Origin of the sequence: Herbaspirillum sp. 3R11, assembly GCF_004563925.1 — a bacterium.
Classification (GTDB): domain Bacteria; phylum Pseudomonadota; class Gammaproteobacteria; order Burkholderiales; family Burkholderiaceae_D; genus Herbaspirillum.
This window is the reverse complement of sequence record NZ_SPNJ01000006.1, coordinates 113,004-170,468: the sequence shown is the minus strand read 5'-3', so window position 1 is coordinate 170,468 and position 57,465 is coordinate 113,004. Positions and strand designations below refer to the sequence as shown.

Sequence of the window (57,465 nt, the reverse complement as noted above, 5' to 3'; positions counted from 1 at the left end):
AAGTCGGAACTGTTTCCGGCCAAAGTGCGCGCGCTCGGCGTCGGCCTGCCGTTCGCCATCGTCACGGCGGTGATGGGCGGCACCACGGAGTTCGTCGCGCTGCGCCTGAAGGCGTCCGGACATGAACCCTGGTTCTTCTACTATGCCAGCCTGTGCGCGGCGATTTCGCTGATCACCTATATCGTCATGCCGGAAACCCGCCATACTTCGACCATCGACCGCGAAGCTGAAGAACCTGTCCACGATCTTACTGCGAGGCCATGAACCGACCGGACCAACTCGGGAGAGAACATCATGCAAACCAAACACGACATCTGGGACGCCTCGCAATACCAGCGCTTCGGCGACGAGCGGCTGCGACCGGCCATCGATCTGCTGTGGCATGTGCCGGCGATGGCGGCCACACCCACCCGCATTGTCGACCTCGGCTGCGGCACCGGCAATCTGACGGCGATACTCAAACAGCGCTGGCCTGACGCGGAAGTACTCGGGATTGACGGTTCCGACAGCATGCTGGACGCGGCGCGCCAGGCCACGCCGACATGCAGTTTCCTGCGCGCCGACATCGACGCCTGGGCGCCCGACGGCCCGCTCGACCTGATCTACAGCAACTCCACCTTGCAGTGGCTCGGCAATCACGTCGAACTGTTCCAGCGGCTGGTCTCGTTCCTGCGCCCCGGCGGCTGCCTGGCGGTGCAAATGCCGCTCATGCACGATGCGCCGCTGCGCGTGGCGCAGACAGAGCTGGCGCGTTCCGCCACTTACGCCGATGCATTGGGCCAGGTGCCGGATCGACGCTCGCTGCTGACCAGGGAAGGCTATTACGATTTGCTGCGGCCGCTGGCGGCGACGCTGGATATCTGGGAAACCACTTACCTGCATGTCCTGCACGGTGAAGATCCGGTCGTGCAATGGGCCAGCGGCACCAGCCTGCGCCCCTACCTGGACAAGCTGGAAGGCGAGCGCCGCACCGCCTTCCGCGAGGAATACGCGCAGCGCATGCGACAAGCCTATCCGCAGCGCGCGGACGGCGCCACGCTGGTGCCGTTCCGGCGGCTGTTCCTGATGGTCACTGTTTGAGGAATTCCATGGCGCCGGTCGGCGCTGTGTCTTCGCGTATCTCTTCACATTTCAATCACGCACGGTATTTCTCTTCACGGGAATACCGTGTGCAACGCCTCAACTCCCTCCCCTCGAAGATGTTTGCCTGCCTGATTGCAAAAATCAGAGTTTTCATACGACCGAAGAGCAGGCCGAGTACCTGCGCAAACAAAAAATCGACTACGCGCAAGGCTGGCGATACCGATGCCGGCGGAGGCGTTCATAGCGTTTCATTGGCAGAATCGAAGTGTGCGGGAGGTGGTGGCGCAGGCGGCGCAGACGGAAGGCGCCGTGCAGCGCGATCCGGGTTGAGGACTTCGCGGGCTCAATGCCTCGCCCCACTCGCTTGCAGATGCCTGAGCTTGTCCGGATTGCGCACCACATACACCTCCGCAATCCTCCCCTCCACAATCCGCAACGCCGTGCTCTGCAAAATGTCATCCGCTTCGCGCGTGATGAATCCCGGCAGGCCGTTGATCAATCCGTACATGACCACGCGCGAGCGGTTCAGCGCGAAGATGGGCGCCAGGTCCCGGTGCAGTTGCACGACCTCGGCGATGCCGTGGATCGGGAATGCGGATGCCGGGCGTTTGCCGCCGCCGTCGGCGTGCAGGGCGACGTCGTCGGCCAGCAGGCTGCGCAGGCTGGTGAGGTCGCCGCTGCGTGAGGCGGTAAAGAAGGCCGTGGCGATTTCGAGACCGCGGTCGGGCGGCAGGTCGAAGCGCGGGCGTTGCGCGCGCACGTTGGTGCGGGCGCGGCTGGCGAGCTGGCGGCAGGCCGCCGGTTCGCGGCCGATGATGTCGGCGATGTCGTCGAAGCCGACGTCGAATACGTCATGCAGCAGGAAGGCTGCGCGCTCCAGCGGCGACAGCCGTTCCAGCGCCATCATCAGCGGCAGCGTGACGTCGTCGAGCTCGTCCTCGGCGCTTTGCACCACCGGCTCGGGCAGCCATGGACCGATGTAGGTTTCGCGCTGATGGCGCGCCGATTTGATCTGGTCGAGACACAGCCGCGTGACGATGCGCCGCAGGTAGGCTTCGGCCGACAGCACTTGCGTGCGGTCGGTGCCGAGCCAGCGCAGGAAGGCGTCTTGCACGATGTCTTCGGCGTCTGCCACCGAACCCAGCATGCGATAGGCCAGCCGCACCAGCCGCGGGCGCAGCGGATCGAAGGAATCCGCTGCCTGCTGTTCAGGCGTGCGCTCCACTTACGCTGCCTGCTTCAGCGCCTCGTCGCCGAGGCGGAAGCCCACGCCGAAACGGTTGAAGGTGTTGATCACGCTGATCATCAGCGTGAGCATGACCTGCTCGGCCGGCGTGAACTGGCGTTCGACCTGGCGATAAACGTCGTCCGGCGCACGGCTTTCCGTCAGCAGGGTCAGCGCATCGGTCCAGGCCAGCGCGGCGCGTTCACGTTCGGTGTAGAGCGAGGATTCGCGCCAGGCATCGAGCATGTAGATGCGCTCTTCGGTTTCGCCATTCTTGCGCGCGGCGGCGGTGTGCATGTGCAGGCAGACGGCGCAGCCGTTGATTTGCGAGGCGCGGATTTTCACCAGTTCCATCAGGTCCGGTTCCAGGCCCATGCTTTCGACGGTCTGGGCGAAACTGATCAGCGGGCGGACCAGTTTCATCTCGGTGGCGTAGGGGTTCATTCGGGTGTGCATTTTCAGTCCTTGATCGTCAGGGAAGATTCCCGTTGATAAGACGAGGCAGCTACTGCCGATTGTGACATCGGCGCGCAAATTCTTGTACGCACCGATGATTTCCTTGCCGGAATTTCAAGTTTTCAGTTTCAGCCTTGCCAGCAACGGCGCCCCGAACAGGTTCACGATCAGCCCCACCATCAGCAAGGCGCCACCGATCAGGTGCACTGCCTGCAGCTCTTCGCCGAAAGCCAGCCAGCCGGTGGTCAGGCCGACCAGCGGCACCAGCAGCGTGAACGGCGCGATGCGGTTGACGGCGTAGCGCGACATCAGGAAGTTCCACACCGCATAGCCGAACAGCGTCGAGGCCCAGGCGATGTAGGCCACTGCGGCGAAGGATTGCAGGCTGAAATGCTGCAATGCCGAGCCGATTGCAGACGGTCCTTCGATCAGCCACGACAGCAATAGCAACGGCAGCGGCGGCACCAGGCTGGCCCACACCACGAACGCCACCTGGTTGATCGGACCGTGACGGCCGACCGCGCGGCTGACGATATTGCCGCATGCCCACATGGCCGCCGCCGCAATCGTCAGCAGGAAGCCATTGAGCGGCATGGTAGCGCCGTGCGCGCTGCCGATCAGCACCAGGCCGGCGGCGGCCAGCGCGAGGCCGGCCAGCTGGTTGGCGTGCCATTTTTCGCGCAGCCAGAGCACCGTCAACAACAAAGTGAAGAAGGACTGCGACTGCAGCACCAGCGAAGCCAGTCCGGACGGCATGCCGACGTGGATGGCGCTGAACAGGAAGGCGAACTGGCCGACCGACATGGTCAGCCCGAACGCCAGGTAAAGGCGCAGCGGCAGCTTGGGCGGACGCACGAACAGCAGCGCCGGAAACGCCGCCAGCAAGAAGCGCAGTGCCCCCAGCAACAACGGCGGCACGCCGTTCAGGCCGACCTTGATGATGGCGAAGTTGACGCCCCAGACCAGGATAACCAGCAGGACGAGCGCGATGTGGGCGGGGCGCATGGGTTGAGCGAGCATGTTTTTACCTTATGAGCATGACCTTGTGAGCATCGCGAAAAAAGCGACGGCTGCTGTCCTTCAGAGGCAGACATTTTATCGTTTCGTCACGCCTCGGGCTGCCCATCTTAGAGTGGTGCGGGATGACGTCAAGACTGGCGGCGGACAAGCGACGGACAGAATGCGCCATCGTCGCCCGGTGACGGCAGTTACCTATTCGATATCGAGCGATGCAGCCTCCTTCCCTCAAAGATCTTCGCCCGTTGGATTGCAGGAATCAGAGTTTTAGGACAATAGTGCATGAGCCACAGCCATTCACCGGCGCGCTTCATTACAATCCCGCCGCACACATCGTGTCCGTCACCCCCGCAGCAACATCAACGCGCCAGCCGCAGCCGCCAGGCGCGTGGGCGTGACGCCGGCAACCGCCAATCATCTTCTTTGGGAAGTCCTCGCTCCATGAACCACACCACCATCCGCCTTGCGGTCCTGGGTCTGCTCGCCTGCGTCCAGACCAATCACGTGCGCGCGCAGACCAATGCAGCGCCGACGGAACTGCAAGCCATCACCGTCACCGGAAACGGTGAAAAAGAACAATACCGCCAGTCGCGCAGCGCCAGCGCCACGCGCACCGACACGCCTCTACAGGAATTGCCGCAGTCGGTGCAGGTGGTGTCGCGCCAGCTGATGGACGACCTCCATGCCACCCGCCTGGACGACGTGCTGCTGTACGTCAGCGGCGTGGCGCGCCAGAACAATTTCGGCGGGCTGTGGGACAACTATTCGGTGCGCGGTTTTTCCGGCAATGAAAACGGCGGCATGAATATCCTGTGGAACGGCTTCGCCTCCAACCGCGGCTATGCGCCGCCGCGCGACGTCGCCAATGTGGAACGCATCGATTTCCTCAAGGGTCCTTCGGCCGCGCTGTACGGCAGCAGCGAGCCCGGCGGCACGCTCAACGTCGTGACCAGGAAGCCCCAATTCAAGGCCGCCAACACCCTCGACCTGTCGCTCGGCAGCAATGATTTTTACCGCAGCGCGATCGACTCGACCGGCGCGCTCAGCGACAACGTCGCCTACCGCCTCAACGGCGCCGCCGAGACCAAGGGCGGCAGCCGTGACTACGTGCGCAGCAAACGCGAATTCGTCGCACCGGCATTCACCTGGCTGCTCGGCAATCACACTACGCTCAACTACGAGGCGGAGTTCTTGCGCCAGATCGCGCCGATGGATCGCGGCATCGTGGCGGTCAACGGCCGCCTTGATACATTGCCGGCGTCGCGCTTCTTCGGCGAGCCGAACGACGGCAAGCTCAAGATGGACAACCAGAACCATCTGCTGACACTGGAGCATCAGATCAATGAGCAGTGGCACCTGCGCACCGGCGTGTTCCACAAGCAAGGTACTCTGGACGGCTACTCGACGGAGGCGTCGTCGCTGCGCGCCGACAACGCCACGCTGTGGCGCCAGCGCCGCTATCGCGACTATGCATGGCACAATACTTCGCTGCAGGCGGAGATCGGCGGCAAGTTCGATACCGGCGGCATCGGTCACGAGATCCTGACCGGCATTGAAGCCGACCGCATGACGCTCGACCAGCGCATGCTGCGCATCAATCCGAGCGCCGGTGCCCCGTATGCGATCAATGTCGGCAATCCGGTCTACGGTCAGCCTCAGCCGACGCCGCTGCCCAACACCGACACCTCTGAACGCCAGAGCAGCGCGGCGCTGTTCCTGCAAGACCAGATCAGCCTGGCGCAACGCTGGCGGTTGCTGGCGGGGGTGCGCTTCGATAGTTTCCGTTCGACGTTGAGCAACCGTCGCAACGGAATCAACACGCGTCAGGAACAGAGTGCGAGCTCGCCGCGCCTCGGCCTGACTTACCTGGCGACGCCGTCGGTGTCGCTGTACGCCGGCGTCGGCAAATCCTTCCGTCCCAACAGCGGCAGCGATGCCGGCGGCAATGCCTTCAGTCCGGAGACCGCGCGCGCCGCCGAAGCCGGGCTCAAGTACGAGAGCAGCGACCAGCAGGCCGGCGCCACGCTGGCGGTGTTCAACATCACCAAACGCAACGTCCTGACCGTCGATCCGGTCAACGCCTCCTACAGCATCGCCGCCGGCGAAGTGCGCAGCCGCGGCGTCGAACTGGACTTCAACGGCAAGTTCGCGCGGCACTGGCGCATTACCGGCAACCTGGCGTATACCGACGCCGCCGTCGCCAAAGACAACACACTGGCGGTCGGCGCGCGCCTGATCAATGTACCGCGCACTTCAGGCAGCCTGCTGACGGTGTATGAAGATGTCGACACGCAGGGCGGCGCCTATGGCGTGGGCGGCGGCATCAACTATGTCGGCGCGCGTACCGGCGACGCCGGCGGCAGCTTCATGCTGCCGGCCTACGTGACGGCGAAGGCGCTTGTGTACTGGCAAGTCACACCGGTCGTGCGCTTGTCGCTGGATGTCGGCAACCTGTTCAACAAGCGCTACTACGCCAGTTCCTACAGCAACGTCTGGATTGCGCCCGGCGACGAGCGCACGGTCACGCTCGGATTGAATGCCAGGTTCTGATATCGGATGTCGGGATCGCGGCATGAAGAGAGCCGCCGGCGTTACACCAGGCCGCCATTGGCGCGCAAAGTCTGGCCGTTGACCCAGTTGCCCGGCGCCGCCAGGAAGGCCACCGTCGCCGCAATATCCTCCGGCGCGCCCAGGCGTTCCAGCGGCGCGGCCTTGGACATGCGCTCGACCACTTCCGGTGATTTTCCGTCCAGGAACAGCGCGGTGGCGGTCGGTCCCGGCGCGACGGCGTTGACGGTGATCTGCTTGCCGCGCAATTCCTTGGCGAAGATGTTGGTCATGACTTCGATGGCGCCCTTGGTGGCGGCGTACACCGCATAGCCGGGCAATGCCAGGCCGATGACGCTGGTGGAGAAGTTGACGATGCGACCGCCCTGTTGCAAATGAGCGGCGGCGGCGCGCATGGTGTTGAAGCTGCCCTTCAGATTGACCGCGATCAGGCGGTCGAAGGTGGCGTCGTCAGTGTCGGCCAGCATCGGCAGGTTTGGCGGCATGATGCCGGCGTTGTTGATCAGCACGTCGACGCGGCCGAAGGCGGCGATGGTCTGTTCAAACAAAGCGTCGACGGCCTTGGGGTCGGCGACATCGGCCTGTACGGCGATGGCTTTGCCTTTGCCCTGGCCAGTTGCGAGGGCGTCGACTACCTTTTGCGCTTCGGTGGCGTTGCCGGCGTAGTTGACGACCACGGCGTAGCCTTGCCTGCCCAGTTCTTTGGCGATTTCCGCGCCGATGCCGCGCGAGGCGCCGGTGACGATGGCGACTTGCTGTGCTGTGGCGATGTTGGTTTGTTCCATGATGTGCTCCTGATGAATGATTGAAGTCGGGATACGCTGGCCGCGAATGCTGCGAATGCGATCCAGCCGATGAAGCTATTGTGAACCTTGGTCCGGATCGGATAAACAGCCTTAATCTGCTATCACTATTCGAAAATCACCAAGAATGGCATCGTTCATCACCTCAAAAAATGATATTGCCAAGCATCAGTCTCGCCTCTATGATGTACGACAACATATAAGTGTGAGCAGGCCGGCTACCCGCCGCGACCTGCCACCCAGGAGACCGCATCACCCCTTCTTTGCGACATGCCGCACCGGCATTTCCCGTCGCAGCGCACGCCTATATGGAACAAACCTGATTTCTTCGCCTGCTGCGGACCTGCTCCGACGGCCGGTGAAGCCGGCATTTTTTTCCACATGGAGACAACGATGAATCAAGAAGACAAGAAAAAACCGCCTGGTTTCGACGCAACTCGTCGTACAACATTGCTCGGCGGCCTGGCGATGGCCACCACCGCCCTGACCGCCAAGGCCCAGAGTTTCGACTTCAAGGCCAGCCAACGCTATCCCGACCCCAACGTGCAGGTGCTGGACAACAGCTTCCTCAAATACCGCCTGTACAGCTCGACGGTGGAACAACTGGCGACTGGTTTCCGCTGGGTCGAAGGTCCGGTCTGGTTCGGCGACGGCCGCTATCTGCTGTTCAGCGACATCCCCAACAACCGCATCATGCGCTGGGACGAAGTCACCGGCACGACCTCGGTATTCCGCAACCCGGCCAACTTCACCAATGGCCTGGCGCGCGACCGCCAAGGCCGCCTGATCGCCTGCGAGCACCTGACCCGCCGCATCACGCGCACCGAATACGACGGCCGCATCACGGTGCTGGCCGATAATTACAACGGCAAGCGCTTCAACTCGCCCAACGACATCATCTGCAAATCCGACGGCTCGATCTGGTTCACCGATCCGCCGTTCGGCATCGCCGGCGAATGGGAAGGCGACAAGCAAACTTCCGAGCTGCCGCACGCGGTCTACCGCATCGACGGCCAGAGCGGCAAGCTGAGCCTGATCACCGATGCGCTGGCCGGCCCCAACGGCCTGGCTTTCTCGCCCGATGAAAAAGTCATCTACATCGTCGAGTCGCGCGCCACGCCGAACCGCCTGATCTGGGCCTATCAGCTGACCGACAACGGCACCAAACTCGGTTCGCGCACGCTGGCGGTCGACGCCGCCGGTCCAGGCGCGATCGACGGCTTCAAGGTCGATGTCGACGGCAACCTGTGGTGCGGCTGGGGCAGCAACGGCGCGCTCGACGCCAAACCGTCCGAGCTCGACGGCGTGCGCGTGTTCACGCCGCAAGGCAAGGCCATCGGCCACATCCACCTGCCGGAACGCTGCCCGAACCTGGTGTTCGGCGGGGCGAAGAAGAACCGCCTGTTCATGGCCAGCAGCCATTCGCTGTATGCGGTGTACGTGGATACGCGCGGCGCGGTGTAGTTCTTCGTCAACGCCGCTTGCGCTGCGCCGCCTGATCGATCGGGCGGCGCTTCGTTCTTCTCCTGCCATTCACCATTCGCGTGAATAAATCCCCCGCGCCTCAGCGCAGCGTCAGACGGATAAACTAGAATGATTGCCTGTGCCGCGTCTGCGGCCTGATCTCTGTCAGCTCCGATTCCCAACCTGTACTTCCCCACACCACACATGCTGCGCTGCCCCCCATTCGGCTTGCAATCCCGCCACCGGCGCCTGCGTTCGATTTCCGTTCTGCTGCTTCTCTCAATCTGCGGCCTGCTTGCCGCCTGCCAGCGCGCGCCACAAGTCTTGCCGCAACAGGCGTACATCTGGCAACGTCAATGGAGCCCGGCCGTTGCTGCCGCCATGCAGGCCAGCGACCAGCTGGTCGGCGGCTGGCGCGTACTCGCTGGAGAACTCTCCGCTCAACGTCAATGGAAGATCGCCAATCCCGACTGGCAGGCGCTGAAGACGACGCAGCACGCCATCGCGATGGTGGTGCGGCTGGATGGCCAGACCGAGTCGCTCGATGCCGCCACGCATGCGCGCATCAGCGATCTGCTGGCGCGCTGGCGGCAACAAGGCGTGCCGGTCGCGGGCGTAGAAATCGACTACGACTGCCCGACCTCGCAATTGCCGGCGTATCGCGATTTCCTGGCAGGACTGCGCCAGAGCCTGGACCGCGACACCACGCTGTCGATCACCGCGCTGCCGACCTGGCTCAACAGCCCCGAGCTGAGCAAGCTGCTGGCTGTCGCCGATGAATCGGTGTTGCAGGTGCATGCGGTGATGAATCCACGCCAGGGCCTGTTCGACGCCGAGCGCGCACAAGCGTGGCTGAAAGCCTATGCAAAACAGACCACGCATCCGTGGCGCGTTGCGCTGCCGTCGTACAGCACGCGCGTGAGCTGGGACGACAACGGCCGCATCAGCACCGTTGAAAGCGAACGACCCCTGCTGGCGTCCGGCAGCGCCGCGCAGGAACTGACGGCCTCGCCGGCGGTGGTGAGCGCCTTCCTTGCACAACTGGACAAGAATCCTGAACCCGGCCTGGTCGGCGTAGTCTGGTTCCGCCTGCCGACCGAAGACGACGTACGCAACTGGAGCCTGCCGACCTGGCAAGCGGTGCTGGCGCGCCAGCCGCTCAAAGCGGCCGTCACGGTGGAAGCGCAGGTCAATACGCAAAATACGCAAGCCGGCCTGCACGACCTCACGCTGCGCAACAACGGCAACGCCGACAGCGCGCTGCCGCTGATCGTGCGCATCGACGCGGCATCGGCCTGCGACGCCGCCGACGGCATCAACGGCTACGCCCTGGAAGCCGACGCCCAGGGAAAATATCTGCGGCGCACGCACGACGGTCTGCTGCGCGCCGGCTACCAGCGCAACATCGGCTGGGCGCATTGCGGACAACAACACATCCAACTCCATGTGGAACACTGACATGCATATCAAGCATCTGCGCATCGCGGTCGCCCTGGCGATCCCTTTCAGCGCCGCCGTGGTGATTGCCTGCGGCCCCGACTTCCCGCTGCAGGTGCTCGACGATCGCGCCGGCACACTGAAGGCGACGCCGGCCAATTCCTTCGCCTACGAAGCTGCGCATCTGGTGAAACCCGGCGACGCATTGCTGGCCAATGAAAGCGACAGCGCGCCGGATCCGTCCGGCAAACCTGACGCCGCCGATGCCGCCTTCATGACCCCGGCACAGCTGGCCCAGCTCAAGGCCGTGCGCGCGCTCAAGGACGGCGACGCCGCGTACGCGCAAGGCACGGACTTGCCGCCGGCGGTGCGACTGTATGCGGCCGGCGCGGTGGATTATCTTGCGACAGGCGACACCGGACTGCGCGCACAAAAACGCTTCCAGGCCGTGCTCGACCTGCCCAAGGCCGACGGTGACAAACGCGCCGTGTCGGCTGCCTACATGCTCGGACAAAGCCATGCCGGCGCCATGACAGCCGCCGGCAACAAGCCCGCCGCAGAACGCGCCGACGCCATCCGCTCCTATGCACTGGCGCGCTCGCGCGCTGCGGCGGGCGCCGCCGATCCCCACGGCCTGGCAGTGGCCAGCTACGGCGAACAGGCGCGCCTGTTCCTCGTCAATGGCGCGATCAACGGCTCGACCCTGTGCGGCTATCTCGATTTCGTCAACGCCATGCCTTGCGCCGACGAGGTCTCCGCCGCCGACCTCAAGCAAGCCGTTCGCCTGTACGCCGAACAGGCCGCGCGCAATTCCAACAGCGGCGTACAGTCGCTGCGCATCCTTGCGGAATGGGCGCTGAGCGACGCCGAGCGGGCGCAGAAGCTGATCGACGATCCGGTCGCGCAACGTCTGCTGGTCAGCTATGCGCTGGCGCGCGTGGGCGACATGAGCGGCGCCGACGCCAGCCGGCCGGCCGAATACGATACCTGGGGCGGCGGTTACGGTTACGCCGATGCCGGCAGAGGCGGCAAGGACGTCAAGGTCAATCCGGTGCTGCCGTCGCTGGTTGCAGCATTGCAGAAACGCGGCATCGCCAACATTGCCGACGCCGACCGCGTGGCGGCGCTGGCCTATCGCAGCGGCTTGTATGACCTGGCGCAGACGCTGGCGGACAAGCAGCGCAGCGCATTGGCCAGCTGGGTGCGCGCCAAGCTGGCCTTGCGCAAGGGCGATGTGGCGGCTGCGGCGCAAGCCTATGCCGAGGCTTCCAAGGCCTTCCCGCAAAATGACGCCAGCGTCGAGCCTGCCTCGCTCGGCCTGATCAAGGCCGAGCAAAGCGTGCTGTCGCTGTCGCGCGGACAATATGTCGAAGCCTTCGACCAGCTGTACAACGTCACCAAGGCCAGCCAGTCGCGCGGCAAGGATGACAGTCTCAGCCATCCGCTCTACAGCGATTACAGCGGCGACACCTGGTACCTGGCCGAACGCGTGCTGACGGTCGATGAACTCAAGACCTATGTCGATGCGCATGTCCCGGCCACACCGGTGCCGCCACCGCCGCCAGTCCTCCCGACGACACCCGACCAGCCCTATTACGACTGGCTGGGCGCGCATCCGGCACAACAGTCCGACTACCTGCGCCGCTTGCTGGCGCGCCGCCTGGTGCGCGAGGGACGCGTCAGCGATGCGCTGCCCTACTTCCCCGACGACCAGGATTGGCGCTACGTCGATATCGACGAAAATTACTACACCGACGGCAAGCGCACGCTGGCCTCCTGGCGCTATCGCTCCACGGCCAAGGAATACGGCGACGCGCTCGATGACGCCAAACATGCATGGCGCGCGGTGACGCGCGCTGAAGCCTGGTACAAGGCCGCCACGCTGGCGCGCCGGCGCGGCATGGACATCATGGGATACGAAGAAGCGCCCGACTACACCGGCCTCGGCGGCATGCTGGCGTTCGGCATGGGGCGCATGGAAGTCCAGAAATATCCGCACGGCGACACCAGCAAGGCGCCGCTCGTCACCACCCCCGAACAACGCGCCGCCGCCGACCTGCCCGGCCCCTTCGTCACCGAGGACGAACGCAAGCGCTATGCCGCCAGCGAGAGCAAACCCAACCAGCGCTATCACTACCGCAACATCGCCGTCGACTACATCATGAAGTCGGCCGACGAACTGCCGGCGCGCTCGCAGGCTTTCGCCGCGGTGCTGTGCCAGGGCACCGGCTTCGTCTACTACGATGCGGCGCTGGCCCCCGTGCCGTACCGCCGCTACGTGAAGCAAGGCGCGGCCGTGCCGTTCTCGGCGGACTTCGGCCAGAACTGCGCGGAGCCGGACTTTAAGGCGGCGGGACGCTTCCCGTATGTGCAGGCGTGGAAGAAGACACGCCATTGGTTGGCGACGCATCGCAGCGCGGCCATCCTCGCTGCAGCACTGGCGCTGATTGCGGTAGCGGCCGTTGCCGCCGGGCTGGTGCGGCGCCGGCGGCGTGTTGCCAAGCCTTAGTTATTGCATTTTTTACAACTTGATTTTTGAGAGTTTTCTCATATAAATCCGATCCTTAAATCGTCAGAATGGCTTCACTGCTTAAGCAAACAGAAGGCGCTGAAGCAAAACGAATTCAACCCATTCTGACTTTTTGAGGAAACGATCATGAACAAGCAAATCACTCTCTTCTCCGCCCTGACAGCTTCCCTGCTGGTGTCTTTCGCTGCGCAAGCCGCCGACACCGCCGAACTGAAGGTCAAAGGCGTGATTCGTCCTTCGGCCTGTACCCCGGCCTTCACCGGCACCAACGTGGTCGACTACGGCACCATCTCCGGCGCGGGCCTGAAAAAGACAGCTGCCAATGTACTGCCTGAAAAGACCATCGCCTTCACCGTCACTTGCGACGCAGCAACCAAAGTTGCCGTCCGCGCCATCGACAACAAGGCCTCGACTGTGGTCACCGGCCTGATGACCGCGATCAACTCGAACCTGAGCGACAAGAATGCCTACGGTCTGGGCGCAGCAGGCGGCAAGAACATCGGCGCCTACAGCGTGCGCTCCATCATCGGCTCCTTCACAGCCGACGGCGCGACACCTGACATCGTCGCCGATGCCGCCAACAATGGCACCTGGGCCAAGTCGGCTTTCGGTCGCTTCCATGGTGACGGCACCAATCGCCAGGCGTTCGCCACCACCGGCTCGACCACACCGGGTTCGTACAAGACCATGTCCGGCAACCTCGGTGTGACCGCCGTGCTGGACAAGGGCGACAACCTGCCGCTGACGCAGAACATCGACCTCGACGGCTCCGCCACAATCGAAGTGCAGTATCTGTAATTGAATTGACTTGAGGAGGCGCCGTGGTTGGCGCAAAGCCTGTCTCTGCCCGCACGGAGACAGGCTTTTTCTATGGCGCTCCGTTATGGTTGCCGGCGCAGCGCGCGCCGCACGTCATCCAGCACCGGCACCAGTGCGACAAAGACCAACAGCGCGGCGAGCGGCAGCGTGAATACGAAGCCGATGTGCTTGAAGCCGAGCGCACCGATCACACCGCCGGCGAAGAACAACCCTACCAGCATGGTCAATGTCCTGAGCTTGGCGACGTCGGCGCGCACCGGCATGTCGGGATGGCGGCTGCTGTTCCAGTACAGCGCCTTGCCCAGTTCGATGCCGATGTCGGTGACCATGCCGGTGACATGGGTGGTGCGGATTTCAGCGCGCGAGAGCTTGGTGATCATGGCGTTCTGCAAGCCCATGATGAAGCACAGCAGCAGCACCGTGACCGGCACGAACAGCCATTCGATGCCGGAGATGTTGCCGCCCAGCAGGCCGAAGCACAACAACAACAGCGCTTCGGCGATCAGCGGCATGGCGTATTCCGCTTCGAGGCGACGCTTGCGCGCCCAGTTGATCAGCACTGCCGAACAGGCTGCGCCGGCGATGAAAGACGACATGCTGGCCGCACCCGCCAACAGCAGCCCGATCGCGCCGATGGCCACGTCCTCGGCCATCATCGACAGGATGCCGGACATATGCGAGGTGAATTGCCCGACCACCAGAAAACCGCCGGCATTGATCGCGCCCGCAATCGCCGACAGTACAAAGGCCAAATGTCGGTTGGCCTTCAGGGTGCGATTTTTTCCGGCGAGACTGCGCAGATAGGAGACGGGCATAGCGGCTTTCCGATGCGGTGAGTGAGAGAGTAAGCACCTTGCCCGATGAGTATAGATCAAGCCTCGACGAAAAAAAGCCGCCTCTTGGGCGGCCGATGCATCGCTGGTTCCGTTGCCGTTGCCGCAGACGCTGGGCGACCTGAGCGACGCGCGCGAATTGGATCCACGAAATTCACGCCAGCGCGACCTGCTCCGCCAGGTGATTGAACACCGCCGACACACGCCGCAGATGGCGTGATTCGGTATGGGTGAGCAGCCACAGCTCGGTCTGGCATTCATCGATCGTCTCAGTCAGCTGAACCAGGTCGTTGCGGCGCTCCGCCAGGAACACCGGCAGCAGACCGATGCCGAGTCCCTGCGCCGTCAGTTCCGCCACCGTGAGAATGCTGTTGACGCTATAAGCCGGCGCCACCCTGGGGAAATGCTTCTTGCGCCAGATCACCGAAGGGTGTTCCGGCAGCGCATCATCGGGCGCGATCCAACTGCCTGCAGCAATGCCGGCGTCAACATCCTTGATCCCGCTTTTCTTCCCCGCATACAGCGCCATGCGGATCGGTCCCACATGCTTGCCGACCAGGTGCTGTGGCGGTCGCCGCGTGGCGCGTACGGCGATGTCGGTGTCACGCCGCGTCAGGCTGGCCAGTTCATTGCCGGCATACAGGTCGTAAGTCAGCAGCGGATGGCTGGCGCGCAGCAGCTTCAACGCCGGCGCCACCAGGCCGTGCAGCACGGTGTCGGTGGTGCTGATGCGTACGACGCCGGACACCTGGTCGGGCTGCAACTGCACCACGGAGCGTGCGGCCTCCAGTTGTGCTTCCATCTGTTCCGCATGCACCGCCAGTTCCTGCGCCAGTTCGGAGGGTTGGTAGCCGCTGCGCGAGCGTTCGAACAGACGAATACCGAGCCCCTTCTCCATGCGCTGCACCGCGCGAAACACCGTCGACGCATCCACGCCCAGCCGTTCTCCGGCTGCCGCCAGTGTCTGCGTGCGCACCAGCGCAAGCACGGTTTCGAGATCCGGCTGACTGATTTTGTATGCCGGTTTGTATTGCAACTTTGCATTCATGGTCTGCGCTCCTGCCTATTTTCATTGCATTTCTGTCGCCCTATATTACCCCTGTCTTTTCGTTCATCAGGAGTATTCCATGTCCCGTCATTCGTTCAACATCGTGGTCGCCATCAGCGCGAAGGAAAGACCATGACATCCCGGCTAACGTTGATCAGCCATCACCTGTGTCCCTACGTGCAGCGCGTCGCCATCGTGCTGCAGGAGAAGAGCCTGCCCTTCGAGCGCATCGACATCGACCTGGCCGACAAACCCGACTGGTTTCTGCGGGTGTCGCCGCTGGGCAAGACGCCGGTGTTGCTGGTGGACGGCGAGGCGATTTTCGAATCGGCCGCGATCTGCGAATATCTTGAGGACAGCGTGGCGCCGTCGCTGCATCCGAGCCATGCGTTATCGCGTGCGCGCCACCGTGGCTGGATGGAATTCGGCTCGTCGTTGCTGAACGCCATCGGCGGCTTTTACGCTGCGCCGGATGAGATCGGTTTGCGACATCGTGCTGAAGATATCCGCGACAGATTCCTGCAACTGGAAGCCGTGTTGGGCGACGGCCCGTATTTTGCAGGCGATGAATTCTGCATGGTCGATGCGGTGTTCGGACCGGTGTTCCGCTACTTCGACGTGTTCGACGCCATCGCCGATTTCGGCTTCATGGCGGCGACGCCGAAAGTGTGCGCGTGGCGTGCGGCGTTGCGGGTGCGTCCCTCGGTGCTCGCTGCGGCGCCGTCCAATTACGATGCGGCGCTGCGTGACTTCCTGCTGCGGCGCAGGTCAGCACTGAGCGCGTTGATAAAATCTGAAACTACGTGAACAGATGCGCCGCCATGAAATCCACGAACGCGCGCAACTTGGGCGAGAGATAGGGACTTGATGGCCACAGCATGCGGAAGGTGCCCGAGTGGTGGATGTAGCTGTCGAGCACGCTCACCAGCGTGCCCTTGCGCTCCTGCTCGCGGATGGAGAAATCCGGCAGGCAGGCGATGCCCAGCCCTGCCTCGGCCATGTGGATCAACGGCTCGATGGTGTTGACCACGGCGGTGGTCGGCAAGTCCAGCGTGAGGTCCTTGCGGCCCCGGCCTGCGCGTAAAGGCCATCGCTCCAGTTTGCCGTTGGTGGCGAAACGATGATGCAGGCAGGCGTGCTGCAGCAGATCGGCAGGCGTGTGCGGCACGCCTGCGCGCTTGAGATAGGCCGGCGACGCCGCCAGCCGGAACCTGAACTTGCCCAGCGGTCGCGCCACCAGGCGTGAATCGACCACATCACCGGAACGCACCACGGCGTCGAAACCTTCGGCGATGACGTCGACCAGCCGGTCGGTGAAATCGAGTTCCAGTTCGATCTCCGGATGCGCGCGCATGAAGGCGCTCAGCGCCGGCATCATCAGCATGCCGACGATGGGCATGCTCACGCGCAGCTTGCCGCGCGGCGCGCCCAGGCTGTGGGCGAATTCCTGCTCGGCCGCTTCGACTTCGGTGAAGATGCGGCGGCAGCGTTCGAGGAAAGCCGCGCCTTCCGGCGTCAGCGTCACCGAGCGCGTGGACCGGTGGAACAGTCGCACGCCGAGTCGTTCTTCCAGGCGCGCAATCGACTTGCCGACGGCCGAGGACGACACGCCCAGTTGCTGGCCGGCGCCGGTGAAACTGCGCGCCGCGGCGACCTGGACGAACGCGTTGAGCGAGTTGAGGCTATCCATGGAGCTCCTTTGCGCACAGGGTTGGATTTCGATTGCGGACATATTGATCCAATGTGTTTGGAACTATAGCCCAATTGTCCGCAGTCGCCGAAAGCCTTATCTTGGTTGTTCATGCAATGGCGTTTGCCGTTGCTTCACACCGGACCATCGATATGACTTCTTCAAGCAGCTCCAGCACCACGACTGCGCCAGCCTCTGCGCGGCCTCGCCCGGCAAACCTTGCCGCCGACAAACTCCCGTTGGCCGGCTTGCTGGCGCTGGCCATGGCGGCGTTCATTACCGTCCTCACCGAAGCCATGCCGGCCGGTTTGCTGCCGCAGATGAGCGCCGACCTGCGCGTATCGGAATCCCTGATCGGCCAGCTCGTGACCCTGTATGCGATCGGCTCGATGATCACCGCGATTCCGCTCACGGCAACCACGCAGAGCTGGCGGCGCAAACCCTTGCTGATGACGGCCATCGTCGGCTTCGTGATCGTCAACACGGTCACCGCGGTATCGACCAGCTATCCGCTGACACTGGCGGCGCGCTTCTTCGCCGGCGTGTTCGCCGGCGTGGTGTGGGCGCTGATCGCGGGCTACGCGGCGCGTATGGCGCCGGCGCATCTGCAGGGTCGCGCCATCGCCGTCACGATGGCCGGCATTCCCATCGCACTGTCGCTGGGCATCCCCGCAGCGACCTTTCTGGGCGCAAGCGTGGGCTGGCGTCTGAGCTTCGGCATCATGAGCGCGATGACGCTGATCCTGATCGTCTGGGCCATCGCCAAGGTGCCGGATTTCCCCGGCCAGAAAAGCGACAGCCGCTTGTCGATCGCCGGCGTGTTCATGCTGCCCGGGGTGCGTTCTGTATTGTTCGTGACGCTGGCGTTCGTGCTGGCGCACAACATCCTGTACACCTACATCGCCCCCTTCCTGGCGCCGATCGGCATGGCGGACAAGGTCGGCGCGATCCTGCTGATTTTTGGCGTGAGCGCGCTGGCCTCGATCTGGGTCACCGGCGCACTGATTGATCGCCGGCTGCGCACGCTGGTGCTGGCCAGCATCGTGCTGTTTGCCCTCGCTGCAGCGACACTGGGCGTGTGGGGCCACAACCCGGCGATGGTGTATGCCGGCGTGGCGGCGTGGGGACTGGCGTACGGCGGTGTGCCGACGCTGTTCCAGACGGCGTCGGCCAAGAATGCGGGCGACGCAGCCGACGTCGCACAGGCGATGATCGTGACAGTGTGGAACCTGGCCATTGCCGGCGGCGGGATTGTTGGCGGCGTGCTGCTCGATACCATTGGCGTGGAATCGTTTCCGTGGGCCTTGCTGGTATTGCTGGCGCCGACGCTGGCGGTGGCGTGGCTGGCCAGGCGCAAAGGTTTTCCGGCCGTCGCGTCGCTTTAATCTGGCGGCGCGCGCTCAGGTATAATCGGCCCGCCTCTGTGCGGCTCTTCCGTGGATTTGTCGACACTGCAATACATGACAGTTCATGACAGGTCCGCAGCTTGAAAATCATCTTCTCCACTTTATCGGCAGTCACCCTGGCGCTTGGCCTGAGCGGCTGCATTGCGCCGCCCATCGTGCTGACGCCGCTGACCGAGCAGCGTCTGAACGTGCAGGCGCCGATTCGTTTCCTGCTGACCTTCGACGATGGGCCGAGCGCATCCGGCTTTTACAATCCGACGCTGTCGATTCTTGACGATCTCGCCAACAATCCGCACGTGCCCGGCGTCAAGGCGGTGTTCTTTGTCCAGACCCGCGCCAGCGGCGCAGGCGGCAGCGATCTCGGTCGCGAGATCATGCGGCGCGAGCATGCCGAAGGACATATCCTCGGCTTCCATACCAGCACCCCCGGGCACACCAATCACCGGCATCTGAACCCAAAAGAACTGGAACAATCGCTGACCGACGGCAGCGCCGACATTGCCGCCATCACCGGCGCAGCACCGATTTTTTTGCGTCCGCCGTTCTGGAATTTCGATCAGCGCACCTTCGCCGCCTATCAGCAACACGGCTTTCATGTGCTGATGACCGACGTCAGCCTGAACGACGGCAAGATCTGGGGCTACAACTTCAGCCTGCGCCGCCGCTCGAATATCGTGCGGCAGTTGTCGGAGGTGCGCGAACGCATTGCCGACGGCGAGCTGCCGACCGTGGACGGCGTAATCCCGGTGGAAGTCACGTTCCACGATCTCAACCGCTACACCTCGCGCCATATGCTGGAGTACATGCAGATCCTGCTCGACAGCGCCCAAGAAACCGGCCTGCGGGTGGCCGCCAAGCCGTTCTACGACGACAGCGCGGCATTGCAGCGCGCGGTCATGGCGCGCACGGTCACGGATCGGACCAAGCCGCTGCATCTGCCGCCGCTGTGGGCGTGGATGTGGGATGGGAATTCTCACTGAGCACACTGAGCGCACGCTGAATATGGCGATATGAAGCGCAATAAAAAACGGCCTGGTTCATCGAAGAACCAGGCCGTTTTTTTACGCCGCTGCTACCGGCGAAAACTGCTTACCCAACCAGGCCGTGCGCCTGTTGATCCGCATGGTAGCTGGAGCGCACCATGGCGCCGACGGCGGCGTGCACGAAGCCCATCTTGTAGGCTTCTTCTTCGTACATCTTGAAGGTGTCGGGATGCACGTAGCGGCGCACCGGCAAGTGGTCGCCGCTCGGCATCAGGTATTGGCCGATGGTGAGCATGTCGACATTGTGGGCGCGCATGTCGCGCATGACTTGCAGGACTTCTTCGTCGGTCTCGCCAAGGCCGACCATGATGCCGGACTTGGTCGGGGTGTTCGGGTGCAGGTCCTTGAAGCGCTTCAGCAGGTTCAGCGAGTACTCGTAGTCGGAACCGGGACGCGCTTCCTTGTACAGGCGCGGGGCGGTTTCGAGGTTGTGGTTCATGACGTCCGGCGGCGCCATCTTGAGGATTTCCAGGGCGCGGTCCATGCGGCCGCGGAAGTCCGGGGTCAGGATCTCGATGCGGGTCTCCGGCGACAGTTCGCGCACGCGCTGGATGCAGGCGGCGAAGTGGCCGGCGCCGCCGTCGCGCAGGTCGTCGCGGTCGACGCTGGTGATGACCACGTAGCTCAGCTTGAGCTGGGCGATGGTCTTGGCCAGGTTTTCCGGTTCATTCGGGTCGAGCGGATCGGGACGGCCGTGGCCGACGTCGCAGAACGGGCAACGGCGGGTGCACTTGTCGCCCATGATCATGAAGGTCGCGGTGCCCTTGCCGAAGCATTCACCGATGTTGGGGCAGGACGCTTCTTCGCACACCGTCACCAGGTTGTTGGCGCGCAGGATGTCCTTGATTTCGTAGAAGCGGGTGGTCGGCGAGCCGGCCTTGACGCGAATCCAGTCAGGCTTCTTGAGCTTTTCCGCCGGCATGATCTTGATCGGGATCCAGGCGGTCTTGCCGGCGCCCTTTTGCTTGTCGGTGGGATTGCGCAGCGTCGGCTCGGCGGAAGTGATTTCGGTAGTCATAGTAGTGATTTCTTTGGCTGTCTCAGGCGGACGGCGGTAAGGCAAAATGCGCAACGAGTTGGTCGGCAAGCAGCGTCTGCACGTCGCTCAGCGGCGCGTCGACATTCAGTGTCTGCATGTCGACGGTGGCGAGGCCTTCGTAGCCACAGGGGTTGATCCAGGAAAACGGCGTCAGGTCCATCGCCACGTTGAGCGATACGCCATGATAGGTGCAACCGCTGGCGCGGATTTTCAAGCCCAGCGCGGCAATCTTGGCGCCCTGCCACGGCCCTGCGCTGACGTAGATGCCGGGCGCGCCCTGCTTGCGCTCACCAGCGAGATTATACGCCGCCAGCGTGTCGATCACCGCCTGTTCGATCTTTTGCACGAATTCGCGCGCGAACAGCCGCGCGCCGGGATGGTTGCGGCGCAGGTCCATGAGCAGGTAAATCACCACCTGGCCGGGGCCGTGGTAAGTGACTTCGCCGCCACGGTCGGTCTGGACCACGGGAATGGCATGCGGATTGAGTACGTGGGCGATGTCGGCGCCGAGGCCGAGCGTGAACACCGGCGGGTGTTCGACGATCCAGAGCTGGTCGGGGGAGTCTGCGGTGCGGCTGTCGGTGTACGCGCGCATGGCGTCGAAACTGACCTGGTAGTCTTCAACGCCGCGCCGGATGATCTGCGGCGTCGATGGAGCTTGTGGTGCGGTATGCATATGCCCGCAAGTGTAACGAAAATCGCCGGGTTGCGTCGGATTGCGCCCGGCGCGGCAGCGGCTGGATTGCCGCAAAGAAGAATTGTCACAAAGAAACTTCAGGATTGCCCACAATTTTGCGCCGCCCGGGCCGCTACCGCGCGACGATCGCGCAAGCGCCGGGCCAGCGCACGCATTCCATCGGCCAGCCGCATCAGCCAATGGCGGCGGCACAGGCCAACCTGCAGCTTGCTGACGGTGTTAACCGACTCGATCACCACCAGGCCATGGCCCGGAATGTCCAGGCTCTGGCCGCCGGCCAGCCAGTAATCGGTGCGGCCGCCTTCGATCGTGATCCAGACGCGGCCGCTGCCGACCTGCAGGCACACCGGGCGCGTCACCTGCAGCGACATGACGTCGCCGGCTTGCAGCCGGATGTTCCTCTTAGTGAATATATTTTGCATGATGACCTCTCTCGGTTGTGCCGGGAAAAGCTTGAGCAACATGCTCATGGTCCCGACTTGATCGCCATGTTGCGCGGTCAGTGAAGACATTTTAGTCAGCGCCACAGGCGAACCAAAACGATATATATTGGCGTGTCTTGCTAGTTTTATTCACATACCATGGCCGACTTCCGTAAATTGCCCAATCTCGCCGCCTTGCGCGCCTTCGAGGCGGCGGCGCGCCATGACAGCTTTTCGCGCGCGGCTGAAGAGATCCACGTCACGCCCGGTGCGATCAGCCACCAGATCCGCGCGCTGGAAGAAGAACTCGGCCTGCCGTTGTTCACTCGCAACGGCAAACGCATCGCCATCACCGAAGCCGGCCAGCGTTTCGCCGCCTCCATCCGCCATGCCCTGACCGAAATCGCCACCGCCGCCGAGATGCTGCAGCAACAGGGCCACCAGCAAAGGCTGGTGGTATCGTCGCCGCCCTCGTTTGCATCGCGCTGGCTGGCGCCGCGGCTGTGGAAGTTCATCGACCGCTATCCGGACATCGAAGTGATCCTGCAATCGAGCAGCCATCTGAACGACCTCGCGCGCGACGGCATCGACGTCGGCGTGCGCTTCGGCCTGGGCAATTATCCCGGCCTGAAGTCGGAACTGATGATGGAGGATTTCTATTACCCGGTGGCCAGCCCCAACTATCGCCAGGGCCGCCTGCCCTCGTCGCCGCAGCAACTGCGCGACTGCGTGCTGTTGCGCATGGACGGCCTGCAGGAATCCTGGTTGCCGTGGTTCAAACTGGCCGGGCTGGACCTGCCCGACCCGGCTGGCGGGCTGGTGACGCAGGACTCCTCGCTGACCTTGCGCGCGGCGGTCGACGGCGCCGGCGTGGCGTTGACGCGGCATGCCATTGCCTCCCAGGAAATCGCCGCCGGCGAGCTGGTGCGCCTGTTCGACATTGCTTGGAAAAGCGAGCGCGCCTACTATTTTGTGTGCCATGCGGAAACACTGGGCAAGCCGCAGGTGGTGCATTTCCGCGCCTGGCTGCAGGAAGAAATCGCGCTGTTCAAAGCGAGCGCGCGCTGGCCCGGTCGCTAACGCGTAAATACCCCCCGAAAACCTCTCTGTTCGACTGCTTGGAAAACGCCGCATGCCCTATCGTTCAGGTATGGAGCGGCGAACGATATAAAACAATTGCCGACAGGCATCCGCCGACCGCGGCTGCCGATGAAAACCCCCTCCCCCAAATTGCTGCATGGAGTTGCTACCCGCAACGTGTGCGCATCACCCCGCGCAGGCGACGTCTGATCTTGCCTGCACGCTTGAAAATTTCCGCCGGCCTTACAGGCCGGTATCTGCATTCGCTTTGAAATCGCTTTGCCTATTGTCTGTTTCCGCTCGGAGTCTCTTATGAAAAATCTTAAAATCGGCGTACGCCTCGGCATCGGTTTTGTCGTCATCCTCATGCTCATGGTCGTCATGCTGGGCATCAGCGTCTGGCGTCTGCAGCAGATCAATACCGCCGTGGTGTCGATCACCACCGACTCAATCACCAATGAACGCAACGCGGTCGAATGGCTGGCGGTGATCCGCGAGAGCGGCATCCGCACACTCGCCGTGATCAAGACTGAAGATCCCGATGCGCAGCAATACTTCACGGCGCAGATCGCCGCCGAGTCGGCGCGCATCGCACCGATGCGCAAGAAGATCGAAGAGATCAACACGGCGCCTCAGGAAGTCGCACAGCTGGCTGAAATCAACAAGGTGCGCGATACCTACCAGGCGCTGCGCAACGACATCTTCAAGCTCAAGAAGGCCGGCAATCTGGACGAGGCCAAGAAGATGACGACCGAGAAATTCATGCCCTTGTATGCCTCCTACACTGGCGCAGTGGCCAAGTTCCGCGACATGCAGCGCCAGGAGATCAGCACCTCGGCCGAAGCAGTCGCCGACTATTATTCGTCCAGCCGCAACATGCTGATCATCCTCGGCATCGTCGAGCTGGTGCTGGGCGGTGCGCTGGCATGGCTGCTGACGATCAGCATCACGCGTCCGCTCACGCAGGCGGTCAGCATCGCCGAAACAGTGGCGGCGGGCGACCTGAGCTCGGACATCGTGGCCGGCGGCAAGGATGAAACCGGCCAGCTGCTCACCGCGCTCAAGACCATGAACGACAACCTGCTCAATATCGTCAGCCAGGTGCGCGTCGGCACCGACACCATCAGCACGGCGTCAAGCGAAATCGCCAGCGGCAATCTCGACCTGTCGGGCCGCACCGAACAGCAGGCCGGCTCGCTGGAAGAAACCGCGTCGGCGATGGAAGAGCTGACCTCGACCGTGAAGCAGAATGCCGACAATGCACGCCAGGCGAATCAACTCGCGGTGTCTGCATCCGAAGTCGCGATCCAGGGCGGTGCAGTCGTCAGCCAAGTGGTCGACACGATGGGTTCGATCAACGAATCTTCGCGCAAGATCGTCGACATCATCAGCGTGATTGACGGCATCGCATTCCAGACCAACATCCTCGCACTGAATGCGGCAGTGGAAGCTGCGCGCGCCGGTGAACAGGGCCGCGGCTTCGCGGTGGTGGCAAGTGAAGTGCGCAGCCTTGCGCAACGCTCGTCGGCAGCGGCGAAGGAAATCAAGACGCTGATCGACGACTCGGTGTCCAAGGTCGATGTCGGCAGCAAGCTGGTGCAGCAGGCCGGAGAAACCATGAACGAGGTGGTCGCCAGCGTCAAGCGCGTGACCGACATCGTCGGAGAAATCAGCTCGGCCAGCCAGGAACAGAGCGCCGGCATCAACCAGGTCGGTCAGGCCATCACGCAGATGGACGAGACCACGCAACAGAACGCGGCGCTGGTGGAGCAAGCGGCGGCGGCGGCGCAATCACTGCAGGATCAGGCCGGACGCCTGGCGCAGGTGGTCAGCGTGTTCAAGCTGAATCGCTAGCGCGCGGCGGCATTCCGCCCGACCTTCTGCCACAAACAAAAACCGGTTCGCCTCTTGCGAGGTCGAACCGGTTTTTTTACGTCCGTTTTTAACGCCCGGTGCAGGGCGAAAAGTTCTGGCTTACAGCACGAACTTGACCATCTCATGCGACGACAGCGCACGATACAGATTGTCGAGTTGCTCACGGCTGGTGGCGCGCACGGTGACCGTCAGCGACAGGTATTTACCTTGTGTGGAAGGCCGTGTTTCGACCTTGCCGACGTGGAAGGTCGGATCATGTTCGATCACCATGTTGACGATCATGTCGGTGAGTTCGTCGTGCATGACGCCGACGACTTTGATGGGAAAATCGCTGGGATATTCAATCAGCGATTGTTCCGGCGGGATCTCGGGCATGGCTGGAATGGCGGCAGCAGCGGCGGGATCAACAGGGTCGTTAGGTAATGACATGGCAGTGTTTTGAAGACTTCTGTGGCGATCTGCGTATTTTACGCCACTCGCCGCCCGCCTGCGCATGTCTTGCCGCGTGACAAGACATGCGTTTGCTCAGGAGCAGCTCACGTTCAGAGCGCCGCCTTGGCCGCCTGGTAGGCCGCGTACAGCTTGGCGAACACCGGGCCCGGCTTGCCGTCGCCGACGCGCTGGTCATCGATGCTCACCACCGGCAGCACTTCCTTGGTGGCCGACGACAGCAGTACTTCATCGGCGCCGAAGACTTCTTCGCGCGTGATGCGGCGCGCTTCGAACACGATGCCCTGCGACTTGCACAGCTCTTCGATGAGGCCGTAGCGGATGCCTTCGAGGATCAGGTTGTCCTTGGGCGGCGCGGACAGCTTGCCGTCCTTGACGATCCAGACGTTGGACGACGAGGCTTCGCTGAGGAACTCGTCGCGGAACTGGATCGCTTCGGTGACTTCGTGCTCGGCCGCATATTGCGCCGCCAGCACATTGCCCAGCAGCGAAGTGGACTTGATCTGGCAATTGAGCCAGCGCTTGTCTTCCAGCGTGACGCAGGCCACACCCTTGGCGCGCACCTCGGCCGACGGCACTGCCAGCGGGCTGGTCATCATGAACACCGTCGGCGTGACCGGATCCTTGGGAAACGCGTGGCCGCGCTTGGCGACGCCGCGCGTGACCTGAATGTAGACGATCTGATCGTTGAGATCGTTGGCCTGCACCACGCGGTCGATCAACGCCAGCCATTCGGTTTCGTTATGCGGATTGGTAATACCGATGGTACCAAGGCTGCGGAACAGGCGCGCGATGTGATGCGTACCGCGGAATGGCTTGCGGCTGTACATCGGGATCACTTCATAGACGCCGTCGCCGAAAATGAAGCCGCGATCCAGCACGGGGATGCGGGCTTCGGAGAGCGGCGTCATGTCGCCGTTGAGATACACGATGGGGTCGTTCATGGCTTGGTCTTGTGATGGAATTCAAATGTTGTAGGGAATGCGTTGTGAGGAATGCGACAGGAACATTCTTGCACACGTGCGCATGCGCCGCTATGCAAAGTAAGCATCGCGCGATGCCCGCACCTCATGAGGCGACAGGCACTCTTGCGCTGCGCTTGCGCGCCGCTGTGGCGGTCACCGGGGGCGCCGGCCATGCCGACATCGCGGCGGTCACGGCGGCCTTCAGCGATTTCTTCGACGTGCCGTCGCGCGCCTGGATCGACATGCCTTGCAGCAGCGTGGCGTAAAAGGTAGCCAGGCCGCGCGTGTCCGCGTCGGCCGGCAGTTCGCCTTCTTGCACCGCACGTTCGAGGCGGCGGCGGATGGCGTCGTTCTTGCCGACGCGGTTTTCCTGCAGGTAGTGATCGACGGTTTCGTTGGCCGCACCGCATTTGGTGGCCGCAGTCACCACCAGGCAACCGCCGGTGGCGCCGAGGCTGACGGCAGCGCCGTTGAGCATCGCCTCGATCGCTTCGCGCGCGCTGGTGTCGGCTTCCAGCGCCTCGGTCGTGAAGCGTCCTTCGTTGGCCTGGTAGTGCTCCACCACTTCGCGGAACAAGGCTTCCTTGCAACCGAAGGCGGCGTACAGGCTGGGCGCGGTGATGCCCATCGCGGCCGTCAGGTCGGCCATCGAGGTTCCTTCGTATCCGTGTTTCCAAAACAGCATCATCGCGCGCCGCAAGACATCGGTGCGATCGAAGCTGCGGGGACGTCCTCGCTCAGCCATTCCCCATCCTTTCCATAGCGATCACTACAAAATTCATTGACAAGCATATTATGCCTGATTCACTATTCTATAACGATCACTATAAAAAGGAACCTCCATGACGCATCTCTCAGGAAAAGTCGCCCTCGTGACCGGCGGCAGCCGCGGCATCGGCGCAGCGATTGCACGCCGCCTGGCGCGCGACGGCGCCGATGTCGCCTTCACCTACGCCAGCGCCGTGGACAAGGCGCTGGCCGTGGCCGAAGACATCCGCAACGGCGGCCGGCGTGCGCTGGCGCTGGTCGCCGATAACCGTGATCCTGCAGCGGTGACCGGTGCGGTGGAACGCACGGCGGCCGAGTTCGGCCGGCTCGACATCCTGGTCAACAATGCCGGCATCTTCATCGCCAAACCGTTCGAGGACTATTCGCTGGAGGACTTCGAACTGAGCAACGCGGTCAACGTGCGCGCGGTGTTCGTCGCCTCGCAGGCGGCGGCGCGCCACATGCAGCAAGGCGGACGCATCATCACCATCGGCAGCAACCTGGCCGAACGCGTGCCGAAGCCCTCCATCACGCTCTACGCGATGAACAAGTCAGCGCTGGTCGGCCTGACCAAGGGCATGGCGCGCGACCTCGGCGCACGCGGCATCACCGCCAACCTGGTGCAGCCGGGCCCGACCGACACCGACATGAATCCTGCCGCCGGTCCCAAGGCGGCCGGCTCGCTGGCGTTCATGGCGCTGCCGCATTACGGCGAAGGCAAGGATATTGCCGGCCTGGTGGCCTTCCTGGCCGGCGATGAAGGTCGCTTCGTCACCGGCGCTGCGCTCACCATCGACGGCGGCTATAACGCCTGAAAATCATCCATGACGACTTCTACCGCTTCCTCCATTTCTGCCTCCGCCTCGCGCGACAAACTGCTGGTGCTGGCCGCCGTCTGCCTGGCCGGCCTGATGCTGCCGTTCAGCTTCACCGGCCCGGCGGTCGCCACGCCTGCCATCGCACAGGCGTTCGGCGGCAGCACGGCCGCGCTGAACTGGGTGGTGAATATTTTCATCCTGAGCTTCGGCAGCTGCGTGATGGCGGCCGGCGCGCTGGCCGACCAGATCGGCCGCAAGAGACTGTTCCGTCTCGGCGTGTTCTGGTTCACCGCGACCTCGCTGCTGATGAGCTTTTCGCCCGACCTGCTCACGCTCAATATCCTGCGCGGCCTGCAGGGTGTGGCGGCCGCGGCCACCATGTCGAGCGGCGCGGCGGCGCTGGCGCAGGAGTTCGACGGCGCGGCGCGCACGCGTGCGTTCAGTCTGCTCGGCACCACCTTCGGCGTCGGCCTGGCGATCGGGCCGCTGTTGTCGGGCATCCTGATCGCCTGGGCAGGCTGGCGCGCCATTTTCGGCATCGATGTCTTTCTCGGCGTGCTGGTGTTGCTGTTCGGCGTACCGCACATGCGCGAGACCCGCAATCCGCATGCCGGCGGCATCGACTGGTGGGGCACGCTGACCTTCACCGGCGCGCTGTTCCTGCTGACCTTCGGCATCGTGCAGGGACCGCAAAGCGGCTGGAGCAGCTGGCCGGTGCTGGCGCTGTTAGGCGGTTTTGCGGCATTGCTCGCGAGTTTCATCGTGGTGGAATTGCGCAGCGCGCATCCGATGCTGGACTTGTCGCTGTTTCGTTTCCCGCGCTTCATCGGCGTGCAGACGCTGCCGCTGGCCACGGCGTTCTGCTACGTGGTGCTGCTGATCTTCCTGCCGATACAACTGGTGGGGATAGAAGGCTATGACGAAGTCAGCGCCGGCGTACTGATGATTCCCTTGTCGGCGCCGATCATGGTGGTGCCCTTGCTCGCCAGCGCCATGGCGCGCAGGATTTCCGCGGGCCTGTTGTCGGGCGCCGGCCTGGCGTTGGCGGTGGCGGGATTGTTATGGCTGAGCGCGATTCCGATCGGCGTGCAAAGCAAGGCCATCGTCTGGCCGTTGCTGCTGATCGGCTTCGGCGCGGGTGTGCCGTGGGGCTTGATGGATGACTTGTCGGTGAGCGTGGTGCCGAAGGAACGCGCAGGCATGGCGACCGGGATTTTCACCACCATGCGCGTGGCCGGCGAAGCGTTGACGATGGCGATTACCGCCGCCGTGGTCAGCGCCTTCGCCCTGTCCGGCCTGCACGCGCGCCTGCCGGCGTCGGCCGGCGTCGACATGCATGAACTGGCCAATCGCATCGCCAGCGGCAATCTCGCGCAGCTGGCGTCAAACGCGGGACTGGAACGCGCCGCGCTGGTGGCGATCTACGGCGATGCTTTCCACGCCACACTGCTGGTGCTGGCCGCGGTGACCGCGGTCGGCGCCATCGTGTCGCTGACTGTGCTGCGCCGTCCGCAACACGCGACGCCGGAAGGTATCGTCAGGACGACTGCAGCGACTGAATGCTGAGACGGCTGACCTTGTCGTCTACAGCATTATTGCGATTGGAAAAATGCCAGCGCTGCTGATGGTAGCGCGCCACGGTTTCTCGATGGGCGATGCTGACGATGGCCGACTGCGGCAGCTCTTCGTGCAGCAGGGAGTACAGCGCTTCTTCGGTCTCGCCGTCCATGGCGCTGCTGGCTTCGTCGAGGAACACGACTTCCGGCCGCGTCAGGAATACGCGCGCAAACGCCAGGCGCTGTTGCTCGCCCGGCGACAGGCGATTGCCCCAGTTGTTGTAGACATCGAGCTGGTCCTTGAGATGCGGCAGGCGGCACAGGTCGAGATAGTGGCAGATCGCCAGGTCGGTATAAGCGCTCTCATCGGCCGGGTACGCCAGCGCCGAACGCAACGTACCGATCGGCAGGTAACTCGCTTGCGGCACGAACATCAATTTGGCTTTGTGCGGAATCTGGATGTCGCCGCTGCCGTACGGCCAGATGCCGGCGATGGCGCGGAACAGCGTCGACTTGCCGCAACCCGAAGGGCCGCTCACCAGGATGCGCTCGCCGGGATGGATTGCACCATTGACGCCGCCAATCAGCGTGCGGCCGTCAGGCAGCGCAAGGTCGAGCTTGTCGAACAGGATGGCGCCGACGTTGTTGCGCTCCACCGAGATGCTGGCGGGCTGCTTCTGCGCCTGCTCCACGGCCAGGTTGAAACCGGCCAGACGGTTGATGCTGGCCTTCCAGTCGGCCAGCGTGGTGAATGCATTGATGAACCACGATAACGCATCCTGCACCTGGCCGAAAGCGCTGCTGAGCTGCATCAGCACGCCCAGCGACATGGCGCCTGAAAAATAGCGCGGCGCCGCCACCAGCATCGGGAAAATGATCGCGAACTGACCATAGAAATTACTGGCGATATTGAGGCTCTTGGTGGTGCGCATGATGTCCCACCAGTTGCGCCGGATGTCTTCGAAGCGCAGGTCGAGCTCGTCGCGTTCGCGTCGCTCGCCGCGATACAGGGCGATGGCTTCGGCATGTTCGCGAATCCGGATCAGGCCGAAACGATAGTTCGCCTCGAAGCGTTCCTGGTTGTAGCTCTGCACCACCAGCGGCTTGCCGATCCACCAGATGATCCACGAGCCGACGCCGGCATAGGCGATGGCGAACCACACCATGTAGCCCGGGATGACCCAGTCGTGCTGCATGAAGGCGAACGACAGCGGCCCGCTGATGGCCCACAGGATGCCGACGAAGGATACCAGCGTCACCAGGCTGGAGATGAAGCCGAGCACCAGGCTGATGGTGTTCGAGGTCAGCGAGCGCAAATCCTCGGCAATACGCTGGTCGGGGTTATCGGCGATGCGGCCCTGCTCCATGCGGTAGTAGGCGTGATGGTCCAGCCACTTCCCCATGTACTTGTCGGTCATCCAGGTGCGCCAGCGGATCTGCAGCGATTGCGTCAGGTAGATGCGCGCCGTGGCGACCACGATGTAGGCAAAGGCCAGGTAACTGAACTGCCACAGCAGGCCCTTGAAGGCGGGGTAGTCCTTGTTCTGCAGGGAATCGTACATGGTGCGATTCCAGTCGGTGAGGAGCACGTTGATGTAGACCATGACCAGCACCAGCGCAATGATCACCGCCATCAGACCCCACGCTTTCCAGCGTTCTTCGGAGATCCAGTATGGTTTGATGAGGCGCCAGACGGCGTGGCGGTCAAAGGGCTGTGCGATGGCTTTTTTCTTGTTGGCTGTCATGAATTTTCCGGAGGAGTTCGATACAGGATCATCCGCGATGATAAGCAATCCGGCGGTTTTCGGCTGCGGAATAAATGCAACCAACTGCAACCACGCGGTCGTCCGAGGCGTTCGTCAGGCTTCAGCAAGCTACCCGCCCTGTTTTGGTGAACGGGTTAGAATCTCTGTTCTTCGCCGCACCGGCGCCCGATTTCTTCTGCGCCATCCTCGCACACGACAAGAAATGCGCACCGGTCCACCCGGCGACACTCTGGAGATTGCATGCTTGCCTGGTTTGAAAAACTGGTTCACCCCTACCCCGACAACGTCATCAAGCCGCCGCCGCGCGGCTTCACCGCCTTCATCTGGGCCTGTACCAAAGGCTTGCGCCGCTACATCCTGGCGATGACCACGTTGACCGCGATCATCGGCGCATTCGAAGCGCTGCTGTTCGCAATGATGGGCCGCATCGTCGACTGGCTCAGCCATATCGCGCCGGCACAATTGTGGACGCAGGAACGTGGCAGCCTGATCTGGCTGGCGGTGGTGCTGGCCGGCAGTCCGCTGCTGATTGCATTGCAGACCTTCTTCAAGCACCAGACGCTGGCGGGCGCATTCCCGATGATGCTGCGCTGGAAATTCCATCGCCTGATGCTTAACCAGAGCATGAGCTTCTACCAGGACGAATTCGCCGGCCGCGTCGCCGCCAAGGTCATGCAGACCGCGCTCGCGGTGCGCGACGTGTGCATGATCATGGGCGACATCCTGGTGTTCGTGATGATCTACTTCGTCACCATGGCGGCGGTGGTCGGCGGCTTCGACCTGTGGATGCTGGCGCCCTTCTTCGGCTGGCTGGTGCTGTACATGGCGGCGCTGCGCTACTTCGTGCCGCGCCTGTCGAAGGTGGCGCGCAACCAGGCCGATGCGCGCTCGCTGATGACCGGACGTATCACCGATGCCTACACCAACATCGCCACCGTCAAGCTGTTCTCGCATGCGGGTCGCGAAGCCGGTTATGCACGCAGCGCGATGCAGGATTTTCTGCTGACGGTGAATCGCCAGATGCGCCTGGTCAGCGGTTTTGAAATCGTCAATCACTCGCTCAACATGGTACTGATCCTGTCGACTGCAGGCGTGGCGCTGTGGCTATGGACGCAGGGCCAGCTCGGCATCGGCGCGGTCGCCGCAGCCACCGCCATGGCGCTGCGCCTGAACGGCATAGCTCATTGGGTGATGTGGGAAATGGCGGCACTGTTCGAACACGTCGGCACCGTGCAGGACGGCATCAACACGCTGTCGCGCGCGCATGATGTGAAGGACTTGCCGGACGCGCAACCGCTGGATGTCAAACGCGGTGAACTGGTCTTCGAGAACGTCAGCTTCGCCTACGGCGCCACCGGCCCGGACGCGCGCCAGGTGATCGACCAGCTCAACCTGAACATCCGTCCCGGTGAAAAGATCGGCCTGGTCGGCCGTTCAGGCGCCGGCAAGTCGACCATCGTCAACCTGTTGCTGCGTTTCTATGACGTCGAACAAGGCCGCGTGCTGATCGACGGCCAGGACATCGCGCACGTCACGCAGGACAGCCTGCGCGCACAAGTCGGCATGGTCACGCAAGATACCTCGCTGCTGCATCGCTCGGTGCGCGACAACATCCTGTACGGCCGTCCCGACGCCGGCGACGACGACATGATCGCCGCTGCACATCGCGCCGAAGCACACGACTTCATCGGCAACCTGGCCGATGCACATGGTCGTCGCGGCTACGACGCCCACGTCGGCGAACGCGGCGTGAAGCTGTCCGGCGGTCAGCGCCAGCGCATCGCGATTGCGCGCGTGATGCTCAAGGATGCACCGATCCTGTTGCTGGACGAAGCCACCAGCGCGCTCGATTCGGAAGTGGAAGCGGCAATCCAGGAAAGCCTGTATCGCCTCATGGAAGGCAAGACCGTGGTCGCCATCGCCCACCGCCTGTCGACCATCGCGGCGATGGACCGCCTGATCGTGCTCGACCAGGGCCGCATCGTCGAGCAAGGCAGTCACCAGGAACTGCTGGCGCACAACGGTTTGTATGCGCGCCTGTGGTCGCATCAGAGTGGCGGCTTCCTCGGAGAGGAAGCGTAGTAATAGTGCATTCCGGCGCTGCAAATTTTGCGCGGCGCCGGAATGCAGATCTTCTTTTACTTTCCACCCGCCAGCGTTTCGGCGCGATGGAAAAGCTTGGCGACGATGGTCCATTTGCCGTCCACCTTGAGCAGGTTCAGGTAGTCCTCCATGATGTTGTCGAACAGGCGCAGGCGCACCTTGGCCAGCGCCATTTCCGGCGACAGCACATCGATCATCAGAATCTGATCGGCACGCGCAAAGCCGCGCGACTGCGGCGATTCGCGCCCCTGCACCATCTTGCGATACTCGTCGAACGGACGCACGACGACAACGCCGTCCTGTGCCGAATACAAGACGCAGCCGCGATGGAAGACACGATCAAATTGTTCAATGTCCTGGCTCTGCAGGACGTCGAAGTACTCTTTCAAAAAACTCTGGATTTCTGCTACCGGCATAGTGTTTCCTTTGATGATGGATGGCCCTCCCATCTGCCGCTGCGTGCCGGTATTTTTTCTTTTCTGCGATCTTCTCTGCTGCGGCGAGACGCCATTATGCAGACGACAGGCCGCTAGCCAAAACGGAAAATAGTCACATCGCTTGCGAGCATTCCTCATATCGCAGGATGTCGATGCCAGCTTCGCAAAACGATCAGGAGCAGTGGCGGTCATCAAGCAGCCGGTCTTCGAAAAATGCACCGGGCCTGTGATCAGGAAGACGGCGTCACCACATTGCCAAGACGGCGCTATGATGGCGGCTATCGTTTCCACTGCCCATTGCTGCCATGCCTACTGTCGCCCTGCTGGTGTTTCCCGGAGTCCAGGCGCTCGATGTCTCGGGTCCGCTCGACGTATTCGCCGAGGCCAACCGTTTCTTGCCGCCGCAACAGCACTACCACCTCAGCGTGATCGGCAGCACGCACGAACCCATCGTCTGTTCCAACCGCATGCAGATCGTGCCGCACCTGCACTACCGCGAAGCGCATGAAAACTACGACTTGCTGCTCGCGGCCGGCGGTCCCGGCTTGCCGCAGCAGGAGCGCGACGCAGCGCTGAGCGATTGGCTGGCCGATGCCGCCCAACGGGCAGGACGTCACGGCTCGATCTGCAACGGCGCATTTTTACTGGCGCACGCCGGCCTGCTTGACGGCAAGCGCGTGACGACGCATTGGAATGACGCCGCTGCATTGGCGCGTGATTTCCCCGAGGTCGAAGTCGACGCCGATCGCATCTACCTGCGCGACGGCAAGCTGGTGACGTCGGCGGGCGTGACTGCCGGCATTGACCTGTCGCTGGCGTTGCTGGCCGAAGACGCCGGCCAGGAAGTCGCGCTCAACGTGGCCAAGCGGCTGGTGGTGTTCATGCAGCGCAGCGGCGGACAATCGCAGTTCAGTCCTTACCTCACGCCGTATGCGGAAGAAACCTCATTGGTCGGCCAGGTGCAGCATTACGTGCGCGAACATCTGCAGGAAAAACTCAGTGTCGACGTATTGGCCGCGGTGGTGTCGAGCAGCCCGCGCAACTTCGCGCGCGTGTTCGCACGCGATGCGCGCATGACGCCGGCGGAGTTCATCGAAAGTGCGCGCGTCGATGCAGCGCGCGTGATATTGGAAAGTTCGGCGGCGCCGTTGAAGACGGTCGCTTATCGCTGCGGCTTCCGCGACGCCAGTCACATGCGCGTGGTGTTCCAGCGCCGGCTCGGCATCAGTGCGCAACAGTATCGGGATAATTTTTCTGCGGGTGCAGCGGCACCGTAAGCAAGGCGGTAATCAGCTATCCGGCGCGGCTTCACCGGCGGACCATTCAGGACTGTAGCCGCCCAGGGTCGGGTGGTACATTTCATCGCCGCTGTGCTGGGTGAATTCGACGTTGAGCCGGTCTTCGCGCAAGCCCAGCACGTCGATGCAATCGCGGCACAAGGCCTTGGCGACTTCCATGCGCAACTCCGGCGTGCGGCCGCGGCGAATGTCGCACATCAGCACCGAGACCGGTTCCACTTCGCCGCCGTCAACCGTGCGCCAGACACTGCCTGCGCCGCACTCGCGGATGACGATGCTGATGCGGCGGATATCCACGGTCATCATGTCGGCATAGGTTTGCGCCATGCGCGTGGCGAGCTGCTTCTTTTTCTCCGCCGGATAACTGTCGTTGACGTCGAGTTGCAGGTAAGGCATGGCGCATCCCTTTCATTGCAGCGGTAACTGCATTAGCAGTTGCCGAAACTTGCGGTTTACTGCTCGACCGCTTCGCCGCGCAAGCGTGCGATCACGCCGTCGAGCGCATCAAGGTCCGAGAAATTGATGACCAGCTGGCCGCGATTCTTGGCGCCGGTCTTGATCGACACTTGCGTAGCCAGGATGTCGGACAGTTCTTCTTCCAGGCGTGTGATGTCGCGTGATTTTTCCTTGCCGCCATCGCGTGGCTTGTTCGATGCCGCTTGCTCGGCGGTGGTGCGCACCACCAGCTTTTCGGCTTCGCGCACCGACATGCGCTTGGCGACGATCTGGTTCGCCAGCGTGATCTGCGTGGCGGAATCCACCGCCAGCAAAGCACGCGCATGACCCATGTCGATATCGCCGGCCATCAGCATGGTCTGCACCGGCTTGGCCAGGTTCAGCAAACGCAACAGGTTCGACACCGCGCTGCGCGAACGGCCGACCGCGACCGCGGCCTGCTCATGCGTGAAGTTGAAGTCGGTGATCAGGCGATGGATGCCCTGCGCTTCTTCCAGTGGATTGAGATCCTCGCGCTGCATGTTTTCGATCAGCGCCATCGCGGCGGTGGTCTGGTCGTCGACGTTCTTCACCAGCACAGGCACTTCGGTCAGGCCGGCGATCTTGGCGGCGCGGAAGCGGCGTTCGCCGGCGATGATTTCGTAGATGTCCTTGCCGTTCTTCTGGCCGATGGCGCGGATCAGGATCGGTTGCAACAGACCCTGTTCCTTGATCGAGGCGGCCAGCTCATTAAGCGCGCCCTCATCCATGCGGCTGCGCGGCTGGTACTTGCCGGCCTGCAGTTCCGTGACCGCCATCACCGATGGCGAACCCGCAACGACCGGTTCGTCTTCGGTGATGTCGGAAGATCCGCCGAGCAATGCGTCGAGACCGCGGCCGAGGCCTTTTGATTTTTTGGTTGCCATCTTTTACCTGCCTGTTTCTGAAATGCTGATTACTGAAATTGTTTATATCGTTTATAACGATCAGAGTGTCTTGATGCGTTCGACCATCTCGGCGCCGAAAGCGATATACGCTTGCGCGCCCTTCGACGCCGCATCGAAGTTCACACCCGGCATGCCGTACGACGGCGCTTCGGCCAGGCGCACGTTGCGCGGGATCACGGTCTTGAATACCTTGTCGCCGAAATGCTGTTCAAGCTGGTCGGACACTTGCTGCGACAGCGTCATGCGCGGATCGAACATCACGCGCAGCAAGCCGATGATCTTGAGATCCGGGTTGAGCTTGGCATGCACTTTCTTGATGGTGTTGACGAGGTCGGACAGGCCTTCCAGCGCATAGTATTCGCACTGCATAGGGATCACCACGCCGTGCGCCGAGCACAGGCCGTTGAGAGTCAGCAGCGACAGCGCCGGCGGGCAATCGATGAGGATGAAATCGTAGTCGTCGGCGACGGCGGCGAAGGCATCCTTGAGGCGCTTCTCGCGGTTCTCGAGCTCGACCATTTCGACTTCGGCGCCGGCCAGTTCGCGGTTGGCCGGCAGCACGTCGAAGTTGCCGCTTTCGGAACGCTTGCGCACGCTCTTGATGTCGGCCATGCCGAGCAGCACTTCATAGATCGAGCCTTTCAACTCGGCCTTGTTGATGCCGGAACCCATGGTGGCATTGCCCTGCGGATCGAGGTCGACGAGCAGCACGCGCTGATTGTGCTGTGCCAGGCCGGCAGCGAGATTGACTGCTGTGGTGGTTTTGCCGACACCGCCTTTTTGATTCGCAACGCAAAAGATTTTAGCCATAGGTTTTTCTAGTTAATGTTCCGTCGGGATTACAGTGAATCGTTGGTCGTCGAGTTTGTCGTCGATACAGCTTAGTGCGTACTCAGCTTGATGCCGAAGCCGATCAGGAAAACGCCGGCCGCGCGTGACGCCAGCGTGGCGATCTTGCGGTTGCGCGCCAGCCGTTTTGCGGCGGCGTTGCCGGCCAGGACCAGCAGACTGCCATAGATCAGCGTGCAGGTGCAAATCACCGCGCCCATGGTCAGAAATGTAACGGCGCCCTGTTGCGTGGCCGGGTCGATGAACAGCGGGAAGAACGCCATGTAGAACACGATGGCTTTCGGATTCATCAGCGTGACGAAAAAGCCGCGGCGAAAATCTGCCATGTTCGAAAACGGCACAACTGAGGATCCGCCCTCTTCCTTCGCAAACAGCAAACGCGCGCCGAGGTAAGCGAGGTAGGCCGCGCCCAGGTATTGCATGCCCTTGAACAGCAAAGGATTGGCGTGCAACAGCGCCGCCACGCCGATCGCCGCCAGGAACATCAGCACGATGTCGCCCAGCATCAGCCCGGCGATTGCCGCAAAGCCGCCGCGCAAGCCGTGCTTGGCCGAGCAGGTCAGCACGCAGAAGGTGCCGGGACCGGGCAGCATCAGGAATACCACCGTCGCGGCAATCAGTTGCCAGACATCGGTAATGCCGATCATGTGAAACAGTGCTTGCATGGCGTCTCCTCGGAATGAATTGTCTTGGATTTATTCTTGCGGCGTCTTGACCAGCTTCGAGGTGTCGAAGCCCTGCTTGGTGGCGTTGTTGACGGCAGCTTCATATTCCGCGGTCGACAGCGCCGGCTTGCGCGCCAGGATCCACAGGTAATCGCGCGACGGCGTGCCGACGGTGGCGACCGAGTAGTCGGCGTCCAGGTCGATCACCCAGTAGTCGCCCCACACCAACGGAAACCACGCCAGCCAGGCCGGCGCAAAACGCACCTGCAATTTGGCGTTGTGGCTGCCGTCGATCACGCGCGCCAGACCGTCGGCCTGGTCGAGCACGCCGCCGTCGACCTTGCAGCGGTTGGTGACGTCGATGTCGCCATCGCTGCGCGCACGATATTCGGCGGTCACGTTGCTGATGCATTTCTTCTGGAAGCTGTTGGGGAAGCGCGCGATCTCATACCATTTGCCGACGTAGCGCTTCAGGTCGACTGACGGTACGGTGACGACTTCCTGCGCCTGCAACGGTGCTGTCGCCGACAAGAGTGCAGCGGCAACGGCGAATGCCGATAATGCGCGAATAACTGGCAGGTGCTTCATTCAGGACCTTTCGATAAAGATCAGATGACGTTCCGCATCGAGTCCAGGCACGTTCAGGGCCTGGGTCTTTTCCACTTTCCATCCATCCGGCAGGCGCGCGATTTCTTCCTGCGGCATCACGCCCTTCATGGCGATGTAGCGACCGCCGGGTTGCAACAGATGATTCGACCAGTTGATGAAGTCGTTGAGTTCCGCAAAGGCGCGTGACGTGATGACGTCGAATTGTTGCTCAACTTGCAACTGTTCGACGCGCGCCGTATACACCGAAACATTGCTCAATTGCAACTCCGCCTTGGCCTGCGTGAGGAATGCAGTCTTCTTGTGCACCGTATCGATCATCGATACCTTCATTCCTGGACGCGCTTCAGCTGCCCAAATTGCCAGCACGATACCCGGCAAACCGCCGCCGGCGCCGACGTCCAGCACATTGTCGGCTTGCGCAAAGGCGGAGACGGCGGCCAACGAATCGAGCAGGTGATGCGTCATCATCTGCGCCGGATCGCGTACCGCAGTCAGGTTATAGGTGCGGTTCCACTTGGCCATCAGGGCCAGGTAGGCCAACAGCTTCTGGTGCTGGCCGGCGCTCAACGCCAAGCCGAGCGCTTCGGCGCCGGCGCTGAGGGTGTCGGCCAATTGCAGGTCGGTAGGCGTGGTGGTCGTCGTGTTCAAGATGCTCAGGCCGCTTCGTTGTGGTTGGCGGATGCTTCCGCGACGTTCTTCAGGCCGCCTTTTTTCAGGTGGACCAGCAACAGGGACAAGGCTGCCGGCGTCACGCCGGAAATGCGCGAGGCCTGGCCCAGGGTTTCCGGCTTGTGCTTGTTGAGCTTCTGGCGCACTTCGATCGACAGCGCCTGGACTTCCATGTAGTCGAGGTCAGCCGGAAGCTTCAGGCTTTCATTGTGTTCCTGACGGCCGATTTCCTTGGCCTGGCGGTCGATGTAGCCGGCGTACTTGATCTGGATCTCAATTTGTTCGCGCACCGGATCGTCGCTGACGCCCGGACCCGCGAGCGCCTGGCCGTCAACACCGGCCAGCGTCATCAGGCTGTCGTAACTCACGTTCGGGCGGCGCAGCAGATCGAACAGGCTGTATTCGTGCTCGATGGCTTTGCCCAGCACGCGCTCGGCTTCGGCTTCGGCGAGGATGCGGGGATTGACCCAGGTAGATTTCAGGCGCTCCATTTCACGTGCAACGGCTTCGCGCTTTTTCTCGAACATTTCCCATTGGGCGTCGCCCACGCAACCGAGCTGGCGGCCGATTTCGGTCAGGCGCAGGTCGGCGTTGTCTTCACGCAAGCTCAGGCGATACTCGGCGCGGCTGGTGAACATGCGGTAAGGCTCGAGCACGCCCTGGGTAATCAGGTCGTCGACCAGCACGCCGAGGTAAGCCTCGTCGCGACGCGGTGTCCAGGAGTCGCGGCCCTGTGTTTGCAGTGCGGCGTTGAGGCCGGCCAGCATGCCTTGGGCTGCCGCTTCTTCGTAACCGGTGGTGCCGTTGATCTGGCCGGCGAAGAACAGACCCTGGATTTGCCGGGTTTCCAGCGAGGACTTGAGGCCGCGCGGGTCGAAGTAGTCGTACTCGATGGCGTAGCCCGGACGCAGGATGTGGGCGTTTTCCATGCCGCGCATCGAGCGCACCAGCGCCAGCTGGACGTCGAACGGCAAGCTGGTGGAGATACCGTTGGGGTAGAACTCGTTGGTCGTCAGGCCTTCCGGCTCCAGGTAGATCTGGTGCGAATCCTTGCCGGCGAAGCGGTGGATCTTGTCTTCAATCGACGGGCAATAGCGCGGGCCGACGCCTTCGATCACGCCGGTGTACATCGGGCTGCGGTCGAGACCGGCGCGAATGATGTCGTGGGTCTGGGTATTGGTATGGGTAATCCAGCACGGCATCTGTGCCGGATGCATGCCGACATTGCCCATGACCGAGAAGACCGGGATCGGATCGAGGTCGCCCGGCTGCTCTTCCAGCACCGAAAAATCGATGCTGCGGCCATCGATGCGCGGCGGCGTGCCGGTTTTCAGGCGGCCTTGCGGCAGCTTGAGTTCTTTCAGGCGTGCCGACAGCGAGATCGCCGGTGGGTCGCCGGCACGACCCGCGGAGTAATTATTGAGACCGACATGAATCTTCCCATCGAGGAAAGTACCGGCAGTCAGCACCACCGCCCTGCCCGCAAAGCGGATCCCGGCCTGGGTCACGGCGCCGATCACGCGGTCGCCTTCGACGATCAGGTCATCCACCGCCTGCTGGAATAGCCACAGGTTGGGCTGGTTTTCCAGGCGCGAGCGGATCGCCTGCTTGTACAGGATGCGGTCGGCTTGGGCGCGCGTAGCGCGTACGGCCGGGCCCTTGGACGAATTCAGGATACGGAATTGGATACCCGCCTCGTCCGTCGCAATCGCCATCGCCCCGCCCATGGCGTCGACTTCCTTGACCAGGTGGCCCTTGCCGATGCCGCCGATGGAAGGATTGCACGACATCTGACCAAGGGTCTCGATGTTGTGAGTCAGCAGCAAAGTCGTTTGCCCCATGCGGGCGGATGCCAAAGCAGCCTCGGTTCCGGCGTGACCGCCGCCGACGACAATGACATCAAAGTGTGTGGGAAATAGCATAATGCGCCTCGTGGAGACGGTGAACAGAGGCGAGATTATAAAGTCTTTTTGGACAGGTATCAGGGCCTACCCCTGTTATTCCCTTTTTATTCACGCTTTTTGTTTCACGTGAAACAATTAGAGATCGGATTGGCATGCGCTGGACATAGACCAACTTGCGACGGACAAATAAAAAGGGAAGCCTTCGCTTCCCTTTCTAACTACACCGATATCCTCCGGCGATTGTTCCACGTGAAACAATCGTCGAAATCTATGTAGTCCTCATTTCAAGAATGCATCGTAGCCGGTCTTCAAAATCAGCGCGCTCACCACGAACAGGAAAAGTTTGCGGACAAAACTGCTGCCATGCTTCATCGCCAGGCGGGTACCGACCAAAGAACCGCCGATATTGAACACCGCCATCAGCAGCCCCAATTGCCAGATCACGTGGCCGCTGTACGAGAACCACACCAGCGCCGCCAGATTGGTCGCGATGTTCACTACCTTGGACACCGCCGACGCGCGCAGGAAATCGTAGCCGAAGATGCGCACGAAGAGGAACACGAAGAAGCTGCCGGTGCCCGGTCCGAACAAGCCGTCGTAGAACCCTACCCCGGCACCGACCAGAATGGCGTAGAGTCTTTCCTTGCCGCCGGACAACAGCGGTGCATGGTGCTGGCCGAAATCCTTCTTCTTCAGTGTATAGATCGCCACCGCCAGCAAGATAAACGGCAAAGCCTTGCGCATCAACTCGGTCGGCACATGGGTAACCAGGTAGGCGCCGCAAAAGGACAGCGCAAATGCCGCCAACGCCGCAGGCGCCGCTGCCGCCCAATGAATGCGGACCTTGCGGGCGAAATTGATCGCAGCCGCACTGGTGCCCATGACGCCCGCCACCTTGTTGGTGCCGAGCAGCGTGGCCGGCGCAACGTTGGGAAAGACCGAGAACAAGGTCGGGATCAGCACCAGGCCGCCGCCACCGACCACCGCATCCACCAGGCCGGCGACGAATGCGCCGATACAGAGAATCACATAATTGGAAAAGAGATCAGGCATGGAGATCTGCCTGCGTGGAGATACAGCGCGGGGAAAACAACGACATGGGAGGCTTTCGCAAAACGGGAGAAGGGAAATAACTTGTCGAGGCGGCACAGACAAGTGCACGTGGAGCAAGCCGGCAGCACTGTCAGAGCGACAAGCATTTTACTCCTGCGCCCCGCGCTTCTCCACTCCTATCAGATACAGGTATCCGACACCGTGCGCAGCGAACGACTTTACTTGCGCACGCGATCCATCAGGACGCTACGTTGCCCCGCATGTTCTTCATCGGGTTCAAACAGGGACAGGCTGGAGATGGCCCGCGTCATCGCCACATAAAAATGGCGCACCTCTTCGGCGATATCCCGCAAGCGAGGGAATTCATGCTGCTGCAGATAAGGCACCAGCACATGCGGCCACTGCCGCCCTTTCGCTGCCTGGATGGTTGTCAGCGTCAATTGCCGACGCGACTGGATGGCGTTCCGATTCTTGCTTACCTTTTGCTGGCGCAGGTGCAACTCGGCGAGGAAGTCCGCCGCATTCATTTCCGGGTGACGTGTCGCAAAGGCGATGAAGGTCTGGATCGACTTGGCCGCCGACGTCGCACGGCTGCGATTGATGAAGGCACGGCTGGTGGCGTCGACCAATGACAGCTGACGATTGGCGAAGTTGAGCAACTCCGCCGCGCTGCTCCCCTTGTTCAGCTTTTGCAATTCTTCCACGACATCGGTGAAGCGCTGCTTCCAGCGCAGCGTCATGTCGTCGTCTGTATCGCGCGGTTTGCAGAGTACCGCTTCGAAAAAATCCTTGAGCGCGTTCGGCTGCTCGGCAATCATCCGTTGCGCTTCCTCGAACCAGGTGCCTTCGGCAAAATAGCCACGCTCCCAGTCTTCGGACGACTCCCCTACCGGCAAATACAGGGAGAATCCCATGACCATGCGCTTGATGCTTTCCTTATCGCCTTGCAGTGTCGCGAACGAGTTGCCGGCCATATGCAGCAGACCGCGCAGCATCAGGATTTCGGGACGGTGGAGGTAAGACTCGATGTCGTCGCAGTAATACGGAATGTTCTGATCGAGCAGCAGGTTTTCGATCTCGATGGTCTGGTCCGGCTCGCGCACGATGATCGCGATGTCGGAGTAACGTGTGTCGGCCCGCGCCTTCACCAGGGCTTGCACCTGCTGGGTCACTTTCGCGGCGCAATCTCCGGACAGGGTCGGGTCGTAAGTCAGGCGCTTGATTTCGGTGTACAGATCTTCATGCGAGGCGCATTTGCGCGCCGTCAGGCGCTGCGCCAGCTTGGACAGTGAAGACCCGAACCGATAGGATTTCCCCAACGGCAGATACTGCGCATTCGGGAACGCCATCTCAAAACCGGCGGTGGAATAGACAATATCGGCGCCACGCGCAGAGTTGATAATTTGATAACGATCACCGACTGCGACCAGATTGTTTCCTCGAAGCAACAACTGCAACAAGCGAAATTCCGCCGCATTGATGTCGTGCCATTCGTCGATCAGATACAAGCCCTTGACCGGCAGGATCTCCAGTGCGGACGGATGATTGCTCAGCAGCTCAACCAGGTCCGGCACCAGATCGGCGGCGCTGCGCCATTTGTACTCGCCGGGATAAGTTTGCCGTTGCCGCTCATAGGCGATGCCGATTTCAACGGCTTCGATCTGCGTGCCGAACTGTGTCGCAAGTTGATCGAGGTCGTCATAATCCAGCTCCTCGTCATGGAAGCGATGCGAGGCCAGACTCGCCTTGAAGCGATACAGCAGCGAGAACATTTCCTCGGCGTTGGCGCTGTTTTTTTCGAATGAAAAATCGAAGCCGTTGTCGATTCGCCCTGCTCTTCCTTCGTAGCGCGCCAACACGCTATTGGCAGCGGCGACCAGATGCGGGCGCAGCTCTTCATCCGACGCATAGTAACGCGTCTTTTCCAGCGTCAACGCTTCGCCCAGCTGCGCCAGGCACTCGCGCGCATACGCTTCCACCGTATTCAACGGCACCGGCCTGGTGACGCCCTCCTCGTACAGCTTTTCGCGGAAGCGCTTGTTTGCGCCTTCCGAGAAACACAGGCATTGAATCTGATGCGCACCCATTCCCCTCGTCAGGGCCTGCTTCACCAGCATCGCCAGCGTAGTGGTCTTGCCCGAGCCGGCAACCGCCTCGATCATGACGATCTGGGCGTGACACTTCAAAATCTCAATCTGCTCGTCGGTCTGGGGCACTGCCATTCAATTCTCCGGGATACGCTTGTCTGCATCATTGCGCGTGGCGACACTGTACAAGCAAACCGGCCGCCGTCAAATGAAAACTGCCGCCGGACAGCTGAGCTGTGCGGCGGCAGTTGCCAGGTTCGCTGTGATGAGCGAATCAGTGCATCAGTGCATCAGTGCATCAATGCGATGTGCTTGCCGAACGTTTGTTGAACAGGTTCAGGATCTCACCCACGATACCGCGACGGAAGGCCAGCACGCAGACGATGAAGATGAAGCCCGTCACGATCGTCACCGAATCGCCCAGCGTATTGAACCACTCGATGTGCGTCACGGTAGCCAGCCAGTTGCCGATGTCGCCCAGCTTGTTCTCCAGCATGATGATGATCACCGCGCCGACGATAGGACCGACGATCGTGCCCAGGCCGCCGACCAGCGTCATCAGCACCACCAGGCCCGACATGCTCCAGTGCACGTCGGTCAGCGTTTCGAAGCCCAGGATCAGCGCCTTGGTCGAACCAGCCAGACCGGTCAGCGCCGCCGACAGCACAAACGCCAGCAGTTTGTAGCGGTCGACGTCGTAGCCCAGCGAGATGGCGCGCGGCTCGTTTTCCTTGATCGCCTTAAGCACCTGGCCGAACGGCGAATGGATGGTGCGCACGATCAGGGCGAAACCGGCAATCGCGATCGCCAGCACGACGTAGTACAGAGTCATGTCGCTGGACAGATCGATGAAGCCGAGCAGCTTGCCGCGCGGGATGCCTTGCAGGCCATCTTCGCCGCCGGTGAACGGCGCTTGCAACGCAACGAAGAACAGCATCTGCGCCAGCGCCAGCGTGATCATGGTGAAGTAGATCCCCTGGCGGCGAATCGCCAGCAAGCCCATCACCAGGCCGATCAGCGCGCCCGTCAGGGTGCCCAGGATCAGGCCGATTTCAGTCGGCACGCCCCAGGCCTTGATCGCCTGACCGGCAACGTAACCGGCGCCGCCGAAGAAGGCCGCATGGCCGAACGACAGCAGGCCGGTGTAGCCGATCAGCAGATTGAAGGCGCACGCGAACAGCGCGAAGCACAGCATCTTCATCAGGAACACCGGATACAGGCCGAACGGCGCCAGCAACGCCAGGATCAGCAGCGCGCCGTAAAAAAGTTTCTTGCTCAATGGGTTGTTCATCGCATTAGTCATGTTGGTCGCCTTATTTCTCTTTACCGAACAGACCGGCCGGACGAATCATCAGCACGATGGCCATGATGATGAACACCACGGTTGCCGACAGTTCCGGATAAAACACGCGGGTCAGGCCTTCTATCACGCCCAGGCCGAGGCCGGTGACGATGGAGCCGAGAATCGAACCCATGCCGCCGATCACCACCACCGCGAACACCACGATGATCAGGTTGGAGCCCATCAGCGGCGACACCTGGATCACCGGCGCCGCCAGCACGCCGGCAAATGCCGCCAGCGCCACGCCGAAGCCGTAGGTCAGGGTAACCATCAGCGGCACATTGATGCCGAAGGCTTCCACCAGTTTCGGGTTCTCGGTGCCGGCGCGCAGGTAGGCGCCCAGACGGGTCTTTTCGATCACAAACCAGGTCGAGAAGCACACCACCACCGACGCCAGCACAACCCAGGCGCGGTAATTCGGCAAGACCATGAAGCCCAGATTGGTCGCGCCTTGCAGTGCGTCAGGCACCGAGTAAGGCTGGCCGGAGACGCCGTAGATCGAGCGGAAGATGCCTTCCACCATCAGCGTGATGCCGAAGGTCAGCAGCAGACCGTACAGATGGTCCAGCTTGTAGAGCCAGCGCAGCATGGTCTTTTCGATCACGATGCCGAATGCGCCGACGATGAGCGGCGCCAGAATCAGCATCGCCCAGTAATTGATATTGAAATAGCTCAAGCCTATCCATGCCGCGAACGCGCCGAGCATGTAAAGGGTGCCGTGTGCAAAGTTGATCACGTTGAGCAGGCCGAAGATGACCGCCAGTCCCAGCGACAGCATCGCGTAGAACGAACCGTTCACGAGGCCCAGCAGCAGCTGGCTCAACAAGGCTTGCAGGGGTATGCCGAATAATTCCATAGAAACTCATTCATTCCGATTGACCGGATGCCGTGCGGCGAACCGCGCGTTTCCGGTTTATCAAATACAACAAGAAAAATCTGTCATCCCCGATTCTTCAACAGAAATCAGAAATGACAGATCCTTTTGGTGCGTTGATTGCCCGTCGATTACCGGCGGATTATTTCCAGGCCGAGCACTTGGATTCAGCCTTGGTAGTCCAGGCTTGTTCCGCAGGGATGGTCTGGACCAGCTTGTAGTAGTCCCATGGATACTTGGACTCGGCCGGTGTCTTGACCTGGTACAGATACATGTCATGGACCACGCGGCCATCGGCGCGCAGGTAGCCATTCTTCTGGAACACGTCGTTGAACTTGGTCTTGCGCAGTTGCGCCATGACCTTGTCGGCGTCATCCGAACCGGCGGCCTTCACCGCTTGCAGGTACTGCAGCGCGGAAGAGTAGTCGGCGGCTTGCAGGCTCGACGGCATCTTCTTTTGCTTTTCGAAGTAGCGCTTGGCGAACTTGCGGGTCTCGTCGTTGGTGTCCCAGTACCAGCTGTCGGTCAGGTACATGCCCTGGGTCAGCTTCGGCGTCAGCGAGTGCACGTCGTTGATGAACACCAGCAGGCCGGCCAGCTTGGCGGTCTTGGTGATGCCGAACTCGTTGGCTGCCTTCACCGAATTGATGAAGTCGCCGCCGGCGTTGGCCAGGCCGATGATCTGCGCCTTGGAAGTCTGTGCCTGCAGCAGGAAGGACGAGAAGTCGGATGCGCCCAGCGGATGCTTGACCGAACCCACGACCGTGCCGCCGGATGCCTTGACGACGTTGCTGGTGTCGGACTCCAGCGAGTGACCGAACGCGTAGTCAGCGGTCAGGAAGAACCAGCTCTTGCCGCCTTGCTTGACGACTGCCGAACCGGTGCCCTTGGCCAGCGCGACGGTGTCGTAGGCGTAGTGGACGGTGTACGGCGAGCATTCTTCATTGGTCAGGCGGGCCGAGCCGGCGCCGTTTTCGATGAAGACCTTTTTCTTTTCGTTGGCGACTTTGGCCATTGCCAGCGCGGTGCCGGAGTTGGTGCCGCCGATCAGGACGTCAACGCCCTGCTGGTCGAACCATTCGCGCGACTTGCTGGCGGCGACGTCAGCCTTGTTCTGGTGATCGGCAACAACCAGTTCGATTTTCTTGCCGTTGATCGAGCCGCCCATGTCGGCGATCGCGAACTTGATCGCTTCTGCGCCGCCCTGGCCGTCGATGTCCGAATAGACGCCGGAGATGTCGGTGATGAAACCGATCTTGATCACGTCTCCGGAAATTTGCGCCGAAGCCGGTGCCGCGAATGCGAACGCTGCTGCCGCGGTCGACACGGCGAGTGACATTGCCTTTAACTTCATTTCCATCTCCTTTTGTTATAACGCCAGTGATGCTGGTAACGTTTGTGATACGTGCGTAATGCCGATTTTCACGAACAGGCGCATGAATGATCACGCGACCGCCCTGCACACCATGATCCGTAAACCATGGTGCATTCTTTTTATGACTGCTTTGTTAATTCAGAATAATGATGCGACAGCTTGAACCGCTTGATTAGCGAAACCTCGCTTATACGCCCAGCAGCTCATTGAGCTTCTGCGTCTTCGACTCGAGTTCCGAAGAAGCGAACGACTCGACGATCTGGCCGTGTTCCATCACATAGAAACGATCAGCCAGCGGCGCTGCAAAGCGGAAGTTCTGTTCCACCATCACAATCGTGTAACCCTTGGCCTTGAGCATCAGGATCATGCGCGCGAGCGCCTGCACGATCACCGGCGCCAGGCCTTCGGAAATCTCATCGAGCAGCAACAGGCGTGCGCCCGTGCGCAGGATGCGCGCCACCGCCAGCATCTGCTGTTCACCGCCGGACAAACGGGTGCCCTGGCTGTTGCGGCGTTCCTTGAGGTTCGGGAACATGTCGTAGATCTCGTCGATCGACATGCCCTTGTCGGTCTTCGACACGAACGGCGGCAGCATCAGATTCTCTTCCGCCGACAGCGACGAAAAGATGCCGCGCTCTTCCGGGCAATAACCGACGCCCTGATGCGCGATCTTGTAGGTCGGCATGGCGATGGTTTCATTGCCGTTGATCTTGATCGAGCCCTTGCGTGCGCCCACCAGACCCATGATGGAACGCAAGGTGGTGGTGCGGCCGGCGCCGTTGCGGCCCAGCAGCGTGACCACTTCACCCTTGTTCACCGACAGGTTGACGTTGTGCAGGATGTGCGATTCGCCGTACCAGGATTGCAGGTCGGAAATCTCCAGTGCCGGAGTTCCACCAACTGCGGATGTGGCGCCGCCTTGTTGCAATGTCGCGGTGCTCATATCAGTGTGCTCCTTCCAGCGCGCCGGCGGTGGTGCCCATATAGGCTTCCATCACTTGCGGATTCTTCGATACCTGGTCATACGTGCCTTCAGCCAGCACGGCGCCGCGCTGCAACACGCTGATGCGGTCGCAGATGCCAGCGATGACGTTCATGTTGTGTTCCACCATCAGGATGGTGCGGCCGACCGAGACCTTCTTGATCAGCGCAGTCACGCGATCGACGTCTTCGTGGCCCATGCCCTGGGTCGGTTCATCCAGCAGCATCAATTCGGGTTCCATCGCCAGCGTCGTGGCGATTTCCAACGCACGCTTGCGGCCGTACGGCAAATCGACCGTCAGCGTATCGGCGAAACTGGTCAGGTCGACTTCGTCGAGCAAGGCCATGGCGCGGTCATTGAGTTGCTTCAGGCTGTCGCTGCTCTTCCAGAAATGGAAGGACGTGCCGAGCGTGCGCTGCAAACCGATGCGCACATTCTCCATCACGCTCAGGTGCGGAAACACCGCCGAAATCTGGAACGAACGGATAATGCCCTGGCGCGCAATCTGCGCCGGTGCTTCCATCGTGATGTCGCGGCCATTAAAAAGGATCTGGCCCGAGGTCGGCACCAGGAATTTGGTCAGCAGATTGAAGCACGTCGTCTTGCCGGCGCCGTTCGGGCCGATCAGCGCATGGATGTGGCCGCGCTCGACTTGCAGGTTGACTTTGCTTACCGCTGTAAAACCCTTGAATTCCTTCGTCAGGTTTTTTGTCTCCAGAATGACATCTGTCATAGTGTCTCTTCTCATTCTTCCCATGAATACCCCGCGTGTGTCCGCAGGGCCGCCTTGTGTAAATCGCTACGCTTCTGGCGCCGCAATCTGAGCCTGTGAGGCTCTCGTGCGAGAGTCTTATTTTTTTAATATCTGGCGCATAGTAGCCGAGTCGTACCATTACTACAATACGTATAAGTACCGTATTGGAGAAAGGTCGAAATTTTTATTTTCGGCGCAACTTTCAAGGCGTTCCGCGACGTGCTGCGCGGATCAATTGTGCTGCCTTTTCGGCAATCATCAGGGTCGGAGAGTTGGTATTACCGGATGTGATGGTAGGCATCACGGAAGCGTCTACCACCCGCAGTCCGGCCACGCCGCGCACGCGCAACTGGCTGTCCACAACGGCTTGCGCGTCATCGGCGCGGCCCATCTTGCAGGTGCCGACCGGATGGAAAATCGTCGTGCCGATTTCACCGGCCGCCTTGTATAACTCTTCCTCAGACTGGTATTCCACACCAGGCTTGCATTCGTCGGGTTGGTACTTTCGCAACGCCGGCGCCGAAACAATTTTCCGGGTCAGTTTGAGCGAGTCGGCGGCGACCTTGCGATCGGCTTCCGTGCTCAGGTAATTGAGCGTGATTTTTGGTGCCAAAGCACCGTCGTTGCTACCCAGGCGTATATGTCCGCGCGATGTCGGACGCAGGTTGCACACACTGGCGGTGAAAGCCGGGAAAGGATGCAGCGGGTCGCCGAATTTTTCCAGCGACAGAGGTTGCACGTGGTACTCGAGATTGGCGCTGCTCTGCGACGCATCGGATTTGGCGAACACGCCCAGCTGCGACGGCGCCATCGACATCGGGCCGCTCTGGAACATGGCGTACTGTACGCCGATCATCATCTTGCCGTACCAGTTGCCGGCCATCATGTTGAGTGTCTTCACGCCCTTCACTTTGAACGCCATGCGAATCTGCAGATGGTCCTGCAGATTTTCGCCGACGCCGGCGAGGTCCTTCACCACCGGAATCTGATGCTGCTGCAGCAAGCCGGCCGAACCGATGCCGGACAATTGCAGGATATGCGGCGAACCCACCGCGCCGGCGGCGAGGATGGTTTCGCTTGTCGATTCGGCGTACCACTCGCTGCCGCCGCCGGTGAATTCGACGCCGACGCAGACCGGGCCGTTTTCGGTTTGCTCAATGCGCAGACGCTTGACGTGCGAGCCGGTCATGACGTCGAGATTGCCTTTTTTCATGGCCGGTTTCAAGAACGCTTTCGACGCATTCCAGCGGATGCCGCGTTTTTGATTGACGTCGAAATAAGAGCTGCCCTCGTTGTCGCCGCGGTTGAAATCGTCGATCTTGGGAATGCCGGTTTCCGCCGCCGCATCGCGGAAGGCGTCGAGGATTTCCCACGACAGCCGTTGCTTCTCGACGCGCCATTCACCGCCGGCGCCGTGGAATTCATCGGCGCCCTTGTAATGGTCTTCACTCTTTCTGAACAGCGGCAGCACCTGGTCCCAGCGCCAGCTGTCATCACCACTCAGCTGCGCCCATTCGTTGTAGTCACGTTCCTGGCCGCGCATGTAGATCATGCCGTTGATCGACGAGCAGCCGCCCAGCACTTTGCCGCGCGGATAAATCAGGCTGCGTCCGTTGAGGCCGACGTCGGCTTCGGTACGGTACAGCCAGTCGGTGCGCGGATTGTTGATGCAATACAGGTAACCGACAGGAATATGGATCCACAGGTAATCATCCTTGGCGCCCGCCTCGATCAGCAACACCTTGATGTCGCGATCCCTGCTCAGGCGATTGGCCAGCACGCAACCAGCCGTGCCGCCACCGACGATGATGTAATCGTATTTACCTGCTGACTCCATATACCTGTCTCCGTTATTTTTGTCGATTGTGGTGCGGCGAACTTACTGCAAACTTGCTGCAGACTTATGCTGCAATTACTTCGCCACCGGCATCGTGAATTCCGCGCCCTTGCCGATAGTAGCCGACCAGCGCTGCATGATGGACTTATATCGGGTATAGAACTTGATGCCCTCTTCGCCGTAGGCATGCGTGTCGCCAAACAGCGAACGCTTCCAGCCGCCGAAGGAATGCCAGGCCATCGGCACCGGAATCGGCACGTTGATGCCGACCATGCCAACCTGGATGCGGCGCGAGAACTCATGCGCGGTATTGCCGTCGGCGGTGAACAGCGAGACGCCGTTGCCGTATTCATGCGCATTGATCAGGCGCACCGCTTCGGCGAAATCAGGCACGCGCACCACGCACAGCACCGGTCCGAAAATTTCTTCCTTGTAGATCTTCATATCCGGCGTGACGTTGTCGAACAAGGTGCCGCCGACGTAGAAACCGTTTTCATGACCCGGGACCTTGATGCCGCGACCGTCGACCAACAGCTTGGCGCCGGCATTGACGCCGTCATCGATGTAGCCTTCCACCTTGGCCTTGTGCGCCGCCGTGACCAGCGGACCCATTTCGGCGTCGGCTTCCATGCCGTTCTTGATCTTCAAGGCCTTCACGCGCGGAATCAGCGCTTCCACCAGCTTGTCGGCCACGCTGCCGACCGCCACCGCCACCGAAATCGCCATGCAGCGTTCGCCGGCCGAACCGTAGGCCGCACCGATCAACGCATCGACCGCCTGCTCCAGATTGGCATCCGGCATCACCACCAGGTGATTCTTGGCGCCGCCCAGCGCTTGTGCACGCAGCGGGAAAGTACCGGCGCGCTTGGTCGCTTCGCTGTAGATGTATTCGGCGATCGGCGTCGAACCGACGAAGGAAATCGCCTGCACATCCGGATGCTGCAGCAGTGCATCGACTGCCACCTTGTCGCCCTGCACCACGTTGAACACGCCGTCCGGCAAACCGGCGCGCTTGAACAGGTCGGCCATCATCAGCGATGGCGTCGGATCGCGTTCGGACGGCTTGAGGATGAAGCTGTTGCCGGTGGCGATCGCCATCGGCGCCATCCACAGCGGCACCATCACCGGGAAGTTGAACGGCGTGATGCCGGCCGTGACGCCCAGCGGCTGGCGCAGGTTCCAGTTGTCGATGCCGCCGCCGATGTTGTCGGTGAACTGGGTCTTCAGCAATTGCGGCACGCCACAGGCGAACTCGACAATTTCCAGGCCGCGCGTGACTTCGCCCTTGGCATCCGAAAACACCTTGCCGTGTTCGCGCGTGATCGCCGCAGCCAGGTCGTCATGATGCTGCTCGATCAGCTCCTTGAACTTGAACAGCACGCGGGCGCGCTTCAACGGCGCAGTCTCGGCCCAGGCCGGCGCAGCGGCGCTGGCGGAGGCCACTGCGGCATTGACTTCCGCCGTCGAGGCCAATACGACCTGCCCCGACACTTCACCGGTCGCCGGGTTGAAGACGTCCTGCTGGCGTCCGCTTTCGGACGGCGAAATACGGCCGTTGATGTAATGCTGGATCGTGGATGGTGCGGCAGTCATAAGTGTCCCTTTGGTATGAAGTGATGTCAGATCGTAAAAAATGGCGTATTTATCTTGTTTTGAGAGAATATCGCGTGGATTCAAAGGAATCCAATCAGTTATTATCAACAGCAATATAAAAATAACTGATAAACCTGCTCGGTCCGTGATTGACTGCCGACCGTCTATTTTTCTTTTCCACGCATTTAGCCATGGATTTCACGCAGTTACGCGCTTTTATCGCCGTCGCCGAGGAAGGCAACCTCACGCGCGCCGCCGACCGGCTCCATGTCACCCAGCCGGCCGTCAGCCTGCAGATCAAGTTGCTGCAGGAACGGCTCAATCTGCAATTGTTCGTGCGCACCAGCGCCGGCATGCGGCTGACCAACGAGGGCAGCAAGCTGCTGCCGGTAGCCGAGCGGGTGCTCAACACCCTGCAGGAATTCCACCAGCACGCCGACGCCCTGCACACCAGCGCGGGCACCCTGAGCGGTACCTTGTCGCTGGGCACCATACTCGATCCCGAATTCATCCGCCTCGGCGCCTTCCTCAAGCTGCTGGTCGAGCGTTATCCGCAATTGTCCACACGTCTTCAACACCATATGTCTGGCTCGGTGCTGCAATTGCTGAAAAGCGGCGAACTCGACGTCGGCTTCTTCCTCGGAACGCCCGGCAAGGGCTTCCACAGCCTCACCCTGACGCCGTTCACCTATAACGTCATCGCCCCCGCCGGTTGGAAGAACCGCGTCGCCGGCAAGGGCTGGAAGGAGCTGGCGCAGCTTCCCTGGATCTGGACGCCGCCGGAGTCCGCACATCACCGTCTGCTGAACCGGGTTTTCATGCAATACAAGCTGACGCCCAATACCGTCGCGCTGGTCGATCAGGAATCCTCGATGCTGGACCTGGTGAAATCAGGCGTCGGCCTGTCGCTGGCCCGCGAGTCGATTGCGCTGAACCAGGCGCATGCGCACGGGCTGGTGATCGCGGATGCCGTGGACCTGTCGACCGAGCTGTCTTTCATTGCGCTGGAGAAACGCAAGAACGAACCTGCGATCAGCGCCGTATTCGCTTTGCTGCAGAACGTCTGGAGCTAATTTCCACGTCGTTTCCTGAAAGGAATTTTTTTTGAGTTTTTCGGAAATGACGTGATTTGGTTTTTAAATTAATAGTTTATATATATAAATAGTAGTAGTAGTTAACGCAGGTGCTTTTCTGTGGATAACTCAGTAAACCTGTATCGAATCATCGACTTGCGAAATTCATAAGTGCTTGGCAAGTCTTGTATGACAAAAGAACAGATGGTGGATAGAAATCGGTGCTGTGCAAAACTATTGAGCTACCCCCAATCCGCACAGGAGATATCCAGAGACTTATCCACAGATGGTCTGAAAATCGCTGTTTTTCTTGGTATTTTGTTAATCAAACCAACACAACAGGTCTGTAGTCGTCCAGATTCACCCTGTCGACAAGGATGGCCTTCAATCAACCCTCAGAGCTAGACGATTTTTTCCAATGCCCACGGACGAACCAGTACCCACACATGCCTACAAGGTCTCTTTGCTGCCTTCAGGATTGGAATTTGAAGCCGGAGCGGGAGGTTCTCTGCTCACTGCCGCCTTGCGAGCGCAGATCCGTTTGCCAAGTTCTTGCCGTAATGGCACCTGCCGTACTTGTCTTTGTGTGTTGAAAAGCGGAAAGATCAGTTACCAAATCGACTGGCCCGGTTTGACCAGGGAAGAAAAAGCCGAGGGTTACATGCTGCCTTGCGTTGCGGTCGCCGAATCGGACCTGATCATTGAAGCGCCGGATGCACTTTCACTGAAATGAAATTCGCGCATCCGGGTTTTGAATGGTTTTTAAGTTTTTGAAGCCGGTTGGAAAGAAATGGGGTTTTTCAGGGTTTCGGGGGTTTCAGGTTTTTATATAGATGTTTATATATATAAATAGTAGTAGTAGTTAACACAGACCCTTTTCTGTGGATAACCCGGTAAACCCGCATCAAATCATCAACTTGCGAAATTCATAACCGCTTGGCAAGTCTTGTATGGCAAAAGAACAGTTCGGGGACAGAAATCGAGCCTGTGTAAAACTCGTCATCTGTCCCCAATCCGCCCCAAACTTATTCACAAAGTTATCCACAGGATGACGTTCTGATAAGAATCCGTATTGCAGAAACGCAACCTAGCGCTTGGCCGCCTCCGGCCTGGTTTTGCCGGCAGGTGGCGCAACCGGTGGCTTCTGCACTTCCTGCAAAAGATTGGCGCAATCAGTTTGTTGTTCACCGCTGATATTGATCAATGGCAGGATCGCCGCCACCGGCGCCAGCACAGCCAGCGCTACCGCGCCGCCCGCCTTCAACGCCAGCACGCCCTTGTCGACGCCGACATTCGGATCCTTGAACGGGCCGGTCACGTAGAGCGGCGAACGCAGCGAGATGATGCGCAAGCCCTTGCTGCGCGGATTGATGGTCAGGTTCAGTTTTTCCTGCGCCAGATTGACGTCGCCGCTGATGTTGATGATGGCGTCTTCGGTATCCAGCGTGAACATGCGCGCCTGCGCCAGGCCGTTGGTGACGGTGAAATCGCCGGCCATGCAGTTGAGCTTGACCTGCTTGTCGCCGAACAGTTTGGACACCACCACGTTGCCGATGTTAAGGCCCATCTCTTCCAGCAACAGTTTGCTGATGGCGCCGTGGTTGATCAGCGTCTTCAGCTCGCCGTTGGACGAACCCAGCATCGCCGCCACCGAATTGCCGGTAGCCGTCAATGCCGCGTCGCCGTTGATTTCACCGAAGCTGGTCTGGGCTGCGTCGAGATTCGGGAACAGCTGCTGAATCTTGATCTTGCGCGCCGACAGCTTGACGTCGGATTTCATCTTCGGCGTGCGGCCGTCAAGATGCATGGTGGAAGTCAGGTTGCCGCCGGCGATGCCGAAGTTGAGCGGCGTCAGCGACAAGACCTTGTCCTTGAGGTGCAGGTCGGCCTGGATGTTGTTGATGGGCAAATCCTTTTCCTTGACCACGCGATGCGCGGTCAGTTTGACGTCGGCGTCGATCGCGCCCCAGGCCTCGGTCTGAAATTCCTTGACCGGCAACACCTTGTCAGACGGCTGGCGTTCTTCCGCGCCGCGCTTTTCCTTGCTGGCGTTGGAGTCGGCGCCGATCAGCGGGCCCAGGTCTTCAAAGCGCAGCAGGTTCGACACCACTTCGCCCTTGAGCAGCGGACGCGGTTCCTTCGATTGATATTCAAGCGTGCCGCCAATGTCGCTGGAGCCGACCTGACCCTTGAATTTCTCATAGGTCCAGGTGCTGCCGTTCTTTTCGCCCACCGGATTGAGCTTGCCGATCAGATGGCCGGAGGTGGAAAACGGTGGGGTTTCCGGCAACAGCACGCCGGTCAACGGAAACAGATGCGCCATGCTGTCGCCGGACAGGTTCAGCTGGAGATCGAGCGCGGCCAGTTCCTGCGGTTTGGTCAGCGTGCCCTTGACGGCGATGCGTGTCTTGCCGACGCGGACGTCGGCTTCGAGCGGATACGGCTTGCTCTCATCCTGCAGCGACAACACGCCGCCGGCCTTGCCTTCGCCATTGATGTCGGCCTTGTTGAACGAGCCCTTCACGTTCCAGCCGATGCCGTAGATTTTTTCCTTGGCGGGATCCAGCGTGTCGATTTCAGCACGCGCCTTGGCTTTTTGAATCGCGTCGTCGAGCTCGACCACGCCTTTGCTGATCACGATTTTTTCGGGACGGAATTGCCAGGTTGACGGACCGTCGTCGGACTTGAAGGTCCAGTTGTTGACGGCGTCCTTCTTGCGCAGCAATTGCAGGTAGGGATCCTGGGCTTCCAGATCGGGCAGCACAATCTTGTGCTGCAACAGTGGCCAGGGATTGAGCGTGACGTTAAGTTGCTTGACCGTCGCCATGTTGGAATTGGCCGGCGCCCAGTCGGGATTGCCGAGCACGATGTCGTTAGCGCTCACGTGCGGCCATGGTATCCATCTGGCCCAGCTGGTCTGCGGGGAATCGGGCTTGCGCCATTTGACGATGAGGTCGCCCTGGATCGCGAAGTGGCGCCCGGTGGCGTCGCTGACGCGCTGGTTGATCCAGGGCCGTGCGCGATTCCAGTCGAAAGTGATGATCAGAATGATCAACAACGCGATCAGTGCGACTACGCCGGCGAGACTGAACCCGATTATTTTTGATGTCCGAGACATAAATCATCCTAAAAGTGATTGATTTGCGCCAACGGCATCAAGAAAAAATGAGGTTATGTCAGCGCTTCATGTTGATACGACCGAATTCGTCATGAGTTGTTGCAACTAAATGTGCGCGCAGCCATTTATGTGCCGGATTGCGCGCATCGCGTTCGTGCCACAACATGTCCACATGCTCTTCCGGCGTCTTGAACGGAAGCTCTTTCACCACAAGGACTTCCGTCATGCCGGTGGCGGCGATCAGATGGCGCGGCAACACCGTGATCAACTCCGAACTGGCGACGATGCGACCGGCCGTGAAGAACTGGTTCACCGTCAGCAAAATCTTACGTTCGCGTCCCATGCTCGAGAGGACATCGTCGATCACGGCGTGTGGTTTGCCTGACAGACTGACCAGCAAATGATCGGCCGCGCAATAACTGTCGAGCGTCAATTCCTTGTCGGCCAGCGGATGGTTCTTGTGCATCACGCAGACGTATTGGCCGGTGTACAGACGTTCGTGGCTGATCTGGGTCTTGACCGTGCCCTGGCCGTCGGCCAGCTGCGCCGTCACACCCGGAAAAAATCCCACCGCCAGATCGACGTCGCCGCGCAACAGCATGG

50 protein-coding genes and 1 pseudogene (2 of these 51 running past the window's edge) are annotated in these 57,465 nt (G+C 61.3%); 18 read left to right on the top strand and 33 right to left on the bottom strand.

Annotation, left to right across the window (positions count from 1 at the left end):
* Together E4P32_RS22860 and E4P32_RS22855 are read left to right on the top strand one after the other, a co-directional pair.
* Positions 1-264, top strand: the end of a protein-coding gene (locus E4P32_RS22860; protein WP_116436205.1) for an MFS transporter. It extends 1,074 nt beyond the left edge of the window; only the last 264 of its 1,338 coding nucleotides appear in the window; the start codon falls outside the window, past its left edge; its stop codon occupies positions 262-264.
* 30 nt (positions 265-294) lie between these two features.
* Positions 295-1,080 (top strand): methyltransferase domain-containing protein, encoded by a 786-nt coding sequence (locus E4P32_RS22855; RefSeq protein ID WP_116436204.1) that lies wholly within the window; start codon positions 295-297, stop codon positions 1,078-1,080.
* 346 nt (positions 1,081-1,426) lie between these two features.
* Here the strand turns inward: E4P32_RS22855 and E4P32_RS22850 are convergent, their stop codons facing one another.
* The 3 genes from E4P32_RS22850 to E4P32_RS22840 all read right to left on the bottom strand — a co-directional run bounded on the left by E4P32_RS22850 (position 1,427) and on the right by E4P32_RS22840 (position 3,784).
* Complete coding sequence (locus E4P32_RS22850) at positions 1,427-2,308, bottom strand: sigma-70 family RNA polymerase sigma factor (RefSeq protein ID WP_116436203.1); 882 nt, start codon at positions 2,306-2,308, stop codon at positions 1,427-1,429.
* Positions 2,309-2,764, bottom strand: a complete 456-nt coding sequence (locus tag E4P32_RS22845; protein ID WP_116436202.1) for a carboxymuconolactone decarboxylase family protein — start codon at positions 2,762-2,764, stop codon at positions 2,309-2,311.
* A gap of 114 nt (positions 2,765-2,878) precedes the next feature.
* Complete coding sequence (locus E4P32_RS22840; protein WP_233526751.1) at positions 2,879-3,784, bottom strand: EamA family transporter; 906 nt, start codon at positions 3,782-3,784, stop codon at positions 2,879-2,881.
* Between the two features lie 438 nt (positions 3,785-4,222).
* On the opposite strand from E4P32_RS22840, the gene E4P32_RS22835 reads away from it, so the two are divergent.
* Positions 4,223-6,331 carry a TonB-dependent siderophore receptor gene (locus E4P32_RS22835; protein ID WP_116436200.1) on the top strand — a complete coding sequence of 703 codons (2,109 nt, stop codon included), beginning with the start codon at positions 4,223-4,225 and terminating at the stop codon, positions 6,329-6,331.
* A 41-nt stretch (positions 6,332-6,372) separates the two neighbouring features.
* Here E4P32_RS22835 and E4P32_RS22830 read toward each other — a convergent pair whose 3' ends face one another.
* A complete protein-coding gene (locus E4P32_RS22830; RefSeq protein WP_116436199.1) occupies positions 6,373-7,134 on the bottom strand; it encodes an SDR family oxidoreductase in 762 nt (253 codons plus the stop codon).
* Between the two features lie 411 nt (positions 7,135-7,545).
* On the opposite strand from E4P32_RS22830, the gene E4P32_RS22825 reads away from it, so the two are divergent.
* The 4 genes from E4P32_RS22825 (at position 7,546) to E4P32_RS22810 (ending at position 13,381) form a co-directional block, all read left to right on the top strand.
* A complete protein-coding gene (locus tag E4P32_RS22825; RefSeq protein WP_116436198.1) occupies positions 7,546-8,616 on the top strand; it encodes an SMP-30/gluconolactonase/LRE family protein in 1,071 nt (356 codons plus the stop codon).
* Between the two features lie 204 nt (positions 8,617-8,820).
* Positions 8,821-10,074: a DUF3142 domain-containing protein gene (locus E4P32_RS22820; RefSeq protein WP_233526750.1), complete on the top strand. Its 1,254-nt coding sequence runs from the start codon at positions 8,821-8,823 to the stop codon at positions 10,072-10,074.
* 1 nt (position 10,075) lies between these two features.
* Positions 10,076-12,562 carry a hypothetical protein gene (locus tag E4P32_RS22815; RefSeq protein ID WP_233526749.1) on the top strand — a complete coding sequence of 829 codons (2,487 nt, stop codon included), beginning with the start codon at positions 10,076-10,078 and terminating at the stop codon, positions 12,560-12,562.
* Positions 12,563-12,709: 147 nt separating this feature from the next.
* A complete protein-coding gene (locus E4P32_RS22810; RefSeq protein WP_116436196.1) occupies positions 12,710-13,381 on the top strand; it encodes a DUF1120 domain-containing protein in 672 nt (223 codons plus the stop codon).
* Between the two features lie 89 nt (positions 13,382-13,470).
* On the opposite strand, the pseudogene E4P32_RS22805 reads toward E4P32_RS22810, so the two are convergent.
* Positions 13,471-14,217, bottom strand: a pseudogene (locus E4P32_RS22805) (YoaK family protein); the annotation flags it as partial.
* 172 nt (positions 14,218-14,389) lie between these two features.
* On the bottom strand, positions 14,390-15,283 hold the full coding sequence (locus E4P32_RS22800; RefSeq protein WP_116436194.1) for a LysR family transcriptional regulator: 894 nt from the start codon (positions 15,281-15,283) through the stop codon (positions 14,390-14,392).
* A gap of 132 nt (positions 15,284-15,415) precedes the next feature.
* Between E4P32_RS22800 and E4P32_RS22795 the strand changes: the two genes are divergently transcribed.
* Positions 15,416-16,090 carry a glutathione S-transferase family protein gene (locus E4P32_RS22795; protein WP_116436193.1) on the top strand — a complete coding sequence of 225 codons (675 nt, stop codon included), beginning with the start codon at positions 15,416-15,418 and terminating at the stop codon, positions 16,088-16,090.
* On the opposite strand, the gene E4P32_RS22790 is transcribed toward E4P32_RS22795, so the two are convergent.
* Complete coding sequence (locus E4P32_RS22790; RefSeq protein ID WP_116436192.1) at positions 16,083-16,973, bottom strand: LysR family transcriptional regulator; 891 nt, start codon at positions 16,971-16,973, stop codon at positions 16,083-16,085. The genes E4P32_RS22795 and E4P32_RS22790 overlap by 8 nt on opposite strands.
* Positions 16,974-17,236: 263 nt before the next feature.
* Between E4P32_RS22790 and E4P32_RS22785 the strand changes: the two genes are divergently transcribed.
* Together E4P32_RS22785 and E4P32_RS22780 are read left to right on the top strand one after the other, a co-directional pair.
* A complete protein-coding gene (locus E4P32_RS22785; protein WP_116436378.1) occupies positions 17,237-18,358 on the top strand; it encodes an MFS transporter in 1,122 nt (373 codons plus the stop codon).
* 101 nt (positions 18,359-18,459) lie between these two features.
* Positions 18,460-19,359, top strand: coding sequence for a polysaccharide deacetylase family protein (locus E4P32_RS22780; protein WP_116436191.1), 900 nt, complete (start codon positions 18,460-18,462; stop codon positions 19,357-19,359).
* Between the two features lie 109 nt (positions 19,360-19,468).
* Here the strand turns inward: E4P32_RS22780 and lipA are convergent, their stop codons facing one another.
* The 3 genes from lipA to E4P32_RS22765 all read right to left on the bottom strand — a co-directional run bounded on the left by lipA (position 19,469) and on the right by E4P32_RS22765 (position 21,580).
* Complete coding sequence (gene lipA, locus E4P32_RS22775; RefSeq protein WP_116436190.1) at positions 19,469-20,440, bottom strand: lipoyl synthase; 972 nt, start codon at positions 20,438-20,440, stop codon at positions 19,469-19,471.
* Positions 20,441-20,462: 22 nt separating this feature from the next.
* Positions 20,463-21,137 carry a lipoyl(octanoyl) transferase LipB gene (lipB, locus tag E4P32_RS22770; RefSeq protein ID WP_116436189.1) on the bottom strand — a complete coding sequence of 225 codons (675 nt, stop codon included), beginning with the start codon at positions 21,135-21,137 and terminating at the stop codon, positions 20,463-20,465.
* Positions 21,138-21,235: 98 nt separating this feature from the next.
* Positions 21,236-21,580 carry a DUF2917 domain-containing protein gene (locus tag E4P32_RS22765; protein ID WP_116436377.1) on the bottom strand — a complete coding sequence of 115 codons (345 nt, stop codon included), beginning with the start codon at positions 21,578-21,580 and terminating at the stop codon, positions 21,236-21,238.
* 159 nt (positions 21,581-21,739) lie between these two features.
* Here E4P32_RS22765 and gcvA point away from each other — a divergent pair, with 159 nt between their 5' ends.
* Entirely contained in the window at positions 21,740-22,660 is a 921-nt protein-coding gene (gene gcvA / locus E4P32_RS22760; protein ID WP_116436188.1) for a transcriptional regulator GcvA, read from the top strand.
* Between the two features lie 312 nt (positions 22,661-22,972).
* The gene (locus E4P32_RS22755) at positions 22,973-24,514 is read left to right on the top strand and encodes a methyl-accepting chemotaxis protein (RefSeq protein WP_116436187.1); all 1,542 of its coding nucleotides are present in this window, start codon (positions 22,973-22,975) and stop codon (positions 24,512-24,514) included.
* A gap of 120 nt (positions 24,515-24,634) precedes the next feature.
* Here E4P32_RS22755 and E4P32_RS22750 read toward each other — a convergent pair whose 3' ends face one another.
* The 3 genes from E4P32_RS22750 to E4P32_RS22740 all read right to left on the bottom strand — a co-directional run bounded on the left by E4P32_RS22750 (position 24,635) and on the right by E4P32_RS22740 (position 26,695).
* The gene (locus E4P32_RS22750; RefSeq protein ID WP_116436186.1) at positions 24,635-24,910 is read right to left on the bottom strand and encodes a DUF493 family protein; all 276 of its coding nucleotides are present in this window, start codon (positions 24,908-24,910) and stop codon (positions 24,635-24,637) included.
* 167 nt (positions 24,911-25,077) lie between these two features.
* Positions 25,078-25,929 (bottom strand): D-amino acid aminotransferase, encoded by an 852-nt coding sequence (locus E4P32_RS22745; protein ID WP_116436185.1) that lies wholly within the window; start codon positions 25,927-25,929, stop codon positions 25,078-25,080.
* A gap of 124 nt (positions 25,930-26,053) precedes the next feature.
* The gene (locus E4P32_RS22740) at positions 26,054-26,695 is read right to left on the bottom strand and encodes a TetR/AcrR family transcriptional regulator (protein WP_116436184.1); all 642 of its coding nucleotides are present in this window, start codon (positions 26,693-26,695) and stop codon (positions 26,054-26,056) included.
* 97 nt (positions 26,696-26,792) lie between these two features.
* Here E4P32_RS22740 and E4P32_RS22735 point away from each other — a divergent pair, with 97 nt between their 5' ends.
* Together E4P32_RS22735 and E4P32_RS22730 are read left to right on the top strand one after the other, a co-directional pair.
* Complete coding sequence (locus tag E4P32_RS22735) at positions 26,793-27,533, top strand: 3-oxoacyl-ACP reductase family protein (RefSeq protein WP_116436183.1); 741 nt, start codon at positions 26,793-26,795, stop codon at positions 27,531-27,533.
* 9 nt (positions 27,534-27,542) lie between these two features.
* Positions 27,543-29,102, top strand: coding sequence for an MFS transporter (locus E4P32_RS22730; RefSeq protein WP_116436182.1), 1,560 nt, complete (start codon positions 27,543-27,545; stop codon positions 29,100-29,102).
* Here E4P32_RS22730 and E4P32_RS22725 read toward each other — a convergent pair.
* Positions 29,074-30,837 carry an ABC transporter ATP-binding protein/permease gene (locus E4P32_RS22725; protein WP_116436181.1) on the bottom strand — a complete coding sequence of 588 codons (1,764 nt, stop codon included), beginning with the start codon at positions 30,835-30,837 and terminating at the stop codon, positions 29,074-29,076. The two genes, E4P32_RS22730 and E4P32_RS22725, sit on opposite strands and share 29 nt — an antisense overlap.
* A 261-nt stretch (positions 30,838-31,098) precedes the next feature.
* Here E4P32_RS22725 and E4P32_RS22720 point away from each other — a divergent pair, with 261 nt between their 5' ends.
* Positions 31,099-32,940 carry an ABC transporter ATP-binding protein gene (locus E4P32_RS22720; RefSeq protein ID WP_116436180.1) on the top strand — a complete coding sequence of 614 codons (1,842 nt, stop codon included), beginning with the start codon at positions 31,099-31,101 and terminating at the stop codon, positions 32,938-32,940.
* Between the two features lie 56 nt (positions 32,941-32,996).
* On the opposite strand, the gene E4P32_RS24335 is transcribed toward E4P32_RS22720, so the two are convergent.
* A complete protein-coding gene (locus E4P32_RS24335) occupies positions 32,997-33,689 on the bottom strand; it encodes a nuclear transport factor 2 family protein (protein ID WP_233526748.1) in 693 nt (230 codons plus the stop codon).
* A gap of 14 nt (positions 33,690-33,703) precedes the next feature.
* On the opposite strand from E4P32_RS24335, the gene E4P32_RS22710 reads away from it, so the two are divergent.
* Positions 33,704-34,675, top strand: a complete 972-nt coding sequence (locus E4P32_RS22710; protein ID WP_116436178.1) for a GlxA family transcriptional regulator — start codon at positions 33,704-33,706, stop codon at positions 34,673-34,675.
* Positions 34,676-34,687: 12 nt separating this feature from the next.
* On the opposite strand, the gene E4P32_RS22705 is transcribed toward E4P32_RS22710, so the two are convergent.
* The 16 genes from E4P32_RS22705 to E4P32_RS22630 form a co-directional block, all read right to left on the bottom strand.
* Positions 34,688-35,092 carry a tautomerase gene (locus E4P32_RS22705; RefSeq protein ID WP_116436177.1) on the bottom strand — a complete coding sequence of 135 codons (405 nt, stop codon included), beginning with the start codon at positions 35,090-35,092 and terminating at the stop codon, positions 34,688-34,690.
* 56 nt (positions 35,093-35,148) lie between these two features.
* The gene (locus tag E4P32_RS22700) at positions 35,149-36,057 is read right to left on the bottom strand and encodes a ParB/RepB/Spo0J family partition protein (RefSeq protein ID WP_116436176.1); all 909 of its coding nucleotides are present in this window, start codon (positions 36,055-36,057) and stop codon (positions 35,149-35,151) included.
* A 60-nt stretch (positions 36,058-36,117) separates the two neighbouring features.
* On the bottom strand, positions 36,118-36,888 hold the full coding sequence (locus E4P32_RS22695; protein WP_116436175.1) for an AAA family ATPase: 771 nt from the start codon (positions 36,886-36,888) through the stop codon (positions 36,118-36,120).
* A 71-nt stretch (positions 36,889-36,959) separates the two neighbouring features.
* Positions 36,960-37,592 carry a leucine efflux protein LeuE gene (gene leuE / locus E4P32_RS22690; RefSeq protein WP_116436174.1) on the bottom strand — a complete coding sequence of 211 codons (633 nt, stop codon included), beginning with the start codon at positions 37,590-37,592 and terminating at the stop codon, positions 36,960-36,962.
* Between the two features lie 30 nt (positions 37,593-37,622).
* Complete coding sequence (locus E4P32_RS22685; protein WP_116436173.1) at positions 37,623-38,180, bottom strand: lipocalin family protein; 558 nt, start codon at positions 38,178-38,180, stop codon at positions 37,623-37,625.
* Positions 38,181-38,849 (bottom strand): 16S rRNA (guanine(527)-N(7))-methyltransferase RsmG, encoded by a 669-nt coding sequence (gene rsmG / locus E4P32_RS22680; RefSeq protein ID WP_116436172.1) that lies wholly within the window; start codon positions 38,847-38,849, stop codon positions 38,181-38,183.
* A 5-nt stretch (positions 38,850-38,854) separates the two neighbouring features.
* Entirely contained in the window at positions 38,855-40,792 is a 1,938-nt protein-coding gene (gene mnmG / locus E4P32_RS22675; protein ID WP_116436171.1) for a tRNA uridine-5-carboxymethylaminomethyl(34) synthesis enzyme MnmG, read from the bottom strand.
* Between the two features lie 261 nt (positions 40,793-41,053).
* The gene (locus tag E4P32_RS22670) at positions 41,054-41,827 is read right to left on the bottom strand and encodes a TSUP family transporter (RefSeq protein WP_116436170.1); all 774 of its coding nucleotides are present in this window, start codon (positions 41,825-41,827) and stop codon (positions 41,054-41,056) included.
* Positions 41,828-42,045: 218 nt separating this feature from the next.
* The gene (locus tag E4P32_RS22665; protein ID WP_116436169.1) at positions 42,046-44,049 is read right to left on the bottom strand and encodes an ATP-dependent helicase; all 2,004 of its coding nucleotides are present in this window, start codon (positions 44,047-44,049) and stop codon (positions 42,046-42,048) included.
* Positions 44,050-44,212: 163 nt separating this feature from the next.
* On the bottom strand, positions 44,213-45,217 hold the full coding sequence (locus E4P32_RS22660) for a branched-chain amino acid ABC transporter permease (protein WP_233526747.1): 1,005 nt from the start codon (positions 45,215-45,217) through the stop codon (positions 44,213-44,215).
* 10 nt (positions 45,218-45,227) lie between these two features.
* Positions 45,228-46,112, bottom strand: a complete 885-nt coding sequence (locus tag E4P32_RS22655; RefSeq protein ID WP_116436168.1) for a branched-chain amino acid ABC transporter permease — start codon at positions 46,110-46,112, stop codon at positions 45,228-45,230.
* A gap of 160 nt (positions 46,113-46,272) precedes the next feature.
* Positions 46,273-47,484, bottom strand: a complete 1,212-nt coding sequence (locus tag E4P32_RS22650) for an ABC transporter substrate-binding protein (RefSeq protein ID WP_116436167.1) — start codon at positions 47,482-47,484, stop codon at positions 46,273-46,275.
* 208 nt (positions 47,485-47,692) lie between these two features.
* Entirely contained in the window at positions 47,693-48,448 is a 756-nt protein-coding gene (locus tag E4P32_RS22645) for an ABC transporter ATP-binding protein (protein ID WP_116436166.1), read from the bottom strand.
* Between the two features lies 1 nt (position 48,449).
* Positions 48,450-49,220 carry an ABC transporter ATP-binding protein gene (locus E4P32_RS22640; protein WP_116436165.1) on the bottom strand — a complete coding sequence of 257 codons (771 nt, stop codon included), beginning with the start codon at positions 49,218-49,220 and terminating at the stop codon, positions 48,450-48,452.
* A 223-nt stretch (positions 49,221-49,443) separates the two neighbouring features.
* Positions 49,444-51,078, bottom strand: a complete 1,635-nt coding sequence (locus E4P32_RS22635; protein ID WP_116436164.1) for a GMC family oxidoreductase — start codon at positions 51,076-51,078, stop codon at positions 49,444-49,446.
* A gap of 75 nt (positions 51,079-51,153) precedes the next feature.
* Entirely contained in the window at positions 51,154-52,671 is a 1,518-nt protein-coding gene (locus E4P32_RS22630) for a CoA-acylating methylmalonate-semialdehyde dehydrogenase (RefSeq protein WP_116436163.1), read from the bottom strand.
* Positions 52,672-52,862: 191 nt separating this feature from the next.
* Here E4P32_RS22630 and E4P32_RS22625 point away from each other — a divergent pair, with 191 nt between their 5' ends.
* The gene (locus tag E4P32_RS22625) at positions 52,863-53,744 is read left to right on the top strand and encodes a LysR family transcriptional regulator (RefSeq protein ID WP_116436162.1); all 882 of its coding nucleotides are present in this window, start codon (positions 52,863-52,865) and stop codon (positions 53,742-53,744) included.
* 418 nt (positions 53,745-54,162) lie between these two features.
* Positions 54,163-54,477 (top strand): 2Fe-2S iron-sulfur cluster-binding protein, encoded by a 315-nt coding sequence (locus E4P32_RS22620; RefSeq protein ID WP_116436161.1) that lies wholly within the window; start codon positions 54,163-54,165, stop codon positions 54,475-54,477.
* A 354-nt stretch (positions 54,478-54,831) separates the two neighbouring features.
* Here the strand turns inward: E4P32_RS22620 and E4P32_RS22615 are convergent, their stop codons facing one another.
* The gene (locus tag E4P32_RS22615; protein ID WP_116436160.1) at positions 54,832-56,862 is read right to left on the bottom strand and encodes an AsmA family protein; all 2,031 of its coding nucleotides are present in this window, start codon (positions 56,860-56,862) and stop codon (positions 54,832-54,834) included.
* A gap of 58 nt (positions 56,863-56,920) precedes the next feature.
* Positions 56,921-57,465, bottom strand: the 3' portion of a protein-coding gene (locus E4P32_RS22610; RefSeq protein ID WP_116436159.1) for a LysR family transcriptional regulator. 415 nt of this gene lie beyond the right edge of the window; only the last 545 of its 960 coding nucleotides appear in the window; its start codon lies beyond the right edge, outside the window; its stop codon occupies positions 56,921-56,923.

Bases quoted from the DNA above. Each gene is read 5' to 3' on its own strand.
- E4P32_RS22855 (WP_116436204.1), top strand. From the start codon at position 295: ATGCAAACCAAACACGACATCTGGGACGCCTCGCAATACCAGCGCTTC.
- E4P32_RS22845 (WP_116436202.1), bottom strand. From the start codon at position 2,764: ATGCACACCCGAATGAACCCCTACGCCACCGAGATGAAACTGGTCCGC.
- E4P32_RS22840 (WP_233526751.1), bottom strand. From the start codon at position 3,784: ATGCTCGCTCAACCCATGCGCCCCGCCCACATCGCGCTCGTCCTGCTG.
- E4P32_RS22835 (WP_116436200.1), top strand. From the start codon at position 4,223: ATGAACCACACCACCATCCGCCTTGCGGTCCTGGGTCTGCTCGCCTGC.
- E4P32_RS22830 (WP_116436199.1), bottom strand. From the start codon at position 7,134: ATGGAACAAACCAACATCGCCACAGCACAGCAAGTCGCCATCGTCACC.
- E4P32_RS22825 (WP_116436198.1), top strand. From the start codon at position 7,546: ATGAATCAAGAAGACAAGAAAAAACCGCCTGGTTTCGACGCAACTCGT.
- E4P32_RS22820 (WP_233526750.1), top strand. From the start codon at position 8,821: ATGCTGCGCTGCCCCCCATTCGGCTTGCAATCCCGCCACCGGCGCCTG.
- E4P32_RS22815 (WP_233526749.1), top strand. From the start codon at position 10,076: ATGCATATCAAGCATCTGCGCATCGCGGTCGCCCTGGCGATCCCTTTC.
- E4P32_RS22810 (WP_116436196.1), top strand. From the start codon at position 12,710: ATGAACAAGCAAATCACTCTCTTCTCCGCCCTGACAGCTTCCCTGCTG.
- E4P32_RS22800 (WP_116436194.1), bottom strand. From the start codon at position 15,283: ATGAATGCAAAGTTGCAATACAAACCGGCATACAAAATCAGTCAGCCG.
- E4P32_RS22795 (WP_116436193.1), top strand. From the start codon at position 15,416: ATGACATCCCGGCTAACGTTGATCAGCCATCACCTGTGTCCCTACGTG.
- E4P32_RS22790 (WP_116436192.1), bottom strand. From the start codon at position 16,973: ATGGATAGCCTCAACTCGCTCAACGCGTTCGTCCAGGTCGCCGCGGCG.
- E4P32_RS22785 (WP_116436378.1), top strand. From the start codon at position 17,237: ATGGCGGCGTTCATTACCGTCCTCACCGAAGCCATGCCGGCCGGTTTG.
- lipA (WP_116436190.1), bottom strand. From the start codon at position 20,440: ATGACTACCGAAATCACTTCCGCCGAGCCGACGCTGCGCAATCCCACC.
- lipB (WP_116436189.1), bottom strand. From the start codon at position 21,137: ATGCATACCGCACCACAAGCTCCATCGACGCCGCAGATCATCCGGCGC.
- E4P32_RS22765 (WP_116436377.1), bottom strand. From the start codon at position 21,580: ATGCAAAATATATTCACTAAGAGGAACATCCGGCTGCAAGCCGGCGAC.
- gcvA (WP_116436188.1), top strand. From the start codon at position 21,740: ATGGCCGACTTCCGTAAATTGCCCAATCTCGCCGCCTTGCGCGCCTTC.
- E4P32_RS22755 (WP_116436187.1), top strand. From the start codon at position 22,973: ATGAAAAATCTTAAAATCGGCGTACGCCTCGGCATCGGTTTTGTCGTC.
- E4P32_RS22750 (WP_116436186.1), bottom strand. From the start codon at position 24,910: ATGCCCGAGATCCCGCCGGAACAATCGCTGATTGAATATCCCAGCGAT.
- E4P32_RS22745 (WP_116436185.1), bottom strand. From the start codon at position 25,929: ATGAACGACCCCATCGTGTATCTCAACGGCGACATGACGCCGCTCTCC.
- E4P32_RS22740 (WP_116436184.1), bottom strand. From the start codon at position 26,695: ATGGCTGAGCGAGGACGTCCCCGCAGCTTCGATCGCACCGATGTCTTG.
- E4P32_RS22735 (WP_116436183.1), top strand. From the start codon at position 26,793: ATGACGCATCTCTCAGGAAAAGTCGCCCTCGTGACCGGCGGCAGCCGC.
- E4P32_RS22730 (WP_116436182.1), top strand. From the start codon at position 27,543: ATGACGACTTCTACCGCTTCCTCCATTTCTGCCTCCGCCTCGCGCGAC.
- E4P32_RS22725 (WP_116436181.1), bottom strand. From the start codon at position 30,837: ATGACAGCCAACAAGAAAAAAGCCATCGCACAGCCCTTTGACCGCCAC.
- E4P32_RS22720 (WP_116436180.1), top strand. From the start codon at position 31,099: ATGCTTGCCTGGTTTGAAAAACTGGTTCACCCCTACCCCGACAACGTC.
- E4P32_RS22710 (WP_116436178.1), top strand. From the start codon at position 33,704: ATGCCTACTGTCGCCCTGCTGGTGTTTCCCGGAGTCCAGGCGCTCGAT.
- E4P32_RS22705 (WP_116436177.1), bottom strand. From the start codon at position 35,092: ATGCCTTACCTGCAACTCGACGTCAACGACAGTTATCCGGCGGAGAAA.
- E4P32_RS22700 (WP_116436176.1), bottom strand. From the start codon at position 36,057: ATGGCAACCAAAAAATCAAAAGGCCTCGGCCGCGGTCTCGACGCATTG.
- E4P32_RS22695 (WP_116436175.1), bottom strand. From the start codon at position 36,888: ATGGCTAAAATCTTTTGCGTTGCGAATCAAAAAGGCGGTGTCGGCAAA.
- leuE (WP_116436174.1), bottom strand. From the start codon at position 37,592: ATGCAAGCACTGTTTCACATGATCGGCATTACCGATGTCTGGCAACTG.
- E4P32_RS22685 (WP_116436173.1), bottom strand. From the start codon at position 38,180: ATGAAGCACCTGCCAGTTATTCGCGCATTATCGGCATTCGCCGTTGCC.
- mnmG (WP_116436171.1), bottom strand. From the start codon at position 40,792: ATGCTATTTCCCACACACTTTGATGTCATTGTCGTCGGCGGCGGTCAC.
- E4P32_RS22670 (WP_116436170.1), bottom strand. From the start codon at position 41,827: ATGCCTGATCTCTTTTCCAATTATGTGATTCTCTGTATCGGCGCATTC.
- E4P32_RS22665 (WP_116436169.1), bottom strand. From the start codon at position 44,049: ATGGCAGTGCCCCAGACCGACGAGCAGATTGAGATTTTGAAGTGTCAC.
- E4P32_RS22660 (WP_233526747.1), bottom strand. From the start codon at position 45,217: ATGACTAATGCGATGAACAACCCATTGAGCAAGAAACTTTTTTACGGC.
- E4P32_RS22655 (WP_116436168.1), bottom strand. From the start codon at position 46,112: ATGGAATTATTCGGCATACCCCTGCAAGCCTTGTTGAGCCAGCTGCTG.
- E4P32_RS22650 (WP_116436167.1), bottom strand. From the start codon at position 47,484: ATGAAGTTAAAGGCAATGTCACTCGCCGTGTCGACCGCGGCAGCAGCG.
- E4P32_RS22645 (WP_116436166.1), bottom strand. From the start codon at position 48,448: ATGAGCACCGCGACATTGCAACAAGGCGGCGCCACATCCGCAGTTGGT.
- E4P32_RS22640 (WP_116436165.1), bottom strand. From the start codon at position 49,220: ATGACAGATGTCATTCTGGAGACAAAAAACCTGACGAAGGAATTCAAG.
- E4P32_RS22635 (WP_116436164.1), bottom strand. From the start codon at position 51,078: ATGGAGTCAGCAGGTAAATACGATTACATCATCGTCGGTGGCGGCACG.
- E4P32_RS22630 (WP_116436163.1), bottom strand. From the start codon at position 52,671: ATGACTGCCGCACCATCCACGATCCAGCATTACATCAACGGCCGTATT.
- E4P32_RS22625 (WP_116436162.1), top strand. From the start codon at position 52,863: ATGGATTTCACGCAGTTACGCGCTTTTATCGCCGTCGCCGAGGAAGGC.
- E4P32_RS22620 (WP_116436161.1), top strand. From the start codon at position 54,163: ATGCCCACGGACGAACCAGTACCCACACATGCCTACAAGGTCTCTTTG.
- E4P32_RS22615 (WP_116436160.1), bottom strand. From the start codon at position 56,862: ATGTCTCGGACATCAAAAATAATCGGGTTCAGTCTCGCCGGCGTAGTC.